Below are 57,671 nucleotides of genomic sequence, written 5' to 3'. Positions count from 1 at the left end.
CGTGTCCACGCTGACGAAGGGCATCCAGCAGGTCGGCGACACCGCGGGCACCGTCCTCGACCTCGGCGTCCTCCGGTTGTCGATCGCCGGTCTGGACCAGAAGGGCTCCGTCGCGACGACGCCGTACAAGGGCTACCAGCTCGGCGCCTCGGCGCGGCTGTTCGACCTCCAGGTGCTCCCGACGAAAAACCTGAAGACACTGCTCCCCGCCGGCGCCGGCGACAACCTCCCGTCGTCCCTGGCGCAGCTGTCCTTGGGCGAACAGGTCGCCCGCGCCTACGCCCCCACCGGCGGCGTCGTCTGCGGCACGGCCACCACACCCCCGCCCGCGGCCGGCGGCCCGGCACCCAAAGGGCCGGTGAAGAACCTCGCGTACACGGGCACGGCGTACGACACCGTGCCGCTCTTCTGGGCAGGTACGGCGATGCTGCTGCTCGGCGTCGTGATGGTCGCGGCGTTCCCCAACCGCCGCCGGATCGCCGCGCCGGTGAAGCTCCACTCCGACGACACTCCGCGCAAACCGTCACCACATCCGCGCGACTGATCCCCGGGGGTTCGTGAGAACGGCCCGGTCACCTTCCTGGTGGTCGGGCCGTTGTCGTTTGCTGCGGTCGTTGTCGTTTGCCGCACAGACAGCCCTGGCGCAGCGTCGTCACCATCACCGCGGCGAGGAATGGCCACTGCGGCCAAGTCTCAGCGCGGCCGCTGCAGGCGGCGGCCTCGCGCCGTCGTCGTTTGCTGCGGTCGTTGTCAATTGCTGGGCAGTCAGCTCAGCCCTGGCGCAGCGTCGTCACCATGGCTTCCACGGCGATGCGCGGTTTGACGTTCAGCTCGATCGCCTCGCGGCATTCGAGGACGGCTTCCAGGCGGCGCAGCGTGGATTCCGGCGTCCAGGCCGCGGCGGCGGCGCGGATGTCGTCGGCGTGGTCGGGGTGGTTGAGGGTCGCGCCGGAGTGGGTGGTGGTGACGAGGACGTCGCGGTAGAAGCCGGCGAGGTCGACGAGCGCGAGGTCGAGCGTGTCGCGCTGGGTGCGGGTCGCGCGGGACTTCTGGCGTTTTTCGAGCTGCTTCACGGCGGCCTCGGCGGCGCGCTTGGCTCCGGCGACGCCCTTGCCGATGCCGTCGCCGCCCATGGCGGTGCGCAGCTCCGAGCGTTCGTTCTCGTCGCGGGCCTTGCTCTCCTCGCCGGCGTCGGCCTCCGCGGCGCTGATCAGCTGGTCGGCGCTGGTGAAGACGTCGGCGGGGCGGCGCAGGCCCGTCGGGATCCGCAGCACGGTGGCCCGGCGCTGGCGCGCGGAGTCGTCCGTGGCGAGCCGGCGCGCGCGGCCGACGTGGCCGCCGCAGACCGACGCGGCCCACTGCGCGAGCTCAGGGTCGACGCCGTCGCGGGCGACCAGCACCTGCGCGATGGCCTCGGGCGGCGGCGTCCGCAGCGTCACCAGACGGCAGCGCGAGCGGATGGTCACCGACACGTCGTCCGGGTGGTCCGACGGCGCGCACAGCAGGAACACCGTGCGCTCCGGCGGCTCCTCGACGGCCTTGAGCAGCGCGTTCGACGCGCCCTCCGTGAGCCGGTCGGCGTCCTCGATGATCACGACCTGCCACTCGCCCGTGGTCGGGCGCCGTGCGGCGGCCTGCACCAGCGCGCGCATCTCCGCGACCGAGATCGACAGGCCTTCGGGCACCACGAGCCGGACGTCGGCGTGAGTGCCCGCCATCGTCGTGCGGCAGCCGGGGCACGCGCCGCAGCCCGTGCCGGTGCTGCACTGCAGCGCGGCCGCGAACGTGCGCGCCGCGACCGAACGGCCGGACCCCGGCGGGCCCGTGATCAGCCAGGCGTGCGTCATCGCGCCCGGCGGGACAGGCTCCCCCGCCACGATCTTCGCGGCCGCCGACGAAGCCGACGACAACGTTTCGACCGCCGGCTCCTGGCCCACGAGCTCGGCCCAGACGCCGATCGGCCCGGTCACTTGGCGTCCACTTCGGACACTTCCTGCACGGGCGCGAGCTCGGCTTCCGCGACGGCGACTTCGACGACGTCGGCCGTCGCCACGGCGTGCGTGCTGTGGTCCAGCTCCGGACGCTCGGCCGGCTCAGAAGGCGCCAGCCCGGACAGGCGGCCGACGAACACCGCGAGCACAGCCGTGCGGACGCGTGCGGCGACCTCGTCGTCGGTGCCTTCGGCGTCGACGACCACGTAGCGGTCGGGGTCGGCCGCGGCCATCTCGGCGAGCAGGTGCTGCATGCGCCACTGGTCGTTGACCGACGCCGGCGGGTTCTCGTCGTGCTGGTCCGGTTCGGCGTCGAGCAGCACCGTGAGGTCGGGGCGCAGCTTGCCCGTGGCCCAGTCGGCCAGACCTTCGAGCTCGTCGGCGTCGAGGCCCGCAACCGCGCATAGATGCGCCAGCGGCGAGTCGACGAAGCGCTCCATCACCACCACGGAGCCGGCGTCGAGCGCCGGCTGGATCTCGCGTTCCACCAGCTCGGCGCGCACGGCCGCGGCGACGAGCGCCTGGGCCCGCGCGCCCGTGAGCGACGCGTCGGAGATCAGCGAACGGAATCGCCGCTCGTCGAGCGCGGGGTCGGCCGCCAGCACCACGGGCCGGGTGCCGGTGCCGAGCCAGCGCGAGAGCCGCGCGGCCTGGCTGGCGGTGTTGATGGCCGTGGTGCCTTCGAGTGCGATGAGGAAACCGTTGACGCGCCGGGGCGCGCGGCGCAGGGCATTGCGCAGGTCGGTGAGGATCTTCTCGCTGCGGCGATCGTCCATCTGCCGGTAGGCGATCACGCCGAGCAGCACTGCGAGCAGGCCACCGCCGATCATCACCGGGCGCGTGCCGTCGATGGTGACGGGGCTGCCCCACACGTTGATCTGGTGCGGGCGGACGAGACCGATCAACGCGGGCGTGACGATGGTCGAGCCGAACAGCACGATCTTGAGCATCGACTGGTAGATCGCGTTCACGCGGCCGCGGATCGCATCTTCCACGCGCGAGCCGATGATCGTGACGCCGGTGAGGAACGCGATGCCGGCGCAGAAGCCGGTGAGCGCCACGGCGATCACCGAGATCGCGAGGTGTGGCGACAGCGCGATGATCACCAGCGAGAGGCCGGCCACCACGATCGAGATGCCGAACAGCCGGTCGTGCGGCAGCCGCCGGGCGAGCTTGGGCGCGAGGGCCATGCCGGTGGCGAGGCCGAGGAACACGGCGAGGACCAGCAGGTTGAACGCGGCGTCACCGGCAAGCAGCGACGACGAGTACGGCTTGGCCGAGGCGACCACGGCCCCGCCCGCGGCGAACGCTCCGAACGCGCCGATCAGCAGCCCTCGCACCAAGGGCGTGCTCTTGATGAAGCGCAGGCCGTCGCGCACCATTTCGCCGAGGCCGAACTTCTCCTCGTCGGCGTTCTTGACCTTCTGGTCGGGCAGCTTGTGTACGTCGCGCAGCGACAGCTCGGGAATCCGCGTGGCGATGAGGATGCCGCTGGTCAAGTACAGCAGGCCGTTGATGACCACCACGATCTTCGCGATGTATAGGTCGGCCGTGGCGCCTTGGAAGAGGTGGAACGTGGTGTTCGCGCCGAGGATGAGCGCGTTGGCGCCGGCGGCGGTGATCACGGCGAGGCCGTAGGTCATCACGAGGCCGAGCTGGTTGGCCGTCTCGACCTGGTCCGGGCGGCGCAGCAGGTTGGGTACCGCCGCGTCCTTCGACGGGATCCACATGATCGAGCAGCAGCCGACGAGGAAGTTCGCGACGAACAGCCACCAGGGCGCGCCGACGATCGCGATCGACAGCAGGAAACCGCAGCGCAGGAAGTCGCAGACGATCATCACTTTGCGGCGGTCGAAGCGGTCGGCCAGCAGGCCACCGATGGGCGCGAACAGCAGGCCGGGCAGCAGGTTCGTGAGCACCACGCCGACGAACGCGAAGTTCTGCGCGGTGTAGTTGGTGAGCAGCTTCGTGCTCAGGGCTGTGAGAGCGAGCAGGTTCAGCCAGTCGGCGACACTGCACAGGTACGTGACGCCCCACAGCCGACGGAACGGTCTGATGGCCAGCACCCGCCGGACGCGGTGGATCGTGGATGTCTCGGCACTCGCCGAACCACCCGATCCGGCGCCGGGTACCGACCGCACGCCTTCGCTGATACGCCCACCCCACTCGTCACGGCGGCGTCGGGTAAACCCTGTTTAGGATCCCCCGACCGTGTCGCCAGGGTAGCCCGATCGCCGATCCGGACACGGCACCGGCCCGGGTGTGGCGGTGGTGGAGCGACGTCAGCTGAACAGGCCCGTCACACTGCTGACCAGGCTCGACACCATGTACAGCGCGATCACGACGAACACGATGAGCAGCACGACCGCGAGGATCACACCCGCCGCGCTCGTCGACGGCCGGCCCAGGTTCGGCATGCCGATGTTCGGCAGACTGCGCTTTTTCGCCTGCCGTTCGGCCAGTTCGGCCTCGATGTCATCGTCGGCGACCTCAGCTTTCGCCTTCGGTCGCGGCCTCGGCACCCGCTTGAGCAGCTGCGGCGCGCGCGTGGGCCACGTCCGCTGCCGCGGCAGCAACCCGAGCGGCACACCGTCGGGCTTCTCTTCGGCCGGCTGGATCGGCTGCGGCGTGCGCGCGGCCTCCTCCCGCAGCGCGGCCTCGACCATCCGCTTCACGGCCTCGGGGTCGTGCTGCACGGGCCGCGCGGTCGGCAACGGCCGCGCCTCGTCCGCCGCGGGCGCCGCCTCGGCCGCCGTGACCAGCCCGGCGAGCGGATCGGCGAACCGCTCCCCGCCGACGCTGCCGTCCAACGTCCCATCGCGCTCCGGCTGCGGTGCACTGCGGGCGTTGGTGCCTTGGGGGGCATTGAAGAAAAGAGCCCCACCGCTCGTGCTCATGGTGACCACCTCACTACGGAATGTCCTCGCCTTCCAGTGTCGGCGACACTACCGGCTCCCGCATCCGCCCAATGGCCGCAGAAACGCTCGCGCCCACGCCGCCGACCTGACGGGTCCCGCAGCAGTTTGCAGGCCACGGCCACCCCGGTCGACCGCCGAAAGCGACGTCCGGGGGTGATACCGGTCACGAGATCGGGCACTCTTCGTAATCGATCGTGGCCGGCGCCCTGGGGCTCGGCGGGCCATTTCAGGCGCGACGGCGGTCTGCGGCGCGAGTTCGGCCGACGATGGGGCCGTGCTCACCGGTCCAGCGAAGCATCTCGGCGCAACGGCAATCGGCGCCTCCGGCTCAGCCGACCATGGGACCAGGCCCACCCGCCCGCCGAAGCATCTCGACACAACGGCAATCGACGCCTCCGGCTCAGCCGACGACGGGACCAGGCCCACCCGCCCGCCGAAGCACTTCGGCGCAACGGCAATCGGCGCCTCCGGCTCAGCCGGCGACAGCGCCGGGCTCACCCGCTCGGCGAACTCGCCTCCGCGAGGCTCTGCGGCGCCGGTTCAGCTGGATGCCTTGCCCGTCCGCGCGCTGGCGCGGTCAACTCCGCCGGGCCAACTCCGCCGGGCCAGCACCGCCGGGCCAGCACCGGCGAGCCGACCGCGAAGCACAAGCCAAGCGCTGCGGCGGAGCGCGCTTGGCTCCAGCGGCTCAGCCGCGACGCGCCTTTCGAAGCCGGCGTCCTTCACCTCCGTTCGCGGTGGCCGGATGCCCAGGTCGGGCGTCGTGTCGGTCAGGCATGGTTGCGGACCGCTTCGACGATCCACGCCTCTGCCGTGCTGCGGGTGGCGGGTTGCCAGGTCATGAGCCAGCCGCCGTCGGGGCGGGGGGCGGCGCAGAACTGGTAGCGGCCCTGGTCGTTGTCGACGAGGCCGAAGGCGCCGTGCGGGTACTCGGCGAGGACGGCGTCGCGGACGGCCAGGTCGACGAGGACCGTGCCGAGGCGCGGGCGGGCGACCGCGGCGCGGATGACGTCGAGCGAGCCCCACGCGGCGCGCGGGACGAGGCCGCTGCGGTCGGTTTCGATGCGGACGGCCGGCCCCGGTCCGGGCGGACGGTCCGGCAGCCCGTCGAACACCCAGCCCGGCAGGGCGCTGAGCAGGCCGGAACGCAGCCGCGCCCGACGGCCCAGCTTGCTCATCACCGTGGTGTAGTCCTCGTCGCCGAAGAAGCGGACCTCCCACGGCTCCGGGCGTGCCGGGAAGACGCCGGTGACCACGCCGCGGATGAAGCCGCCCCGCAGAACGCGGTAGAGCCCGACGGCCTCCGGCGTCACCTCACCCTCGGGCACCAGGCCCAGCTCCGACATGCCCGCCACAAAACGCGTGTACTGCTCGATCTCCTCGATCAACGCCGGCACCAGCGCGGGCCCGAACGACTGCCGCACCTGGTCGGCCAGGCTCAGCTCCTCCGACTCCGAAGACCCCGAAGACCCCGACGAGCCCGAAGACCCCTCAGCGCCGCCGGCCCCGGAAGCTCCCGAGTCACCCCACGACCCCGACTCGCCCGAACGACCCGAGCCGTCGCGAGAACCCCCGCTGTGCCCAGGTCCCGAGGTGCCCCGCGAGTCCCAGGCGCCAGACTGCCCCGAACCCTCCGAACCCCGACCATCCGAACTACCGGACGAACCCGAGCCGTCCCGAGATTCCGAGCCGCCAAAGAAGCCCGAGCCGCCAGAGGACCCCGCGCCTCCAGCGGCACTCGAGCCTCCTCGATCGCCCGATCCACCGGAGCCCGAACCCCTCGAGGCCTCCTCACCTCCCCCAGAACCCGAACTGCGCGAAGGACCCGAGCCACCGAAGGGACCACCGGACCCCGAAGAACCCGAGCCCCAAGACCCCGAGCCCCGAGAACCCGAACCATCACGAGACCCCGAGCCACGAGGGCCACGGCCCCCAGGAGGCCCGGAACCACCTGAACCAGAACCACCCACCCCCTCCAGCACCGGCGGCACCGTGAACTGCGGGTCGTAGAACTCCATCACCGATGGCCGCTCCGGTACCTCGGCCCGGAGCGGCGCGATGACTTCGTCGATGACGTCGAAGACTGCGGTCGCTGAACTCACCCTTGCATTGAACACCCTGGTACCGACAATTTTTCGAACTTTTGTTCGACTCGCCGCCACGTTGCGCCGAACGGTCGGTCAGCGGGCCGGAACCGGGACCGTCCGCATGGTCGGAGCCAGGAAGTACACCGACACCACCAGCGCCCCGACCACGCCCAAAGTCCAGTGCAGCCCGATGCCGCCGGCCAGGGCGCCGACGAGGACCGGGCCGACGAGGAAGCCGAAGTAGCCGCACGCCGCCACGGCCGCGATCGCGCGGCCCGGAGCGTCAGGCTGCTTGCGGCCGGCCGCGCTCCACGCCAGCGGCACCATGCCCGACACCCCGAGCCCCACCACGGCGAAGCCGGCCACCGCGAGCCCCGGCACCGGCACCGCCACCACCAGCAAGAACCCGACCACGGTCACCAAGGTCGCCACCCGCATGAACGGCACCACGCCGACCCGCGCCACCAGCCGATCGGCCACCACACGAACCGCGATCATCGTGATCGAGAACGCGAAGTACCCCAGCGACGCCAACGCAGCCGACGCGACCGTGACCTCCCGCAGGTAAACCGCGCTCCAGTCGTTCACCGTCCCCTCGGCCACGAACCCGCAGAACGCGATCACCCCGAGCGGGATCAGCGCCTTGCCCGGCAGCGCGAACGCCGCTTCGCCCTGGCCGCGGTCGGCGCCCGGCAGGAAGCGCGTCGACGCCGCCAGCGCGACCACCAGCAGCACCACGCCCGTCACGGTGAAGTGCACCCCGATCGGCACGCGCTCCAACAGCGCCCCGGCCCCGGAACCCAGCAGCCCGCCGATGTTCCAGAACGCGTGGAAGCCGGCGAAGATCGGCCGCCCGTACGCCTCCTCGACGCGCGCGGCGTGGGCGTTCATCGACACGTCGAGCAGGCTGTTGCCCATCCCGAGCACCACGAGCGCCCCCACGAAAGCGACCAGGTTCGACGCGAGCGCGGCCAATGGCAGGCCCGCGCACAGCACCGTGGCGCCGACCACGACCCCCCGGCGGCTGCCGATCTTCGTGAGCAACGGCCCGGCCGCCACCAGCGCCACCACGGACCCCGCCGCGAGGCCGAACAGGCCGATCGCCAGCTGCCCCGCGCTCAGTCCCGCGTGGGCCTGGGCCGCCGGGATCCGCGCGGCCCACGTGGCGAACGCCGCCCCGCACACCGCGAACACCACCGAAACGGCCGCCCTCGCACGCCGCGTCTCCTGCATCGAAAACGTCCCCCAGACGCGAAGAAGGGGCCACCCGAACGTCTCGGGTGGCCCCGACGGAAACTCCGCCTGCTACTTGGCCTTCGCGGTGCTCGCCTTCTTCGCGGGCGCCTTCTTGGCCGTCGTCGACTTCGCCGCAGCGGCCGACTTCGTGGCCGAAGCCGACTTGGCCGCGGTGGACTTCGCCGGCGCCTTGCGCGTCGTCGTGGTGCGGCGCTTCGGGGCCGGGCCCTTCGCCCGCTTCTCCGCCAGCAGCTCCGCGCCGCGCTCGGCCGTCAGCTCCTCGATGCTGTCGGACTTCCGCAGCGTCGCGTTGTATTCGCCGTCGGTGACATACGGGCCGAAGCGCCCGTCCTTGACCACCATCGGCTTGCCCGACACGGGGTCGTCACCGAGCTCCTTGAGCGGCGGCTTCGCCGTGGCCGACCGGCCGCGCTGCTTCGGCTCCGAGTAGATCTTCAGCGCTTCTTCCAGCGTGATCGAGAACAGCTGGTCCTCGGTCTGGATCGAGCGCGAGTCCGTGCCCTTCTTCAGGTAGGGCCCGTAGCGCCCGTTCTGCGCGGTGATCTCGTCACCCGACTCCGGGTCCTTGCCCACCACGCGCGGCAGCGACAGCAGCTTCAGCGCGTCCTCGAGCGTCATCGTCTCGATGGTCATCGACTTGAACAACGAGCCCGTACGCGGCTTCGGCGCCTTCGCCTTCGCGGCCTTCTTCTGCGCGGCCGTCGCGCCCTCGGGCAGCGGCTCGCCCTCGGGCAGCACCTCGGTGACGTACGGGCCGAAGCGGCCTTCCTTCGCCACGATCTCGTGCCCGCTCACCGGGTCGACGCCCAGCTGACGGCCTTCCTGCGGCGTCGCGAAGAGCTTCTCCGCGATCTCCGACGTCAGCTCGTCCGGCGGCAAGTCCTCGGGCAGGTTCGCGCGCTGCGACTGGCCGTCGACCTCACGCTCGAGGTACGGCCCGTAGCGGCCCACGCGCACGACGACCTTGTGCCCGTCGGCGTCGTTGAACAGCGGGATCGAGTTGATCTCGCGCGCGTCGATGCCCTCGACACTGCCGTCGACCAGCTTCTTCAGGCCACCGAGCCGTCCGACCGAGCCTTCCACGCCGAAGTCGCCACCGAAGTAGAACTTCTGGAGCCACTCCACGCGCTGCTCATCGCCGTTGGCGATGCGGTCGAGCTCGTCTTCGAGACCGGCGGTGAAGTTGTAGTCCACCAGGCGCTCGAAGTGCCGCTCCATCAGGCCGATCACGGCGAACGCGACCCACGAGGGCACCAGGGCGGAGCCCTTCTTCCACACGTAGCCGCGGTCCTGGATGGTCTTGATGATCGACGCGTACGTCGACGGGCGGCCGATGCCCAGCTCTTCCAGCTTGCTCACGAGGCTCGGCTCGGAGTAGCGCGCGGGCGGTGAGGTGGTGTGGCCGTCGGCCGACAGGTCGGACGCGGTCAGCCCCTGGTCCTTCACCAGCACCGGCAGGCGGCTCTGCTTGTCGTCCGCCTCGCCGCCGGCCTCGGTGTCGACGGCCTCGACGTAGGCCTTCAGGAAGCCGGCGAAGGTGATCGTGCGGCCCGAAGCGGCGAAGGTGCACTCCTCGCCCGAGGTCGCGGTGCCGACGATGCGCACCGACATCGTGGTGCCCTTCGCGTCGGCCATCTGCGACGCGATCGTGCGCTGCCAGATCATCTCGTACATGCGGAACTCGTCGGAGTCCAGCTCGCCCGCGACCTGGCCCGGCGTGCGGAACACCTCACCCGACGGGCGGATCGCCTCGTGGGCTTCCTGCGCGTTCTTCACCTTGCGCGTGTACTGCCGCGGCGAAGGCGACACGTATTCCTTGCCGTACAACTGCGTCGCCTGGCTGCGGGCGGCCGAGATCGCCGACTCCGACAGCGTGGTCGAGTCGGTACGCATGTAGGTGATGTAGCCGTTTTCGTACAGCTTCTGCGCGATCCGCATCGTGCGCTCGGACGTGAAGCGCAGCTTGCGGCCCGCTTCCTGCTGCAGCGTCGAGGTCATGAAGGGCGCGTACGGCTTCCGCGTGTACGGCTTCTCCTCGACGCTGGACACGGTGAAGTCGCGATCGGCCAGCGCCTGCGTCAGGGCCTGCGCCTCGGCCTCGCCGAGCACGCGGATCTCCTTGGCCGTGCCCTTGAGCCGGCCGTCGGAGTCGAAGTCGCGGCCCGTGGCCAGGCGGGCGCCGTCGACGCCGACCAGGCGCGCCGGGAACGTCTGCGGCGAAACTGTGTCGTCAGAAGAAGCGCCCGCGGCTGTGTTCACCTGCATCGTCGCGGAGATGTCCCAGTACGAAGCCGAGGTGAAACGCATGCGCTCCCGCTCACGCTCGACCACGATCCGCGTCGCCACGGACTGCACGCGGCCCGCCGAGAGCTTCGGCATGACCTTCTTCCACAGCACCGGCGAAACCTCGTAGCCGTAGAGGCGGTCGAGGATGCGGCGGGTCTCCTGCGCGTCGACGAGGTCGACGTCGAGCTCGCGGGTCGCGTCGGCGGCCGCGCGGATCGCCTGCTCGGTGACCTCGTGGAACACCATGCGGCGCACGGGCACCTTGGGCTTGAGCGTCTCGAGCAGGTGCCACGCGATGGCCTCGCCCTCGCGGTCGGGGTCCGTGGCGAGGTAAAGCTCGTCGACGTCCTTCAGCAGGCCCTTGAGCTCGGTGACCTTCGACTTCTTGTCCGGCGTGACGATGTAGAGCGGCTTGAAGTCGTTGTCGATGTCCACGCCGAGGCGCGCCCACGACTCGCCCTTGTACTGGGCCGGCACGTCGGCCGCGCCGCGCGGAAGGTCGCGGATGTGCCCGACGGAGGACTCGACGACGTAGTTGCCGCCGAGGTACGGGGCGATCTTGCGGGCCTTCGTAGGCGACTCGACGATCACCAGCCGCCGAGTCCCGGCGCCGTTCGTCCCGGTGCCGTCCTTCTTGGTCCGTGCTCCTGCCACGCTGCCCTGCTCTCCACTCATCCCCGCGCCATCGCCCTCGATGGCGGCGGCACTCCTTTACCCCTCGACGAGGGGTGCTGCGCCCGCGTCTTCGACCTGCCAGTGTGCACGCCCGCACCGGCCGCGCAGCGGCTAGGTGGCCTGACACGCCGCCGGGCCCCTGCCCGTCGGATCGCCTTTGACCTCGGCGATGTTTCCTCTCCACACCTAGCACGTGATTCCGGACACGTGCCGTGCAGGGTATCTCGTGATCACGCCGATACCCTCCGTTCGACGGTGGTGGTCCCGACGTCGGCACCGCTTCACTTACTACCTCGTCGAGCCGAAAGGAACCACCATGACCCGACGCCTGCTCGGTGGCGTGCTCGCGGCGGTGGCCGCGTTCGCCCTGGTCACCGCCCCTGAGGCGAGCGCCGCGACCACCACGTTCTCCGGCACGGTGGCGCTGTCCAACTGCTCCGGCTCGGTCGTCAAACCGGCCGGCACGCCGGACACGGCACCCGCACTCGTACTTTCCAACGGTCACTGCCTGGAGTCGGGTTTTCCCGCTCCCGGCGAGGTCATCATCGGTCAGCGATCCACTCGGACCTTCAGCCTTCTGTCGTCGGACGGCAAAAGTTCACTCGGGACGCTGAAGGCCAAGAAGGTCGTGTACGCGACCATGACCGACACCGACGTGTCGCTCTACCAACTCGACACCACCTACGCCCAGATCAAGCAGAAGTACCGGGTCTCGCCGCTCGAGCTCGTCTCGGCGCACCCGACCGCGGGCACGCACATCGACGTGGTCTCGGGCTACTGGAAGACCATCTCCTCCTGCTCGATCGACGGGTTCGTGAACGAGCTGCACGAGAACGGCTGGGTGTGGAAGGACTCGATCCGCTACACGCCCGAGTGCAAGACCGTCGGCGGCACGTCCGGCTCCCCGATCGTCGAGACCGCGACCGGCAAGGTCATCGGCGTGAACAACACGTCGAACGACGACGGCCAGCGCTGCACGCTCGACAACCCGTGCGAGGTCGACGGGTCCGGGAACGTGACCGTGCATCCCGGTACCAAGTACGGCGAGGAGACGTTCGGTATTCCCGCGTGTCTGACGACGGCGAGCGAAATCGACCTCAACCGGGCTGGTTGCACACTGCCGAAGCCCTAACCGACTGCTTCCAGGACGTCACCCAGCAAATACTGAAGGGGACTCCCGCCGCCTCCGCCGCGGCGTGAGTCCCCTTCAGTGCGTTCGGGCCGCGTTTCCTCGCGGAGCTCGGGCAGCTCGGGCCACGCGTCCTCCGCGCCCGCGGGCGCCTCGCCGATGAGCTCCAGCAGCCCGTCGAGCTTGCGCCGCCCGGTCAACCGCGCGGCGGGCTCCTCGGCCTTCGGCCCCAGCAACCGCGCGTGGACGCCCAGTGGCGCCAGCGCGGCCAGCAGATCGTCGTGCAGGTGCGGCGCCAGCGGATCCATGCCGAGCAGGTAGCCCGACGGCCCCTGCCGCCCCGCCGCCAGGGCCCACATGCGCAGCATCGCGCCGCTCAACCGGAAGCCTTCGGGCAGCGCTTTGCCCGAATCGTCTTCGGACGGACCCGAGCACCCCTGGCGCAGCCACTGCACGGACAGCGGAAGGAGGTCGACCCGGAACGACGTGCGCACCTGCGGCCGCCCGCACTCCCTCACCGCCACCTGCGCGTCGGCCCCACGCCGACGGCACTCACGCGCCAGCACCCGGGCGCGCCACTGCTCGTCGACGTTCACGGACAGCCGCGCTGCCGTGCGCCCGAAGCCGGTGATCTGTCCTTGGCAGCACAGCAGGCCGGCCAGGTCCGCAAGCCCCGGGCCGCTCGCCTCCGCCGAGAACAGCGAGATCGTCCGATCCACGCGGATCATGATAGAACACAAGTTCGATCGGACGCGAGGGTTACGCGGCGGATTTTCGCCGATCGAGCGATCATGCCGCCGCGCGGTCGTCGCCGGCGCGGGGAGCGGCGACCACGGCGACCAGCAGAGCGGCAGCGGCCACGAGGAACACCGCAGGCAGCGTGAGCAGGCCGAAGATCGCGATCCCGAGCGAGCCGCCGATCTGGCGCGCGAAGGTGAGTGTGGCCATCCCGGCGCCGAGGATGTCCGTTGGTGCCCACGACTGCGCCAGCAACGTGTAGGTCTGCATGGACAGCCCGAGCGCGGCACCGCTGCACGCGAGCCCCACGACGACGGCGACCAACCTCGTCGGGCCGGACTGGAGGAGCGGGAGTGCCGCAGTGGCAAGGAGTCCGGCCACGCCGAGGACCAGCCCGAACCGACCCCACACCGTGACACGTGGCCATCGGCGGGCGAGCAGCGCGAACCCGGTGGTCACCAGCACCTGCCCGATGCTCATCGGCATGAGCAGCAGCCCCGTGGCCGCCGGACGCGCGACGCCAATGGCCAGTGGGACGTAGGTGAAGCTGCCGAACAGCGCCACGCCGGTCAGGAAGGTGACGGCGACAACCCTCGCGAGGCGGGCGTCGGCGAACAGCCGCGGCGGGACCAATGGCGCGGCCGCACGCCGTTCGACCTGCACGAAGGCGACCGTCGCGGCTAGTGCGACGACCACCAGCACGGGCGCCCACCCCGGCGCCGCACTGCTGCCGAGCACGACGACACAGCCACCGACGACCGCGACCAGAACCGCGCCCGTCCAGTCGAACCGGATTCGGCCCGCGCGCCACGTGCCCGGCACCGAACGCACCCCGAGAAACAGAGCCACGACGCAGATCGGCAGGTTGATCAGAAAGATCGACCACCAGCCCGCGACAGCCACCAACAGGCCGCCCAGCGGAGCACCACCGATCGACGACAACGCGAACACGGCTGTCAGCCAGCCTTGCCGCCGCACCAGCTCGTCTCGGTCGAACAGCTCCGCCATCGCGGCCACCGCGGCCACGATCAGCCCGCTCCCACCCAGCCCCTGCACCGCGCGAAACACGATCAACGCGGCCAGATTCGGCGCCAAGGCGCACGCCACCGACCCGACGGCGAACGCTGTTACCGAGCCGACGAACATGCGCCGCCGCCCCCAACGGTCACCGAGGCTGCCGTGCACCGGCGTGGCGACCGCGACCGCCAGCAGGTACGCCGCCGTCACCCCGCCCACCGCACCCGGATCGCCCAGGTCAACGCCGATGGACGGCAGCGCCGCGACCACCACGCTGGTATCGAGCGAAGCCATCAGCAGCCCCAGCACGAGCGCGGCGAAGGCGGCGTCACGACCGCGGAGAAGTACATGCATATCGCACACGTTATGCATGCGGATCGCACACAGTCAAGGTAGGGTGGAGGCCGTGACGCCACCCCTCACCGAAGCCGGCCCCGCGTTGTTCCGCCTGGTCAGGCACTGGTCCCGGCGCTGGACCCTGCGCACGTCGACCGAGCTCACAGGCGAGATGCGCCACGTGCAGCACATCCTCGCGGTCGAGGCCGTCGACACGGGCAGCGAGCACACCGATGAGGTGACCGTCGCGACCGTCGCGCACCACCTCGGGCTCGACCACTCCGGCGCCAGCCGCATGGTCCGCGACGCGACCGCCGCCGGCTACCTCACCCGCGGCACCTCGGGCCAGGACCGGCGTCGCGCGTCGCTGCAGCTCACCGGCACCGGGCGCGAACTGCTCAAGGCCTCGCACCAATGGCAGCGCAGAACGTTCAACGACCTCACCGCCACCTGGTCGGCCACCGACCGGCAACGCTTCGCCGGCTACCTGATCCGGCTCACGAGCGAGCTCGACGCGGAGAGCTAGCGAACCCCGTCACCGCCGGGCTTCGCCGGAGCTCACCCACAGCTGGCACGAGGTCCTCGCCACGCCGCTCGGTGGCTCCGCATGACGTTCAACGCCCTCACCGCCACCTCGGCAGCGGTGGTTCGCCGCGCTCCCTCGTTCGCCTGACCGAAAATTCCGTCAGCGCCACGCACTCGTCGCCAGGCGCATGGTCCGCCGCGAACGCAGCCGGTGACGCCTCACGACACCTCTGGCCCGGGTCGGCGGCGCGCGTCGCCGGAGCTGACCAACAGCCGACCGGAGCTGCTCGACGTGTCGCGCCGGTGGCAGCGGCGGAAGATCGACGAGCTCACGGCCACCTAGGCAGCAGCTGACCGCCAACTACCCGTCTGTCTCGCCGAAGCACCCCGTCAGCGCGGTGCCGGCGGTACCACGAGCTGCTGGCAGTCCGGCGCCCGCTTCCCCGCGGCCGAGAGCTCCGGCGTCGCGTTGAGGCCTTGGAGGACGTTGAGGGCGGCGACGTCGTCGAGGGTGGCCCGGGCGTCGCCGAGGGCGGTTTTGGTGGCGGAGGCGTCGGTGGCCGTGTCGAGGCGTTCGCGAACGGTGTCGGCGCGCGAGCGGACGGAGGTGAACTGCTTGAGCAGGTCGCCGCGTGCCTGGTCGTCGCCGGGGAGGGGCGGCGGGCCGACGCGGTCGAGGCCGTCGACGGTCTGGTCGATGCCGTCGACGACGGACGACAGGAGGCGGCTCGACGTGCGGGACGCCTGTTCGGGCGAGCTCGGGTCGATCTCGGGCAGGTTCGCGAGCGTGCGCACGAGGTGGGTGACCGCCGAGCAATAGCCGTCCGCCCATCTCGCGGCCGGATCGGCCTCGCTGGAGGTGTCCGCCTGCCCACCGCTGTGGGTCTGCGACACCGGCGGCTGCTGCCCGCAGGCGGCAAGGCCGACCCCGAGTGCCGTGACCAGCGCGGCTAGAACGGTCGACCGCGGCCGCACCGCGACACCTCCTGCCCGTCGACGTCCAGGTGCCCCCGACCGTACCGATCCGAGAATCATTCGCAAGTCACCCACCGGAGTGCGGGAAGAATTCCCGACACGCCGGGGCCCGGCACGCGAGCAGCGCGCCGGGCCCCGGACGGTGTTCGAACGGCGGATCAGGCCTTCGCCTCCGCCGGAGCGTTTTCGATGACCGTGCCGCGCCGCTTGGACACGACGATCGCCGCGACGATGACCGCGACCGCGACGACCGCGATCACGATGCGCCACGTGGTGTTGGCGCCGCCGCCGAGCGTGAGGCTGACGACCGCCGGCGCGATCAGCACGGAGACCAGGTTCATCACCTTGATCAGCGGGTTGATGGCCGGGCCCGCGGTGTCCTTGAACGGGTCACCGACGGTGTCACCGATGATGGTGGCCTCGTGCCCGGCCGAGCCCTTGCCGCCGTGGTTGCCGTCTTCGACGAGCTTCTTGGCGTTGTCCCAGGCACCACCGGAGTTGGCGAGGAAGATCGCCATCAGGGTGCCGGTGGCGATCGCACCGGCCAGGTAGCCGGCGAGAGCGCCCGTGCCGAGGCCGAAGCCCACGGCGATCGGGGCGAACACCGCGAGCAGACCCGGCGTGGCGAGTTCACGCAGCGAGTCGCGCGTGACGATGTCCACGACCTTGCCGTACTCGGGCCGCGTGGTGCCCTCCATGATCCCGGCGATCTCGCGGAACTGGCGGCGCACTTCCTGCACCACCGCGCCGGCCGCACGCGAAACCGCGTTGACGGCGAGACCCGAGAACAGGAACACGACGGCCGCGCCGACGATCACGCCGACCAGTGTGGACGGGTTCACGATGTTGGCGATGAAGTCGCCGGTGCCACCGACCGCCTTCGTGATCGCGTCCGAATAGGACCCGAACAGCGCCGTGGCCGCGAGGACCGCCGTGGCGATCGCGATGCCCTTGGTGATGGCCTTGGTGGTGTTGCCCACCGCGTCCAGCTCGGTCAGGATCTGCGCGGCCTTCTCGTCGACGTCGCCCGACATCTCGGCGATGCCCTGCGCGTTGTCGGAGACCGGGCCGAAGGTGTCCATCGCGACGATGACGCCGACGGTGGTCAGCAGGCCGGTGCCGGCGAGCGCGACGGCGAACAGCGCGACGCCGCCGCCCAGCAGGTACGCACCGAACACGGCGGCACCGATCACGAGTGCGGTGTACACGGCGGACTCGAAACCGACCGAAATGCCGGAGAGGATCACCGTGGCGGCACCGGTTTCCGACGTCTTGGCGACGTCCTGCACCGGCTTGTGCTCGGTGCCGGTGTAGTAACCCGTGAGCTTCAGGATGACCGCGGCGAGCACGATGCCGATGATCACGGCGACGGTCGCGATGACCGCCGGGTTGCCGGTGTTGCCCGCGAACGCCGTGCCGAACTCGGAGAAGCTGCTCGGCAGGTAGACGAACGCCGCGACGGCCGAGAGCACCGCGGAAATCACCGCGGAGATGTAGAACGAGCGGTTGATCGTGACGAGACCACCCTCGCCCGCACGCGCCTTCGTGATGTACACGCCGATGACGGCGGTGATGACACCGATGGCCGGCACGATGAGCGGGAAGATCAGGCCGCTGGAACCGAAGGCGGAGCTGCCCAGGATCAGCGCGGCGACCAGCATGACCGCGTAGGACTCGAAGAGGTCCGCCGCCATGCCGGCGCAGTCGCCCACGTTGTCACCGACGTTGTCGGCGATCGTCGCGGCGTTGCGCGGGTCGTCCTCGGGAATTCCCTGCTCGACCTTGCCGACCAGGTCCGCGCCGACGTCGGCGGCCTTCGTGAAGATGCCGCCGCCGACACGCATGAACATCGCGATCAACGCGGCGCCGAACCCGAAGCCCTCCAACACCTTCGGGGCCTGGCCCGTGTAGACGAGCACGACGATCGCGGCACCGAACAGACCGAGGCCGACGGTGATCATGCCGACCACGCCACCGGTGCGGAACGCCACGCGCATCGCGATCTCGCGGCCACCCTCTTCACGCGCGGCAGCCGCCACACGCAGGTTCGCCTGCGTCGCGAGCCACATGCCGAGGTAGCCGATGGTGAACGAGAACACCGCGCCGACGAGGAAGAAGATCGAGCGACCGATGCGCTCGTTCCAGTCGTCGGCGGGTAGCGCGAACAGCAGCAGGAACACGATTACGCCGAAGATGGCGAGGGTGTTGCGCTGCCGCTTCAGGTATGCGGCCGCACCTTCCTGCACCGCCTTGGCGATGTCCTGCATCTTGGCGGTGCCCTGGCCCGCGGCCAGCACCTCCCTGAGCAGCACGTAACCGATGACAAGTGCGGCAAGGGCGACCACGGCGACCACACCGACGATGGTGTAGCCACCCCCGGTGAGCGTGAGACCGCCCTCCGCGAGGAACTGCCGGGACATTCGTCCTCCTGGGAACGCCGTTGGCCAATGCGGACTCGTCGTACCCGGCGTGCCTGCACTGGCATGGATCTGTTTCGAGCGACACGCTAGCCGTGCGGGCAATGCACGTCTCACATGACGATCGCCACAGAGGGTGTGGATTGCGGGAGTGTATTGGTAGTGCTCAGCGGGCCTGCAACGCGTCCCGGTGACGGCACGTTCCGTGACCTTGTGTGATTGCTCACTTGATCGATCTCGCACCGGTTCTGTCGGTGCCCTGTGCGACGCTTCGGCACGTGGTTGAGCGAGGACGGAGGCTGCTGGGCCGGGTCACGGCCGGGGTCCCGATGAACGAGAACCCGGTCACGCACGTGGCCGAGCTTCCCGCGCGTGCGGCGGGTTTCGCGGCGTGGCCGGAGTGGGCCGCGCCGTCGGTCGTGTCGGCGTTCGCGGGCTCCGGAGTGGAGACTCCCTGGAAACACCAGGTCGAGGCGGCTTCGCTGGCTCACGAGGGGTCCCATGTGGTGGTGTCGACGGGCACCGCGTCGGGGAAGTCGTTGGCGTACCAGCTGCCGGTGCTGTCCTCACTGGCCACGGGCTCCGCGGCCACCGCGTTGTACCTCTCGCCCACCAAGGCACTGGGCGCTGACCAGCTGCGTTCGGTGTCCTCTTTGGACGTCCCGGCGGTGCGGGCGGCGTCGTACGACGGCGACACCCCGATGACCGAGCGCGACTGGGTGCGCGCGCACGCGAACTGGGTGTTCACGAACCCGGACATGCTCCACCGCGGGATCCTGTCTTCGCATTCGCGGTGGACCCGGTTTTTCAAGAACCTGGCCTATGTGGTGGTCGACGAGTGCCACAGCTACCGCGGCGTGTTCGGTTCGCACGTCGCGCTGCTGCTGCGCCGGCTGCGGCGGGTGGCCGCGCACTACGGGGCGTCGCCGGTGTTCGTGCTGGCGTCGGCGACCACGGCTTCGCCGGCGGAGTTCGCTTCGCGGCTGACGGGGCTTCCGTGCGCGGCCGTCACCGAGGACGCTTCGCCGCGGGGCGCGCGGACGGTCGCGTTGTGGGAGCCCCCGCTGCTCGACGAGCTGACGGGCGAGAACGGCGCGCCGGTGCGACGTTCGGCGGGTGTCGAGACGGCGCGAATCCTCACGGACCTGGTGGTGGAGGGCGCGCGTTCGCTGGCTTTCGTGCGCTCACGCCGTGGGGCGGAGCTCACGGCATTGGGCGCGCGGCGACTGTTGTCCGAAGTGGACCCGGCGTTGGCGGAAACCGTTGCCGCGTACCGATCTGGCTTCTTACCCGAGGAGCGTCGGGCGCTGGAGGCCGCTTTGCTGTCCGGCCGGTTGTTGGGAGTGGCGACCACCAACGCGCTGGAGCTCGGCGTCGACATCGCGGGCCTCGACGCCGTGGTGCTCGCCGGCTACCCGGGCACGCTGGCGTCGTTCTGGCAGCAGGCTGGACGCGCGGGCCGCGCGGGAGACGAGGCCCTGGTCGTGTTCGTGGCGCGCGACGATCCACTCGACACCTACCTCGTGCACCACCCGGCGGCCCTGCTGGAGCGTCCAGTGGAGACGGCCGTGCTGGACCCGACGAACCCCTATGTGCTCGGGCCGCAGCTCGCGTGCGCTGTGGCGGAGCTGCCGTTGACCGAACCGGAGCTGGAAACGTTCGGCGGTCCGGCCGCGCGCGCGGTGCTCGCGGACCTGGCGGAGGAGAAGCTGCTGCGCCGCCGTTCCAGCGGCTGGTACTGGACCGCTCGCGAACGCCCCCACGCGGAAGTCGGCATCCGCGGCTCGGGCGGCGACCAGATCGCGGTGGTGGAGGCGGATTCCGGCCGCATGCTCGGCACGGTCGACCCAGGGTCGGCTTGCTACGCCGTGCACCCGGGTGCGGTGTACCTGCACCAGGGTTCGTCGTACGTCGTCGACGAACTCGACCTCGAGACCGGCCTCGCCCTCGTGCACGCCGAGGACCCGGACTGGCACACGTCGCCGCGGGAGGTCGTGGACATCTCGGTGCTGTCCACGCAGGAACAGTGCTCCCACGGCGGTGTCACGGTGTGCCTGGGCGAGGTGGCGGTGACGTCGCAGGTCGTCGGCTACCTGCGCCGCCGGCCGTCGGGTGAGGTCCTGGACCACACCCCGCTGGACCTGCCGGAACAAAGCCTGCACACACGCGCCGTCTGGTACACGGTGACGAGCGACTTGCTCGGCCCTGCGCATCGGGTGGGGACCGGGGGTGTTCTTGGCGCGGCTCGGGCGAGGGCCGTCGCGCCGGCGGGGACCGAAGGCACTCGGGTCGAGACCGGGGCCGTGGAGCCGGCGGGGACCGAAGGCACTCCTGGCGACGCCGCGACAGCGACCGTCGCGCCGGCGGGGACCGGGGGCACTCTTGGCGCGGCTCGGGCCGGGGCCGTCGCGCAGGCGGGGACCGGCGGCGTCGAGCCATCGGGGACCGAAAGTGCTCCTGGCGACGCCGCGACAGCGACCGTCGCGCCGGCGGGGACCGGGGGCACTCGGGTCGGGGCCGAGAGCGTGGAGTCGGTGGGGACCGGGGGTGCTCTGGGCGAAGCCGCGCCAGCAGCTGTCGTGTCGGTGGGGACCGGGGGTGCTCGGGTCGGGGCCGAGGGTGGGGCGCCGGTGGGGACCGGGGGTGCTGGCAGAGCACCGGGGGGCGCCGGATTGGTTCCGGCGCGCGTCCCCGGTGCCCTGCATGCCGCCGAGCACGCGGCGATCGGCCTGCTACCGCTGTTCGCTACGTGCGACCGCTGGGACATCGGCGGGGTGTCTACCGCGTGGCACGAGGACACCGGGGAGGCGACGGTGTTCGTGCACGATGGGCATCCCGGGGGTGCGGGATTTGCCGACCGCGGTTATGCCGCGATTGTCCCGTGGTTGGCCGCAACGCGGGAGGCGATCGTCTCCTGCGAGTGCCCGACGGGCTGCCCGTCCTGCGTTCAGTCGCCGAAGTGCGGGAACGGCAACGAACCGCTGGACAAGGCAGGGGCGGTGGCCGTACTGGATACCGTGTTTGGGGCTTTGCGTCAGCACGGGGAGCAGTGCGGCCACGGTGGTGCGTGAAATCTCTTCAGTTGTCGACGCTGCTTGCCGGGGTCGAACCGGTCAGGCAGCGGTGGTCTCCGCGAGCAGCGGGGCGTGCTCGTCGGCGAGGGCGCGCATGAGCACGTCGTGCACCTCGGCCGGGTCGGGCAGCTGCCAGCCGCACACCTCGGGCTTCACGCGCCAGTGCACGACACCGTGCTGGAACGGCGACGGCGGCAGCGGGATGTAGCTGCCGGCACCGTGCCACTGCACGGACGCCTGCTCGGCGAGCTCGGCCGGGATGTGGTCGGCGGGCGTGGTGAGGAACAGCCAGCGACGATTGGGCATCGCGACGATCGGCGCGGGGTGGCCGAGGGCACGCAGCAGGCGGGCGGCGCGCTTGCCGAGCTCGTCGTCGACCTCGATGGCGTCGACGACCGTGCCCGTGGCCACGAGCAGGCTGTGGGTGCGGCCGGAGAACCAGGTGGCGACCTCGTGGGCGTGGGTGCCGACCAGCTCGCGCCAGTCGTCCCGCTCCGGCACCGGCCGGCGCCACGTGAGGTCGTCGCCCTCACCGGTGATCGGCGCCGGGGTCGCCCCCGGGAGCACCGGCCAGCCGCGCCAGGCGAGGCCGATCGCCTCCGCACGAAGTTCGATGCGGAAGGCGCTCCGCCAGCTGTCCGGCCAATTCGCGTCCAACATTGCTTTCCTGCCTTCAAGGTCCGGTTTCGCGCCACCCGGGTCGGGGCCGTTGGTGGCGCACGTCTCACTAAACGGCAATTTGCACGTTGCGCGGAAGAGCCGCGCGACAACCGGTGGTTACTGGGCGATGAACGCCCGGTGGTCCACCGCTCGGCCGATAACGGACAGCCGATGATCGGCCGTTGAGCCCCCGCTGAGGCCCCTGAGCACGCGGGTTGACACTTTCACCGCCCTTCGCGGCCGCTGTGGCGCATCACGTCGTTTAGGCCGCTGACCAGCTGTTTTAACCGCTCGCCGTGCGTCAGCTACCGCTGCTCGTGGCTGTTCACCGCTCGTCGAGACAGTGCGTCTGATTGCTCCGGCGATGATCAACACCGGGCGCCACTCGTCGTAACGGCGGGTGGACGAGCGGTGGCGGGCGTCACTCCGGAAGGTCGACGGGGCCGGCCCGGGCCCGCGCCGAGGGCGGCGGCCACCCGGGGACAGGCGGGCTCGCCGCTCGCACTTCGACGAGAGCGTCGCGCTCGTGCCAACCGCAGGCGATGACGACCGCGCCCTCGTGGTCGGCCACCTCGCGAGCACGGTCGCAGGCCCGGGCGGGCCCGTCGGCGGCGTGGGCGGCCGCGGCCAGCGCGCCGAGATCAGCGGCGGCTTCCACTCGGTGCCGGGCTGCCACGGCCGCGCCGAGCCAGCAGCCCGCCGCGGCGAGGCCGACGAGCGCGGCGATCACGATGGCCGTCCACACAGTGGCGACGCCGTCGTCGTTGCCCTTCATTGCTGCACTCCGGGTTCGGCGACGGCGTAGGCGCTGGCGTCCAGGTGGAAGCCGGTGAGCGTGTCGGTGGTGACCTCGGCGGTGATGCCGTCGCCGGACCGGCGGATGGTGAGGCGCGCGCCGCGGGGCGCGATCGTCTGCACGACGGCCTCGGCCGCACCGGGCTGTCCGGCGGCGGCCAGGCGCGCGGCTTCGCGGGCGGCGTCGAGGCACCGGATGTGCCCGAGCACCGCGGCGAGGCCGGCGAGCAGCAGAGCCACCACGGCCGTGAGCGCGCCCAGCGAAAGGGCGGCTTCGACCGTGACCATGCCGCCGTCCCGGCGACGGCCGGCCATCAGGTCGCCACCGTGAGGGCCCGCTGCACGAGACCCGACAGCGCCGTGCTGATCGAGTCGCCGCTGAGCAGCACGAACAGCGCGAGCGCGAACGCCGCGGCGGCTACTGTGCCGATGGCGTACTCCGCCGTAGTGGTGCCCTCGTCGCCGGGGAGGAAGTGCATGGTCGGTCCTTTCTGTCCATTGTGGATTCATCTACAACACGCTCCCGATCCGCTCGGCCAGGCCGAGCACCACCGGCAGCACGCCGAGCACGAAGAACGCGGGGAGGAAACAGAGCCCCACCGGCAATGCCAGCGCGACCCCGGCCCGTTCCGCGCGTTCCTCGGCCTCGACGCCGATCCCGTCGCGAAGGCGCCGGGAGACTTCGTCGGCCGTCGCGGCGAGCGCGGCGCCGGACCGGGCCGTACGGGTCGCGGCGACTGACAACTCCTCGAATCCGGGCCGGGTTTTGAGCTGGGCCCAGGCTTCGGCCGGTGCCGCGCCGAGGGCGAGGAGGTTGGCGGTGGCTTTCATGGCGATCGACGTGTGCTCGGGCGCGGTGGCGCTGACGGCTTCCAGGGCCGTCGGCACCGGCAGGCCCGTGCGGAGGCAGGCGCCGAGGAGGTCGAGGGTGGCGGCGGAGTTCAGGCGTTCGGTGACGTCGTCGCGGGGTTTGGGCCGGCGGGAGCGGCGGAGGAGCCACCAGGCTGTTGCTCCCGCCAGTGCGCCACTCGTAATTCCGGCGACTACGGCTACCGATGCTCCGGCCATTGCGGCGGCGAGAGCGTGTCTCGTGCGGAGGCTCGGGAGTGTCGGTCGCCACGTGGTTGGTGGCGCGAGGCTCCGCGGCTTCGGCGCGCTGGGCCAGACGAGGAGCGCGACGGCGGCGAGCGCGTACGGCGTCATCGGACCTCCCGGCGGCCGGTGAGCGCGCGGGACCACGCGGTGCCCGCCCAGAGCAGTGCGGCGCCCGCCACCAGGAACAGCTGCCCGAGGACGGTCTGGGTGAGCACGGTCAGCGGCTCGGCGCCGATGGCCTGTCCCATGGCGAGGCAGAGGACGGGCAGCCCAGTCAGCACGGTCGCGCTCATCCGCGGGCCGGCCATCTTGGCGTGTAACCGCCGGGCGAACATCGTCGCGACGTCGACGTCGCGGCGAGTGGCGTCGAGGGTGTCGGCGATGGGGAGACCGTGCCTGCGGGCGAGGGTCCAGGCCGCGGCGAGTTCCGGGAGTTCCGGGGATTCGAGTGCGCCGTCGAGTCTTGCGGCGGTGGCCAGGTTCGTGAGTTCGCCGGCCAGAGCGGGGACGGCTTCGGCGGCCGCTTCCGCCGCGAGTACCGGATGAGCACCGGCCCGCAGCTCGCCGACCATCGTGCGGAGGGCGGCCGAAGACTGCTCGGCTCGGGCGAGCCCCGCGGAGGTTTCCCTTCTGCTGCGCCATTCCTGCCTTGCCGCGACGGTGATCAACGCGGTCGCCACTGCGGCTCCGACTCCGGCGAGTGGAAAGGCGAGGAGCGTCGGCAGCACCCAGATGGCTTGGCGCGGCGGCGTGGGGATGGTGAGCCGTCGCCGCGGTGGTGTCAGCAGCCGGGTCGGCAGGGTCGGCCAGGCGAGGAGGGCCGTGCCGAAGCAGAGGAACGGCCAGGCGGTGATCACGGGCCGACCTCCTCGGAAAGGGAGGATCGGGTCACGCGCGAGGGACGCACCAGGAACGCCGGGTGGGTGTGAAAAGGGCAGTGAGTCCTCATGGCGTCTCCTCCTCGGCGATGAAGGAACGAATCGCGACTGAGAGGGTCGGCCCCTCGACGATGCCGCTGCGGCGCCGACAGCGGCATGGACTGCCGGTTCGCGCCCGGTTGGCCTCGCGCCGCCGGGACGCCTCAGCAGGGCAACAGTCGGTTCCAGCCTCGGCACGAGAAGCGGCGGAAGGGAAGTCCTGAGGCAGTACGGCAAGGCGATTTCGGGCCGCGCGACAAAGAGCGGACCGCGTGTGAATGGTGCGGTAGGCAATCACGCGGTCGTCTCCTCGAAGAGGGGGCGGTAGGGAGTCCAGTGGCCGTCGCGCCAGATGGGGGTGGTGTGGGTAGTCGCGGTGGTGCGGTGGAGGGTCGCGATTTCGGTGAGGCGGCGGGCGCCGGTGGGGTCGCGACGGAGGTGGAGGACGACGCGGATGGCGGCGGCCAGCTGGCTGTGGAGGGCGTCGCCGGTGAGGCCGCCCAGGGAGGCGAGCGCTTCGAGGCGCGCGGGGACCTCGGAGGGTGAGTTGGCGTGGAGGGTGCAGGCGCCGCCGTCGTGGCCGGTGTTGAGGGCGTTGAGCAGGGAGCAGACTTCGGCGCCGCGGACTTCGCCGACCACCAGGCGGTCGGGGCGCATGCGCAGCGCCTGGCGGACGAGCTCGGGCAGCTCGACGGCGCCGGCGCCTTCGACATTGGCCGGGCGCGCGACGAGGCTGACGAACTGCGGGTGCGCAGGGCGGAGCTCGCCGGCGTCCTCGACACAGATGATGCGTTCGCGCGGGCTGACCTCGGCGAGGAGTGCACTGAGGAGGGTCGTCTTGCCGGCGCCGGTACCGCCGGTGACCAGGAACGCGAGGCGGCGCGTGATGATCGAGCGGAGGATGTCGGCGCCTTCTTCGTTGACGACGCCGAGTGCGGTCAGGGTGTCGAGCGTGTGCGTCGCGGGGCGGAGGACGCGCAGGGACAGGCAGGTGCCGTGGGGCGCGATCGGCGGCAGGACGGCGTGGACGCGGACGTGCCCGCCCGGGACGGGGAGCCAACCGTCCACATAGGGCTGCGCGTCGTCGAGGCGCCGGCCCGCCGCGAGGGCGAGGCGCTGCGCCAGCCGGCGGACGGCTTCTTCGTCGGCGAAGCGGACGTCGGTGCGGGTCAGGCCGGAGTCGCCGTCGGTCCAGGTCTGGTCGGGCGCCGTGACGAGAACGTCGGTGACGGTGGGGTCCTCCAGGAGCGGCGCGAGCGGACCCGCGCCGACGAACTCATCGTGGGCCTGGCGGACGGCGTCGAGGACCGCGTCGTGGCTGAGGGTGCCGCCGGCTTCCGCGCGCACGGCCTCCGCGACGGCGACGGGGTCCGCGAGGCGGCTCTCACCGGCAAGCCGGTTGCGGACACGCTCGACGAATTCGGTGGTCATGTCGGTGGCTTCGGATGAGTGGGCATGGCTGGGCTCCAGAGGCGACGCACGATGGATGGTTTGGCGGTAAAGGGAAAGGACAAGGACCACGCGAATCTGCCGAGTGCAGGTGAGCGATGTCTGGCGCAGTGGGCGGGGGCCGACCGAAACGAACGACGACGTACTTCTCTCGGCAGCTCGGGCTACGGCCCGCACCACAGCGGGCGCCTCAATCGGACGGCACGGTCACGGCACGAGCGCCAAGGCGGAGGCGAACCGAGGGCGGACTTCGGAAATGGCGTCGGCCGACCACGCCGCCGCCTACGGAGTATTCGACGGATCCCGGCAACGTCGGCCCCATCTCAAGCCGCCGTGGGGAGGGCGGCCGACGATGGGTGGAGTTCGGCCAGGACCGCGCGCGCCGCGGTGACCAGGGCGCCCTTGGGTGGGAGGTCGAACTCGCCCGTTTCGAGGGTGGCGGCGACGCGGCGTTCGGGTGGCAAGGTGGCGAGCAGGGGTGGGCCGAGGAGCGCCGTGGTGCGGGAAGGGGGTGCGCCGGCGTGGGGGTGTCCACTTGCGACGATGGCGAGGCGGTCGGCGTGGGGCCGGAGGAGGTCGAGGACCTGCCGCGCGGCCATGCAGGCGCGGAATTCGACCGGGACGACCAAGACCACCAAGTCGGCGAGAGAGGCGACGGCCAAAGCGCCCTCGTCGAGGTGGCGGGGCAGGTCGCAGACGACGGTGCGGCCCGAGCGGCGGCCGGCGGTGACCACGGCGGAAAGGGCGCGCGGGTCGGGGCCGGGGCCGGTGCGGCCGCAGGCCAGCACGGGCAGGGTGCCGCGGCGAGGTAGGGCGTCGACCAGAGACGGCAGCGAGACGCGGCCCGACAACCGGACGTCGGGCCAGCGGTGGCCGGGCGTGTTTTCCAAGCCCAGTGGGAGATCCAGGCCGCCGCCCAAGGGATCGCAATCGACGAGCAGCGCAGGGCCGGCGCGGTCGGCTTGGACGGCCGTGGCGGCGGCGAGCACGGAAGCGCCCGCGCCGCCGCGGCCGCCGAGGAAGGCGAGAACCGGGCCGGGGTGTTCGGCGGGGGCGTCGGCGACGTCGGCCAAAGCCACTGTCAGGTCTGATTCGTCGTCGGGCAGGCACAGGACGCGGCGGGCGCCGACGAGGGCCGCGCGGCGCCAGGACTCGACGCCCACCGCTCCTTTCGACACCACCAAGACGCCGTCGCGACGGGGTAAGTGCAGGTCGTCGGCGGAGTCCTCGTCGATCACGACCAGCGGTGCCCGCGTCCAGCGTGGACGCGCGGCCACGAGATCCGGTGCGCGGTCGAGCTCGCAGCCGGCCACCGCGGCGACGCGCAGGATCTCGTCGAGCACCGCGCCGTCGGCGGCGACGACAAGTGGACGTGCGGTTCTCATGAAGCCCTCCCCCTTGCGGAGCGAACCCGGGCCACGTGGACCGGGTCCCACCAAGATCACCCGGCCCGGACGCGACGGCAATGGCCAACCGCGCAACCTGTGGACAACCCGTGGCTTGTGGACAACTCCCGCCCGAAACGGCTCGGCGCGAAGTTCCGGTCGGATCGATGAGGCACAATGCACGACCAGCCGCGACCCCGGAACCGGGGAATTCCAGGCAATCTCGTAATTGCCACGAAAAACATCCTGGTGATCCGCGAACACGGAGGAAAAAATGCACTACCCGGGAAAAGAGGGCGGCCCTCGCCAGGGGGGAGGGACGAGGGCCGCCGTGGGTTCAGCCCCGGGGGGTCGGACTGAACCGGCCCGGTTGGACACCGGGTTCCCACACTGTAACTCCCCCGGACACCGGTTGGCGCCGCAAGCGACACCTACGATTCGGTAACGGCATCCAAAGCCGGATGCACTGTGCTGTCATGGATTTTCCGCCGAGCGGGCGCGCCGGTGTTCGATCAACGCGAGGACGCGGGCGCCGCTTCTCCTATCCTGATCACGTGGCCGAACCCAGCACCGCGCCGCCGCGCGAATCCCACCCCGAAGAACCCGGGCGAGCCGTCGCCGCGTTCTTCGATCTCGACAAGACCATCATCGTTTGTTCCAGCGCGCTGGCGTTCAGCAAACCATTACTCAGAGAAGGGCTGATCAACCGCCGAGCCGCTTTACGTAGCGCGTACGCACAACTCGTCTTCTCCCTCGCGGGCGCCGACGCCGACAAGACCGAACGCATGCGCGCGGAGGTCTCGAAGCTCTGCGCCGGCTGGGATGTCGCCCAGGTTTCCGCGATCGTGCAGGAAACGCTTCACGACGTGGTGGACCCCCTCGTGTACGTCGAGGCCACCGATCTCATCAACCGCCACCTCGCAGACGGCCACGACGTCGTCGTCCTCTCCGCCACCGGTGAAGAGGTCGCCGCACCCGTCGCCGCGATGCTCGGCGCCACGCGTTGCGTCGCCACGCGCATGGAGATCGCCGACGGGCGCTACACCGGCGAAGTCGCCTTCTACTGCTACGGCGACAACAAAGCCGTCGCCGCGAAGCAGCTCTCCGCGACGTACGGGTACGACCTCGCCGAGTGCTTCGCCTACACCGATTCGAGCACCGACATCCCGCTCCTGGAGACCGTCGGCCACCCGCACGCGGTGAACCCCGACAAGCTCCTGCGGCGCGAAGCCGGCGAACGCGGCTGGCCGATCCTCGCGTTCGAACGCCCGATGTCCCTGCGCAGCCGGATCCCCGCCCGGTCCGCGGGCATGGTCGCGCTCGGTGTGGGCGCCTTCGCGGCGGGCGCCACCTGGTACAGCCTGGTTCGTCGCCGACGGTTCCGAACGCCCCCGCGCTAGGCACCCACACGGCGGTACCGCGACCCATTTTCTCAAGCGTAGAGCGGAATCGGCCGTTGCTCAGGGTATGTGCATCACCGGATCGAGCCTCTTTTACCGGTGCACCCGTCCACACTCTTGAAGTGACCGGGCTCACGGCGTAGAAAGTAGGTGCGGACGTTGAGCCGGCCAGGGCAGAGGTAGAAGAGAAGCCTCTGTCACCCCGGGCAACCTCCGTGCGCGGACTCCGGGTACCCACGCGCAGCGCGCCGCGGGAGGCTCGTCGTCTAGGGACTGCGTACCGGGACGCCGGACGCCGAGTCCATGAAGGTACGACCAGAGTTGCACGCTTGGTCGCCCGAGATGTTCCGCGCTTGCAGGCGGCGCCCGCCGGCTTCGGCCGACGGGCGCCGCCAGCGTTTCCGCCACTGTGTCTGTGTTTCCACCACTGTGTCTTTCGCACAGCATGCCCAGGTGAAACCCCACGTTCCTGCGCTCGGCCGATGGACAACGCCCAAGCCGGTGAGTAGCTTCCCGATACCGGCGCCGCCAGGTGGACTTCTCACCACCCGCGGCGCACGACACTGGGAGGCCCTTTCGTGACGACCCGACTCGCGCGCACGCGCCCGCGGAGGATCCATGCACTCGCCGTCCCCCTCGCGGGGCTCCTCGCCGTCGCCGGAATCGGCGCGACCGCTTCAGGCGGCACACCGGACGCGAAAGGGATGACCTCCCTCGACGCCGCCGCCCAGCAGGCGCTCCACGGCCTCAGCCTCGAGGAAAAAGTCGGGCAGCTGTTCGTCACCTGGGTGAACGGCAAGTCCGCCGATGAGGTAAACCCCAAGAACCAGACGGACTTCGGCGTCGACACGCCCGCCGAGGTCGTTCGCAAGTACCATCTCGGCGGCGTCATCTACTTCAACAACGACACCCGCGACAACTTCGACACCCCGACCCAGGTCGCGAAGCTCTCCAACGGCCTGCAGCAGGCCGCGATCTCCAGTGGCGCCCACATCCCGTTGCAGATCGGCACCGACCAGGAGGGCGGCACCGTCACCCGGATGGGCGCTCCGGCCACGGAGTTCCCCAACTCCATGGCCATCGCCGCCGGCCGCAGCACCGACAGCGCGACGCAGGCGGCCACGATCATCGGCCACGAACTGCGCGCCGTCGGCATCAACCAGGACTTCGCGCCCGACTCGGATGTGAACTCCAACCCGGCCAACCCGGTGATCGGCGTGCGCTCGTTCGCCGGCCGGCCGGGGCTCGCGAGCCAGTTCGTGACGGCCGAGGTCAAGGGCTACCAGAACTCCGGCCCGTCCTTCGAAACCGTTTCCTCCACGGCAAAACACTTCCCCGGCCACGGCGACGCCGCCACCGACAGCCACACCGGCCTGCCACGCATCGACCGCACCGAGGACGAGTGGCGCAAGATCGACGTGCCGCCGTTCAAGGCCGCCATCGCCGCGGGCATCGACTCGATCATGAGCGCCCACATCCAGTTCCCGAGCCTCGACCCGTCGGGTGAGCCGGCCACGCTGTCGAAGCCGATCATCACCGGCAAGCTGCGCAACGAGCTGGGTTACAACGGTGTGGTGATCACCGACGCGCTGGAGATGCAGGGCGTGCGCGAGATCCACAGCGACGCCGAAATCCCTGTGCTGGCACTGAAGGCCGGCATCGACCAGCTGCTCATGCCGGTGCACCTCGACCTCGCGATCAACTCCGTGATCTCCGCCGTGAAGTCCGGCGACCTGCCGATGCAGCGGATCGACCAGAGCGTGCTGCGGGTGCTCAAGCTGAAGCTCAAGCGCGGCATCCTCACCGCGCCGTTCGACAACCCGGCGCTCGTCGGGAAGAAGGTCGGCACGCCGGCGCACCTCGCCACCGCGCAGGGCATCGCCGACCGCTCGATCACCGCGATCGCCAACGACGCGGGCGTGCTGCCGCTCAAGCAGAAGCCCGCCACCGCGCTCGTCACCGGCTGGGGCGTGGCCAGCACGCAGACGCTCGCCAACCGCCTCACCGCCCACGGCACCCAGGCGACCGCGCTGCAGACCGGGCAAACCCCGTCGGACGACCTCATCGCCCAGGCCGCCGCGGCCGCCGCGAAGACCGACCTCGTGGTAGTGCTCACGAACAACCTCGGCGGATTTCCCTTGCAGAACAAGCTTTTGCAGGCGTTGATGGACACCGGCAAGCCCGTGGTCGCCGTCGCCGCGCAGATCCCGTACGACGCCGGGTACGCCAACCCCGTTCCCACGTGGCTCGCGACCTACGGCTACATCACACCGTCGCTCGAGGCGCTCGCGAAGGTCGTGCTCGGCGAGACGAAGCCGAGCGGCAAGCTGCCCGTCGACGTCCCGGCGGGCGCCGACGTGAACACCGTCAAGTACCCCTTCGGACATGGGCTGAGCTGGTGAACGTCAACCGCAGGAAGTTCCTCGCCGTCCCCGCGCTCGCCGTCCCGGTGCTCGCGGGCGGCTCGGCCGTCGCGCAAGCAGCACCGGCAGCGCAACCGAGCCACCACCAAAAAGTGCTCACCGGCGCCGAACAACTCGCCGCCCAACACTGGCGCCCGCTCGCCGGCCGCAAGCTCGGCGTGCTGTCCAACCCGACCGGCGTGCTCGCGAGCGGCGACCACATCGTCGACGACATGGTCGCCGCCGGGGTCCGCCCCGTCGCCGCCTTCGGCCCCGAACACGGCTTCCGCGGCAGCGCGCAGGCCGGCGGTTCCGAAGGCGACTACACGGATCCACGCACCGGCATCCCCGTGTACGACGCGTACGGCGCCGACGCGGTGAAGCTCGCGACACTGTTCACCAAGGCCGGCCTCGACACCGTCGTGTTCGACATCGCCGACGTCGGCGCCCGCTTCTACACCTACATCTGGTCGCTCTACACGGCGATGGTCGCGGCGGCGAAGGTCGGCGCGGCGTTCGTGGTGCTCGATCGGCCGAACCCGATCGGCGGCCGCCTCGCCGGCCCGGTGCTCGACCCTAAGTTCGCCTCCGGCGTCGGCCGCAAGCCGATCGCGCAGCAGCACGGCATGACCGTCGGCGAGCTGGCGCGGCTGTTCAACACCGAGTTCCTGCCCGGCGAAGGCGTGAAGCCGGCGAAGCTGGACGTCGTCGAGGTCCGCGGCTGGCGGCGAGACATGCTCTTCGCCGAAACCGGTCTCGACTGGGTCATGCCGAGCCCGAACATGCCGACGCCGCACACCGCGATCGTCTACCCCGGCACCTGTCTGTTCGAAGGCACGCTCTTCGCGGAGGGCCGCGGCACCACGCGCCCGTTCGAGATCATCGGCGCGCCGGGTGTCGACTGGCACTGGCGCGACAAGCTCGAAGCGCTCGACCTGCCCGGCGCGCGCTTCCGCGAGACGTACTTCGTGCCGACGTTCAGCAAGTTCGTGAACGAGACTTGCGGCGGCGTGCAGCTCACCGTCACTGATCCGAAGGCCTTCGACGCGATCACCACCGCCGTCGCGATGCTCGTGACCGCGAAGCAGGTCGCGCCGCAAACGTTCGACTGGCGGCCCGACCACGCCATCGACTTGCTGTCGGGTTCCGACCGGCTGCGCACCATGATCGACGCCGGCGGAGGGGTCGACGAGGTCACCGGCGCCTGGCGCGCCGAGCTCGCCGCCTTCGACCGCAAGCGCCGGCCCTACCTGATCTATCGCTGAGGAGAGCGGTCATGCGTGCTAGGAAGGTGCTCGCCGCGACGAGCATGGCGATGGCCGTGCTGGTCGCAACCACGTCCATCGCAGGAGCCGCCGCCATCGCCACCACGACGCAGCACGACCCGCTCGCCGGGCGCTTCGACGTGGTGCGACACGGCTTCGCGGCGCCGTCGACGACGTTGCGTGAAGGCAAGCCGTCCGACGTCGGGCTCGACGGCGGGCCCATCAAGTCCGCCGAGCAGTTCCTGGCGAGCTGGACGCAGCCCGACGCGTCCGGCCACCCGCACTTCTCCGGCGCCGTCGGCCTGCTCGCCCACGACGGCGTGGTCGTCGACCGCTACGCCGTCGGCGGGGCACTGAGGTATGCCGACGCCGCGGGCACCGAGCTGCCGAATGACCAGCAGGTCCCGATGCGGAACGACACGATCTTCGACATGGCGTCGATCTCGAAGCTGTTCACCTCGATCGCTGCGCTGCAGCTGGTGGAGCAGGGCAAGCTCGACGTCAACGCACCCGTCGTGCGCTACCTGCCCGAGTTCGGCGTGAACGGCAAGCAGGCCGTGACGATCGAGCAGCTGCTCACGCACACGTCCGGCTTCGACGCCGACCCCGTGCCCTCGCTGTGGCAGGGCTACCCCGACATCCCGTCGCGCCGCAAGGCCGTGCTCGACAGCCCGCTGAAGAACGCGCCGGGCACGACGTACCTCTACTCCGACCTCAACATGCTCACCCTCGGCTTCGTCATCGAGAAGCTCACCGGGCAGACGCTCGACAAGGTGGTGCACGACCGCATCACCGCGCCGCTGGGCATGGTCGACACCGGCTACAACCCGCCCGCGTCGAAGCTGAACCGCGTCGCCGCGACCGAGTACGAGGCCGACCCGCCGCGCGGGCTCGTGCGCGGCCAGGTGCACGACGAGAACGCGTGGTCCCTCGGCGGCGTCGCCGGGCACGCCGGCGTGTTCTCCACCGCGAGCGACCTGGCGATCCTCTGCCAGACGATCCTCAACGGCGGCACCTACCGGGGCAAGCGCATCCTGCGTCCGGACACCGTCGAGACGATGCTGACCAACTACAACCAGCGCTTCCCCGACGACGCCCATGGCCTCGGGTTCGAGCTCGACCAGCCCTGGTACATGGGTGCCCTTTCCTCACCGGTGACGGCGGGCCACACCGGATTCACCGGGACGACGCTGGTCATCGACCCGGAATCGCGGTCGTTCGCGTTGTTGCTGACCAACCGAGTGCACCCGAGTCGTAACTGGGGCTCCATCAACACGGCCCGCGAGGTCTGGGCCAGTTCGCTGGCCCAAGCCATGGCTGTGAAGCCCGTTCAGGGCCGGGACGCGTGGTTCGCGGGCCTCGGCGACAAGTCGACGGCTACGCTGAGTACGCAGCCCTTGACATCGCGATCCGGCGGCCCGCTACAGGTCTCCTTCTACGCCTTTGTGGATACGGAAGGTCCGACTGATCCACTTCAGCTGGAATCGTCCTCGGACGGCGTTTATTGGCAACCAGTCGCCGTTCATGCAAACGGAGCAGGCGCACCCCCCGGACAGGTGACGTCGCTCTCAGGTCACGGACACCGTGCCTGGTGGCGCGTGACGGCAGAAGTACCGGCCTCGAGCGTTACGACACTGCGCTGGCGTTACAACACCGACGCGAGTTACACCGGACGCGGAGTTTCCGTCGACGGTGTGAAAGTCACCGAACGCGGCCGGACAGTTCTCGATGGTGAGCGGAATCCGTCGGCACTCACCGCGACCGGGTGGATTTTGAGCGCTCGGTGACCGGGGTGTCGCGCAGCGCCGAACTGGCCCTCCCACTCAGCGATCCGAAGCCTTTTGCGGGGCGACACTAAGTTGCCAAGTCGTTAGCTTGAGCTCGTTAACAAGGTCGACCTGGTTAGCGACTTTCTGGTCAACGATTAATCGCAAAACGAAGTCCGCAGACACGGACGGGTTGCGATCCTGCCGAAGGATGTGGGTAGCCTTGTCGCAAATGCCAACGGTTAGTAACTTTCCGACGGTCGACGATGCCGATTCCGTAACCATCCCGGCACCGTCCGAGCAAACCCCAGCTCAGGCCACTGTGCGTGACGCCGATGCGAGCCCGCTGGTCCGCATCCGCTCGCTGCTGCCCGGGCTCGCCCGCGCCGAGCAGCGCGTGGCGAAGGTCGTGCTGGAAGACCCCGCGTCGGTGGCGCGCCGGAGCATCACCGAGGTCGCCCTCGCCGCCAGCACCAGTGAGACCACGGTGACGCGGTTCTGCAAGGCCGTCGGCGTCGGCGGGTACCCGCAGCTGCGCATCGCGCTGGCCGCGGACACCGCGCGCACCGAAGCCAGAACCACGCGCAACCTCGGTGGCGAGATCGCTCCGGACGACGACCTCGCGGCCGTGATCGGCAAGGTCAGCTTCGCCGACGCACGCGCCGTCGAGGAGACGGCCGACCAGCTCGACGTCGCGACCATGCAGCGCGTGATCGACCTCGTGGCCGAGGCCGGCCGCGTGGACGTCTACGGCGTGGGCGCGAGCGCGTTCGTGGCCGCCGACCTGCAGCAGAAGCTGCACCGCATCGGCCGCGTGAGCTTCTCGTGGTCCGACACGCACATCATGCTCACCTCGGCCGCGGTGCTCAGCCCCGGCGACGTCGCCATCGGCGTCTCCCACACGGGCGCGACCACCGACACCGTGGAGGCGCTGCGCGTCGCCCGCGAGCACGGCGCGGTCACCGTCGCCGTCACGAACTTCCCGCGTTCGCCGATCACGGAGGTCGCCGACCACGTGCTCACCACGGCCGCACGGGAAACCACCTTCCGTTCCGGGGCCACGGCGAGCCGCATCGCGCAGCTCACCGTGATCGACTGCCTGTTCATCGGGGTCGCGCAGCGGCACATGGACGCCTCCGTCAGCGCGCTGGACGCGACGAGGGACGCGGTCGGCTCGCACCGGCTCGGGGTCAGGCCCGACGGTCGCCGCCGTCCGCGGGAAACCGGTAAGTGAACCGAGAAACGAGGCGCATGATGTCCGTCCCCACGCAGGCGGTACACGTCGATTCGCCGACCGAGCAGCGCAACCCCCGCACGGTGGACATCGACCTGATGTCCACCATGGGGATCCTCAGCGCCATCAACGCCGAGGACCGCCGGGTGCCCGACGCGGTGGCCGCGGTGCTGCCCCAGCTGGCGCGCGCGGTCGACTACGCCGTGGAAGCCCTGCGGGGCGGCGGCCGCGTGCACTACGTCGGGGCGGGCACGTCGGGCCGCCTGGCGACGCTGGACGCGGCCGAGCTCGTGCCGACGTTCAACGTGCCGCCGGACCTCTTCGTCGCGCACCACGCGGGCGGCGAGAAGGCCCTGCGGCAGGCGGTGGAGAACGCCGAGGACGACGACGAGGCCGGCGCGGCCGAGCTCGCTGCTGTGGTGCAGCCGGGCGACTTCGTGCTCGGCCTCGCCGCCTCCGGGCGCACGCCGTTCGTGCTCGGCGCGCTCGAGGCGTCGAGCCGCCTCGGCGCGCACACGGGGCTGGTCTCGGCCAACCCGCGCGCGTCGAAGCCGGCCGGCGTCGACGCGCTCATCGCCGTGGCCACCGGCCCGGAGGTGATCGCCGGCTCGACCCGGATGAAGGCGGGCACGGCGCAGAAGCTGATCCTCACGGCGTTCTCCACGGCCACGATGATCAAGCTGGGGAAGACCTACTCGAACCTGATGGTCAGCATGCGGGCCACGAACGCGAAGCTGCGCGGCCGCACGATCCGCATCCTGCAGGAAGCCACGGGCCTGACCATGGCCGACTGCTCCGACGCCCTCACCGAGGCCGGCGGCGACCTCAAGACGGCCCTCGTGCACCTGCTGTCGGGCTCCGACGTCGAGCACTCCGCGGCGGCGTTGGAAGCCAACAGCGGGCACGTGCGCAAGGCCTTGGACTCGCTGCACCTTCGCGCAAGCTGAGTCTTTGGCCTCGGCTCCGCCGAGGCGTGCGAGCTCGCGTGGTGGTCGGCCAAAAACGGCAACGACGCAATTCGGTCAAGAGCCCCTCATCTCCTGATGAGGGGCTCTTTTGTGAACCTGAGCTTATTGCGGTTCATCTGTTCACCTGCCTAATCTCTCAGGTGTTGTCAGCGAGGGGAAGGCAGAATCGCCATGGTCGACCTACAACCTCGGACCAGGCAGCCGCTGTCGAGGCGGGAGTGGGTGTCGCTGTCCGGAATGGCGGCGGTGATCCTGCTGCTGAACCTCGTGGGCTGGGGTGTGCTGGTGCTGTTCATCGCGCCGCACCACTACGACCTCGGGGCGTCGGGGGTCTTCGGCATCGGGCTGGGGGTCACGGCGTTCACGCTCGGCATGCGCCACGCGTTCGACGCCGACCACATCGCGGCGATCGACAACACCACGCGCAAGCTGATGTCCGAGGGCCAGCGGCCGCTGTCGGTCGGGTTCTGGTTCTCGCTGGGGCACTCGACGATCGTGTTCGGGTTGTGCCTCTTGCTCTCGTTCGGCGTTCGGGCGGTCGCCGGGCAACTCGAAGACGACGGGTCGACGCTGCACGAGACGACCGGGCTCATCGGCACGTCGGTTTCGGGCGTTTTCCTCTACCTCATCGCGATCATCAACCTCGTGGCGCTCGTCGGGATCGTCCGGGTTTTCGCGCGGATGCGCCGCGGTGAGCTCGACGAAGCCGCGCTGGAACGCCAACTCGACAAGCGCGGGTTCATGAACCGCCTGCTGCGCGGTGCGACGAAGGCCGTGCGCAAGCCGTGGCACATCTACCCCGTGGGCGTCCTCTTCGGACTCGGGTTCGACACCGCGACGGAGATCGGGCTGCTGGTCCTCGCGGCCGGCGCGGCGGCGTTCGCACTGCCCTGGTACGCGATCCTCGTGCTGCCCGTGCTCTTCGCCGCCGGCATGAGCCTGTTCGACGCCGCCGACGGCGTGTTCATGAACTTCGCCTACGGCTGGGCGTTTTCGCGGCCCATCCGCAAGATCTACTACAACATCACGGTCACGGCGCTTTCCGTGGCCGTGGCGCTGGTCATCGGCACGATCGAGCTCGTGTCGATCCTCGCCGACCAGCTCGACATCACGCACGGGCCGCTCGCCATCATCGCCGACGTGGACCTCGACTACGTCGGGTTCGCGATCGTCGGGCTGTTCATCCTGACCTGGCTGGTCGCGCTCGCCGTGTGGCGGTTCGGGCGGATCGAGGAGAAGTGGTCGGCGCGGCTCACTGACCACTGAGCCGCTCGACGCGCAGCGCGAGCTGGATCTCCAGCGCGCGTTCGGGCTCGCGCCAGTCGTCGCCCAGCAGCGCGGAGACGCGGTCGAGGCGCTGCACCACGGTGTTCACGTGGACGTGCAGCTCGTCCTTGGCGCGTGCGAGATTTCCACCGGCCGCGAAGTACGCGCGCAGCGTGCCGATGAGGTCGGTGCCGCGGCGGGAGTCGTAGTCCAGGACCGGGCCGAGCGTGGCCGTGACGTAGGCGGGCAGGTCGGCATGGCGGCCCAGTAACACGCCGAGGAAACCCAGCTCGGCCATCGCCGCGCCGTCGCCTTCGCGGCCCACGGCGAGCAGCGTGCTGACGCAACGAACAGCCTCGGCGTACGCGTGGGCGAGCGCGGCGGGACCCTTCGCGGGGCCGGCCGCACCGACCGTCACCGGACAGTCCACAACGGACTGAAGCTCACGCGCCACCTTGGCCGCCCCGACGCCGTCCGGCGCGAGAGCGACCACCTGCTCCGCGTGCACACCCACCAGGTCGCCGTACCGCGCGCACGCCGACGCGAGGCCACGGCGGGAAATCCCCGGCGCGTGGGCGACGAGCACCACGTGCGGCGCCGACAAGTCGACACCCAGCCGTCGCGCACGGGCTGTCAACGACGCCGGGTTGCGCGCGGGTGCCGTCAGCAGATCCGTGAGCAGCTCGCCGCGCACCTCGTCCTCGGCCTGCGCCACGGACCGGCGCAGCATCAGCAGCAACGCCGTGACCACGGCCGCGCGCTCGAACAACCGCCGGTCCGCACCCGCCAGCTCCGGCCGTCCCGCCAGCGTGAGGCTGCCCAGCAGTTCCTGACCGGCCCGCACCGCGCACACCCAGGTGTCCGATGTGGACTCCGCGCGCCCGCTGCCGCGCGAAGAAGCCACCGCCGGCGCGTCGAACGACAGCAAGGAGCCCGCCAGCAAATCCCCCGAAGCGTCGTGGACGGCAATCTCGCCACGCAGCACGCCCGCCACCTCCGCGGCGACTTCCGGCAGGTCACCGCCCCGGAGCACGAGGTCCATCAGGCGGTCGTGAGCTTCGTCGGCGCGGCGCATGGTCGCGTTCACTGCGTTGAGCTCGGCGGCCGAGCGGCGCGTCTCGTCGAGCAGGTGCGCGCTGTCCAGGGCGATCGCCGCGTGGTTGGCCAGCGACGACAGCAGCGCGACCTCCGCCGTCGAGAACTCGCGCGGCGCACGGTCCGACGCGTAGAGCACACCCAGCACTTTGCCGCCGATGGCCAGCGGCACGCCGAGGATCGCCGTGAGGCCCTCCTCCAGCACGCCGGTGTCGATGGGTGAGGTATGGCGGAAGCGCGCGTCGGCGAAGTAGTCCGCCGTCGCATACGGCCGCGCGGTCTGGGCCACGAGCCCGCCGAGCCCCTCGCCCATGCCGAGCACGATCTGCTGGAACAACGCGGAAACCGAGCCGTCCGTGACCCGGATGTAGGTCTTGCCGGCGGCCTCGTCGTTCAGGCTCAGGTACGACACGTCGACACCGAGCAGAGTCCGCGCCCGCCGCACGATCGAGCGCAGCACCGCGTCCGGGTCACGCAGCCGCGCGAGGTCGCTCGCGGTGTCGAACAACGCCGTGAGTTCGGCCTCCCGCCGCTGGTGCTCGGTAAGCGTCTCGCGGACGCGCAGCGCGAGCTCGGTCGCGTCGGCGCCGGACTCGCGCGCGGCGTGCGCCAGCTGCTCGCTGCTCGCCCCGGCGGCGAGCAGCTCGAGCAACCGGCGGTAGGGATCCACACAGGTCATGCTGTCACTGAGCGCCGTTCGGCGGGAGCCTCCTCCAGCGATTCACCGCGCGTCTCCCGCGCGCCGAGCAGGGCCAGCACCGACAGCACGCACATCGCGGCGACGTAGACCGAAACCGGCAGCGTCGAGTGGTACGCCTGGAACAGCGCGACGGCGATGAGCGGCGCGATCGCGCCCGCCGCGATGGACGACAGCTGGCCGCCCACCGAAAGGCCCGTGTAGCGCACGCGCGTGGGGAACTGCTCGGCGAAGAACGCGGCCTGCGGTCCGTACATCGCGCCGTGAACCACGAGCCCGATGGTCGCCGCGCCGATCACCGCGCCCGTCGTGCGCAGGTCCAGCAGCCAGAAGAACCCGAACGCCCACGCGGCCATCCCGACCACGCCGAACAAGTACACCGGCTTGCGGCCGATCTTGTCGGAGAGCAAGCCCCACAAGGGAATCGTCACGAAGTGCACGGCCGAAGCGACCAGCACGGCCGTCAGCCCCGTCGCCTTCGGCAGGCCGAGCCCGGTGGTGACGTAGACGAGGATGAACGCCGTGATCACGTAGTACGACACGTTCTCCGCCAGCCGCGCCCCGAACGTCACGACCAGCCCGCGCAGGTGCCCGCGGAACACGTCGACGATCGGCGTGGCTTCCTCGTCTCCTGCAGCGGCCTTCGCGGCGAGGAACACCGGCGACTCCGCGACGGCCAGCCGCACCCACAGCCCGATCGCCACGAGCACGCCCGACAGCAGGAACGGGATGCGCCAGCCCCACGCGTTGAACGTCGCGTCGGACTGCACGGAGGCGAGGATCGCCAGCACCGCCGTGGCCAGCAGGTTCCCGGCCGGCACGCCGGTCTGCGGCCATGACGCCCAGAAACCTCGCCGGCGGTCGTCGCCGTGCTCGGACACGAGCAGCACCGCGCCGCCCCATTCGCCGCCGAGCGCGAAGCCCTGTACGAGCCGCAGCAGCGTCAACAGGATCGGGGCGAGGACGCCGACGGCGCCGTACGTGGGCAGCACGCCCATGAGGAACGTCGAGCCGCCCATCATCACCAGGCTCACCACGAGCAGGCGCTTGCGCCCGATGCGGTCGCCGAAGTGGCCGAACACCAGCCCGCCGACGGGTCGCGCAAGGAAGCCGACCGCGTAGGTCAGCAGTGCGAGCAGCGTGCCGGTGAGCGGGTCGGCGTTCGGGAAGAACAGCTTGTTGAACACGAGCGCGGCGGCCGAGGTGTAGAGGAAGAAGTCGTACCACTCCACGGTGGTGCCGATCAGGCTCGCGCCGACCACGCGCAGCAGGCCGGCCCGGGTTGGTGTTGTCACTGCAGACTCCACTTCGTTGTGGGGACGGGGTTTCAGGCGGCCGACCAGCCGCCGTCCAGGGGCAGCGACGCGCCCGTGACGTGCCCGGCGTGCTCGCCGCACAGCCACACCACGAGGTCGGCGACGTCCGCCGGTTCGATGAGCCGTTTGATCGCGGCGCGCCGCAGCAGCACCTGCTCCACGACTTCATCGGCGTCGAGGCCGTGTTCGGCGGCCTGCGCGTCGATCTGGCCGGTGACCAGCGGCGTGCGCACGTAGCCGGGGTTGACGCAGTTGGACGTCACGCCGTGCTCCGCACCTTCGAGAGCGGCCACTTTGGACAATCCCTCGAGCGCGTGTTTCGCCGTGACGTACGCGGCTTTGAACGGGCTGGCGCGCAGGCCGTGCACGCTGGAGACGTTGACGATCCGGCCCCAGCCGCGCGCGTACATCGCCGGCAGCGACCGGCGGATCAGCAGGAACGGCGCCGTCACCATCAGCGCCTGGATCCGCGCGAACTGCTCGGGCGGGAAGTCAGGCAGCGCGGCCACGTGCTGGAATCCGGCGTTGTTCACCAGCACGTCCAGCTCGGCGGGCAACGCGTCGATCACCGCGGGGTCGGTGAGGTCACCGACGTGCGCCCAGCCGCCGATCTCGGCCGCGGCCGCTTCGGCACCGCGCGCGTCGAGGTCGACGACGTGCACCTTCGCCCCGGCCGCGGCCAACGCGCGAACGCAGGCGAGCCCGATTCCGCTCGCACCGCCGGTCACGAGGGCGACGCGGCCATCAAGGTCGCCTTGTGAGCTGTGACGTACCCCACTGGTCATGGGCTACGAGGTTAGGTCTCGCCCACCTCGCCGACCATGTGTCCGGCCACCACAGCCCGGCGAGACCCAGTGTGGCCGGACCACACCCCTAACCGGCGGCGGACGAAATGCTGCGAGCCTCCCGCGCACCCGCTTCGAACGCCTCACAGCAGAACAGCAGCCACTCCCGCACCCCGTCCGTCGTCCCGGCGGCGAAGCCGGAAGCGAGCTCGACGTACTTCGGCACGCGCCGGAAGAACGCCACCTCCGGCACGGTCAGCGCCTTCGGGTCCAGGCCCGTCGCGATCATCGACAGGCGCGCCGCCGCGCGGGCGACCACGCCGTCGGCCGAGCCGAAGGGGCGCAGGGCCAGCAGCTCGCCGTGCACCACGGCCGTGAGCACCGGCCCGGGCACGGAGGTCGCCCCCGTGACGAGCTGGGCCAGCAGCTCCAGGCGCTCACCTCCGGCAAGGGGCCGGCCGAGTGCGTCGGGATCGTCGACGACGTCGGCGGCGGCCAGGACGTGCAGGCGGGCCAACGCCTGCAACGGCGCGCGCCGCCAGGTCGGCAGGAGTGGTTCCAGCGACTCGGCCACGCGCAGGGCGCCGGCGAGCAGGGGGTCGGCGACCGCGCCGTCGGCGGGCAGCTCAGGGTTCGCGCCGTCGATGCCGGCCGACGCTCGCGCGGCGCGCACCGACGCCTCGGCGGCCGTTTCCGCGCCGCCGCGCAGGTTGGCAGGCAGGCGGTGCACGGCGAACACCGCGTCCTGCGCCGCCTTGGCCGCGGCGGCGACGCCGTCGAGCTCCAGGAGCGGCTTGAGCGGATCGCTCATGCGTCGAGCACCTGCCCGGCGCGCTTGACGACCGGCGGCAGGACCGACCACGGGAAGTTGATCCAGCGGTCGGTGCGGCGCCACACGTACTCGCTGGAGACCGTCGAATGCGGCTTCTCGTAGATCACGGCGCAGCGCACGTCGGCCACGTGATCGGCGCAGAAGTCGCGCACGAGCTTGAGCGTTGCGCCGGTGTCAGCCACGTCGTCGGCGACGAGCACCCTCTTGTTGCTCAGGTCCACGACGTTCGGCACCGGCGGCAGCATCACCGGCAGGTCGAGGCGCTGGTCGACGCCGGTGTAGAACTCCACATTCATCACGTGCAGGTTCTTCACGTCCAGCGCGTAGCCCAGCGCGCCGGCGACGAACAGCCCGCCGCGGGCGATGGAGAGGATGAGGTCGGGCTCGAAGCCGTCGGCGGCGACCTGCTCGGCAAGCTCCCTGCTGGCGGTGCCGAACAACTCCCAGGTGAGTTCTTCCCGTGCCGCGCCGTCTTCAGCCATGCCCATGCCTCTCCTCGGTCGTTCCCGCGAGCATAAGCAACCGGGAAGTGGCCTGGATAAATGATCGAGAAATGGCTATCCAGCACGACCACTTGACGCCGTAGCTTGGGTTTCGTGAGCGACTGGAACGACCACCCGACCCTGTCCGGCACCCGCGTGCGCCTCGAGCCCCTCGGCGCGGACCACGCGAAGGGCCTGTTCGAGGCCGGTCAGGATCCCGCGATCTGGGCCTGGTTGAGCACCCGGCAGTTCGAGACCCCGGCCGACGCCGAGCGGTTCGTCGAGGCCGCCACGGCCGATCCCGACCGCCGCGCGTGGGCGCAGATCGACGTCGCCACCGGCCTCGTTGCCGGCACCACGTCGTACTACCAGGTCGCGGCGAAGCACCGGATCCTCTCGATCGGGCACACCTGGATCAGCCCGCGCCGGCAGCGCACGGCACTCAACACCGAGGCCAAGTTCCTGTTGCTGCGCAACGCTTTCGAGGCGCTCGGCGCCCAGCGCGTGGCGTGGGAGACCGACAGCCGCAACCTGCGCTCCCAACGCGCCATCGAGCGGCTCGGCGCGCTGCGCGAGGGCGTGCTGCGGGCCCACCGGATCCGTCCGGACGGCACTTCCCGCGACACGGTGGTGTACTCGATGACAGAAGCTGAATGGCCCGGCGCACGCGCCCGGCTGCTGGCCCGCCTCGCTTGAGGGCTCGCCCACACGGCTGCATCCTTGTCGTGAGCGGACTAACGTCGCTAGCGTGCCGTGAGCCGCGGGTTCGCACTACAGGAGGCCTTGCACCATGACCGAGCAGTCCCCAGCACTGGACAACCTGCTCACCGAGAGCCGCACCTTCCCACCGAGCGACGAGTTCGCCGCTCAGGCCAACGCCAAGGCCGACTCGTACGAGAAGGCGGACGCGGACCGGGAGCGGTTCTGGGCCGAGCAGGCCGAGCGCCTGAGCTGGGACACGAAGTGGACCCAGGTACTGGACTGGACCAATGCGCCCTTCGCGAAGTGGTTCGTCGGCGGCAAGCTCAACGTCGCCTACAACTGCGTCGACCGGCACGTCGAGTCCGGCCACGGCGACCAGGTCGCCATCCACTGGGTCGGCGAGCCCGGCGACACCCGTGACATCACCTACGCGCAGCTGAAGGACGAGGTCTCCAAGGCCGCCAACGCGCTGACCTCGCTCGGGGTGACCGCCGGCGACGTCGTGGCGATCCAGCTGCAGATGATCCCCGAGGCGATCTTCGCGATGCTCGCGTGCGCCCGCCTCGGCGCGCTGCACAACGTGGTGTTCGGCGGCTTCTCCCCGACCGCGCTGCGCGCCCGCGTGGACGACGCGGCGGCGAAGATCGTGATCACCTCCGACGGCCAGTACCGCCGCGGCAAGGCCGCCGCGATGAAGGCCAATGTGGACGAGGCGCTCGAGGGCGCCGAGACCGTGGAGAAGGTCATCGTGGTCCGCCGCACCGGCAGCGACCTCGCGGGCGAGGTGCCGTGGACCGACGGGCGCGACCTGTGGTGGCACGAGCTCGTCGACGGGCAGTCGGCCGAGCACACGCCCGAGGCGTTCGACAGCGAGCACCCGCTGTTCATCCTCTACACCTCCGGCACCACCGGGCGCCCGAAGGGCATCCTGCACACCTCCGGCGGCTACCTCACGCAGGCCGCGTACACGCATCACAACGTGTTCGACCACAAGCCGGGCGAGGACGTGTACTGGTGCACGGCCGACATCGGCTGGATCACCGGCCACAGCTACATCGTCTACGGGCCGCTGGCCAACCGCGTCACGCAGGTCGTGTACGAAGGCACGCCGAACACCCCGCACGAGGGCCGGCACTGGGAGATCGTGCAGAAGTACAAGGTCTCCATCTACTACACCGCGCCGACGCTGATCCGCACGTTCATGAAGTGGGGCGCGGAGATCCCGGCGAAGTACGACCTCACGTCGCTGCGCGTGCTCGGCAGCGTCGGCGAGCCGATCAACCCCGAGGCGTGGATCTGGTACCGCGAGACCATCGGCGCGAATAAGGCGCCGATCGTCGACACGTGGTGGCAGACCGAGACCGGCGGGATCATGATCTCGCCGCTGCCGGGCGTCACGTCCACCAAGCCGGGTTCGGCCCAGCGCGCGCTGCCGGGCATCTCGGCGAAGGTCGTGGACGACCAGGGCAACGAGGTCGGCAAGGGCGGCGGCGGGTACCTGGTGCTCGACAAGCCGTGGCCGGGCATGCTGCGCGGCGTGTGGGGCGACGAGGAGCGCTTCCGCGAGACGTACTGGTCGCGCTTCGCCGCCCAGGGCTTCTACTTCGCCGGCGACGGCGCCAAGTACGACGCGGACGGTGACATCTGGCTGCTGGGCCGGGTCGACGACGTGATGAACGTGTCGGGCCACCGCATCTCGACCACCGAGGTCGAGTCGGCGCTGGTCTCGCACCCGACGGTGGCCGAGGCGGCCGTGGTCGGCGCGACCGACCCGACGACCGGGCAGGGCATCGTGGCGTTCGTGATCCTGCGCGGCAACGCCGTCGATGGTGGTGACGAGGCCGTGCAGGAGCTGCGAAACCACGTCGCGAAGGAGATCGGCCCGATCGCGAAGCCGCGCCAGATCATGGTCGTGCCGGAGCTGCCGAAGACGCGCTCGGGCAAGATCATGCGCCGCCTGCTGCGCGACGTCGCGGAGAACCGGGCGATCGGCGACGTGACGACGCTCGCGGACTCGTCGGTGATGGACCTGATCTCCTCCGGCCTGCAGTCGGGCAAGGAGGAGTAGGCACCGCGGGGTAGATTCTGTCCCAAAGGAAGGGGCTCTCCTGCCGGGAGGGCCCCTTCCTGCTGACTACCCCGAATGGCGGACATCGAACGCATGTTCTAAGATGTGCCGCTGTACCCACCCCAGATCCGGGCAAGGAGACGACACGAATGACCGTGGAAGCCTTGACGCACGACGAGGACACCGCGGCCGAAGCGGCGACGACCGAGGCAGCCACTGCCTCGGCGCAGGCCGCCGACGCCCCGGAGGTCACCGAGCCCACTGAGACCACTGCCTCACCTGCGTCGTCTTCCGATTCAGACGAGGCCGCCCCGGCCGCTGAAGAGGCGCCGAAGCCGAAGCGCGGCCGCCCGAAGGCCGCGCCCGCGTCCACCGCGAAGAAGACCCGCACGGTGGAGCTCACGCTCACTGTCACCGGCACGGCCGACGGCGAGTGGCAGGCCGAGCTCAAGAACGGCAGCAAGTGGGTCGCGAAGGGCCTGGAGATCCCGGCCGCCGCCGTCTCGCGCGCGGCGAAGGAGCTGCACCAGGACCTGTCGGGCCCGATCGACGAGGTCATCAACCAGGCCCGCGAGGCGCAGGCCGCGAAGGTCGCGCAGCTCGAGGCCGAGCTGGAAGCCGCCAAGGCGGCTCTGGCGGAGCTCGACGTCTGAGTTCTTGTCCCGTGAAAAGGCCCGGCACTCCTTGCCGGGCCTTTTTCATGCCAGGGGCGGGTTTTTCGGCAGCGGCGCTTTGAACTCGAGCCAGCGACTGTCCACAATGGCGCGGACTCGATGGTCGACTCCGCACGGGTGGACCACGGTGTCGCCGGGACCGAACTCTCCCGGCACGCCCCCGACCACACCGGTCAGCCGACCTTCGAGCACGTAGACGACGCTGTCGTGGTCGTGACTGTGCACAGGCGACCCGACGCCGGCCGGGTATCGGATCTCGTACACGAGCCCGTGCGCGGCGCGTTCTCTCTCGCGGACGAAGGCAGTGCCGCCCGTCAGCTGCCGTCCTTCCACAGTGGACACTTCCTGCCACTCGCTCATTCCGCCGCCTTCCGCACTTATCGGGCACTCCCGCCACCATCAAGATATACTCCATGTATACATACCGACGCAAGACTCCTGGAGATCCCGGTGCACTTCACCCTTCGAGACGGCTCCCAGATCACCACCTCCGTCCACACCCTGCTCAACGCCGGGTACGCCGGCCGCAGCCAGGACGACGTGGCGGCGCACGTGAAGGAGCTGGCGGAGCTCGGCGTGCCGGCGCCGTCGGTGACGCCGGCGCTGTACCCGGTGGCGCCGTACCTCGCGCAGCAGGCCGACACCGTGCCCGCGCAGCACGGCCGTACCTCCGGCGAGGCGGAGTGGGCGCTGGTGATCACCGACGAAGGCGTGCTGCTCACCGCGGCCTGCGATCACACCGACCGCGAACTGGAGGTGCACGGCGTCGCGTGGAGCAAGAACGCGGCGCCGGACGTGCTGGCCCGGAAGGCCTGGCGCCTCTACGACCTCGCGGAACCCGACGCCGTTCACCTGCGGTCCTGGGTCGACGACACCCTGCTGCAGGACGGCACGCTCGCCGAGCTCCTGCCGCCGTCGTACTGGCTGCCGGTGCTCGAAGAACGCGGCCTGGCGACGCCCGGCACCGTGCTGCTGTCGGGCACGCTGCCGATGGACCCGGCCGTGGACCAGTTCGGGAAGAGCTGGCGCGTGACACTCACCGACCCGGCCACCGGCGACGTGCTCGAGCTGGCCTACACCGTCGAGCAGCTGCCGACGCCGATCGGCTGACATTCAAAGGATAGGCACAATTAAATAAGGAAACCCTTCGTTGATGTAATTCACCGGACAGAGGCGCTCACCCGAATTTCGTGTTTCACTATTCCCGTGACCGAAACGGTGGACGCGACTGATTCCCACTCGCACGAGCCCCACGACGACCTTGGCGGCAAGCTGAACTGGCTGCGCGCCGGGGTTCTCGGGGCAAACGACGGGATCGTGTCCGTCGCGGGCATCGTGGTGGGCGTCGCGGGGGCGACCACGAGCCGCACCGCGATCCTCACCGCCGGAATTGCCGGACTGGTGGCCGGTGCGTTTTCGATGGCCGGCGGGGAATACGTGAGCGTGAGCACGCAGCGCGACACCGAACGCGCGTTGCTGCAGCTCGAGAAGCAAGAGCTGAAAGCGATGCCCGAGGCCGAGGAACGCGAGCTCGCCGAGATCTACGAGGGCAAGGGCCTGTCCCAGGAACTCGCCGCGGAGGTCGCGCGCGAGCTGACCCGCAAGGACGCGTTCCACGCCCACGCCGAGGCCGAGCTGGGCATCGACCCGGACAACCTCACCAACCCGTGGCAGGCGGCCTGGGCTTCGCTGATCGCGTTCTCCGTCGGCGCGCTGCTACCGCTGCTGTCCATCGCCTGGACGGCCGTGCCGGAGCGCGTGTGGGCGTGCGCGCTGGCCGTGGTCGTGGGCCTCACGCTCACCGGCTTCGTGAGCGCGCGGCTGGGCAACGCGCAGGTGGGGCGCGCGATCGCGCGCAACGTGGGCGTCGGCGCCCTCACCATGCTCGTCACCTACTTCGTGGGAGTGCTGTTCGGCACCACGATCGGCTAGCAGCTAGTGCACGCCCTTCATCAGCTTTTTGATGAACGGGATCAGCGCCAGCAGGACCAGGCCGATCACGATGGCCACGCCGCCGATGATCAGGAAGTACGGCGTCTCGTCGTGCACGTCGTAGGACTCGGCGAGCTTGCCCGACATCGCGGTGCCCAGCGAGACCGACAGGAAGTTCAGCGCCACCATCTGCGTCCGGAACGCCTGGGGCGCGAGCTTCGTCGACAGCGACAGCCCGACCGGCGACAACATCAGCTCCGCGATCGTGAACACCAGCAGGATCCCGGCGAGCGCGATCAGCGGGCTGCCGTTCACACCGGTGCCGGTCATCGGCAGGAACAGCAGGAACGCGAGACCCATCAGCACCGTGCCCAGCACGAACTTCATCGGCGTCGACGGCTGCTTCGGCCCGAGCTTCGTCCAGATCGCGGCGACGATCGGCGCGAAGATGATGATGAACACCGGGTTGATCGAGTTGACCCACGACACCGGCATGTCCCAGCCGAACAGGTTCCGGTCGAGGCGCTGGTCGCTGTAGACCGAGACGACCGTGGACTGCTGCTGGTACAGCGAGAAGAACGCGGCGCTCGCGATGTACATCGGGATGAACGAGAACACCCGGCTGCGTTCGTCGGACGTGATCTTGCGGCTGGTCAGGATGACCACGAAGTACACCACCGAGATCGCGACAACCACGTAGACGACCACGTCGGCCAGGTTCGACGGCCCGACCACGCCGGACAGGATCAGCGCGACGACCGCGACCACGATCACCACGGCGACACCGATCGCCGTCCAGCGCTGCGAAGGCTGCAGCGGGTTCGGGATTTCCGACGCCTTCGCGCCGAGGTTCTTGCGGCCGAGCGTGTACTGGATCAGGCCGAGCGCCATGCCGATCGCGGCGAGCCCGAAGCCCAGGTGGAAGCCGACCTCCGACTGCGCGAGCCCGGTGAGCAGCGGGCCGATGAAGCCGCCCAGGTTGATGCCCATGTAGAAGATCGTGAAGCCGGCGTCGCGGCGCTCGTCGCCCTCGGCGTAGAGCGTGCCGACCACGGCGGTCGCGTTGGCCTTGAGGCCGCCCGAACCGATCGCGACGCACGCGAGGCCCACGCCGATGCCGGTCAGGCCCGGCAGCAGCGCGAGCGCGATGTGGCCGATCATCACGAGCACGGCGCTGTAGAACAGCGTGCGCTCGGAGCCGAGCAGGCGGTCGGCCACCCACGCGCCGATCACGGTGGCGAGGTAGACCGTGCCGCCGTACGCGCCGACGACGCCGAGCGCGTCGCCCTGGTCGATGCCGAGCCCACCCTGGTCGGCCTTGTAGTAGAGGTAGATGGCGAGGATGCCGAGCATCCCGTAGTAGGAGAACCGCTCCCACATCTCGACGCCGAAGAGGTTCGCCAGCCCTCGTGGGTGCCCGAAGAACCTCGTGTCGTGCTGGGCCTCGGTAGAGGTACTCACAACTGTCTCGTCCTTGTCCTAGACAACGTTGTCGTTTCCGATTCGCATGCTAGAAGGCGAGTCGGTGAACAGAACACCGGACCGGGTGTGGGGAGGGTCATCGAACGTCCGGGCCGGCTCGGACGGGCGCTAAAATGGCAGCAAGGTGCGCCGGGAAGTCTGGTCGGCGATGTTTGTGACGATTGCCGCACCTGGAGGACACCGCCCATGACCGCTTCCCGCCCGGCCCGCGCCGCCGCCGAGTTCGCCCGTTACCTGCGCACTGAGACCACCGGCGGGATCATCCTGCTCGCCGCCACGGCGGTCGCGCTGATCTGGGCCAACTCGCCGGCCGGTGACGTCTACCGGGCCGTGCGAGACTTCCACGTCGGCCCTGAGTTCCTGCACCTGAACCTGTCGATCGGCGACTGGGCGAAGGACGGGCTGCTCGCCTTGTTCTTCTTCGTCGCCGGGCTGGAGCTCAAGCGTGAGCTCGTGGTGGGCGAGCTCTCGCGCTTCAAGCAGGCGGTGCTGCCGGTGATCGCAGCCGTCGGCGGGATGGTCGTACCGGCGCTCATCGCGCTGGCGGTCGCCTGGGGCACGCCGGGGATCGATCGCGCGTGGGCGATCCCGGTGGCCACGGACATCGCGTTCGCGCTCGGCGTGCTCGCGCTGACGGCGTCGAACCTGCCGAGCAGCGCACGGATCTTCCTGCTTTCGCTGGCGGTGGTCGACGACCTCGGCGCGATCCTCGTGATCGCGATCGTCTTCACCACCGGGTTCAACCTCGTGGCCGCGGCCGTCGCCGTGGTGGCGCTGGCGGTGTACTGGTTCCTGCAGCACAAACGCGTGCGCACGGCCTGGCTGTACGTGCCGCTCGCGGTGGTCACGTGGGTCGCGGTGCACTCGGCGGGCATCCACGCGACCATCGCCGGCGTCGCGCTCGGGCTGCTCACGCGCGTGAAGCCCGACGAAGGCGAGGCCGAGGCGCCGGCGCTGCGGCTGGAACACCGGCTGCAACCGTGGTCGGCAGCGGTCGCGGTGCCCGTGTTCGCGTTGTTCGCCGCGGGGATCTCGATCAACGGGCACGCGTTGGGACAGGTCTTCACCACCACGTTGCCGCTGGCCGTCCTGTTGGGACTGGTGGTGGGCAAGTTCGTCGGCATCCTCGGGGCGAGCGTGCTGGCGGTGAAGCTGGGTGTGGCGGAAAAACCCACCGGCACGGGCTGGCGTGACCTGGCGGCGCTGGCGACGCTCGGCGGCGTCGGCTTCACCGTGAGCCTGCTGATCGCCGACCTCGCGCTCGACGAACCGGAGACCGAACTGGCCAAGGCGGCGGTGCTGATCGCGTCGGCGATCGCTTCGCTGGCGTCGGCTGCGCTGCTGCTGCGGCGCAGCCGGGCGCACGCTCGCGAAGGTTGATCCCCGACACTCCCGCCGGTCCGCCGCGCCTGGGGAACGGGTACGTGGCACGATGACCCGGTGACCAGCCCCAAACACGAACGCACCGGCCCCGACGGCGTGGGGGCCGTGCCCTACCTGCCCCTGTCGAGCGACGAGGAGGCCGCGGCGGCGGAACAGTCCATCGGCAAACTCGTCGGCGATGCCACCCAGCACCTGTCGACGCTGGTCAGGGCCGAGGTCGAGCTGGCGAAGTCGGAGCTGGTCGGCGAGATGAAGAAGGGGCTCAAGGGAGCCGTTTTCTTCCTCATCGCGCTCGCCGTGGGGCTCTACAGCTCGTACTTCCTGTTCCTGTTCATCGCCGAGATCCTGTCGGACTGGTGGGGCATCCGCTGGCCGGCGTTCCTCACCGTGTTCGGCCTGATGCTGATCACCACTGCCGTCACCGCGTTCCTCGGCTGGCGCAAGGTGAAGAAGCTGAAGGCGCCGGAGCGCACGATCGACAGCGTCAAGGAGACGGCCGCAGCGCTCAAGCCGCGTCGCGCCGCCGAAGACGACCTGCCCGCGACGCGTCCCTGACCCGGCACCAGGCTGGGTTACCAACCCGGCCAAAAGTAGGCCGCCCCCGTCACGTGACCGTTGCGACGAAGCCATTCGGCCGTGACTGTGGTCGGATTGGTAACGACAGGCACAGTCCGGCTGAAGCGGAGCCCGCAGTGCAGCTCACGCCCGACCCGTCGATCGTCCGGATCGACGGTCCGTGGACGCACCGCGACGTCTCGGCGAACGGCATCCGCCTGCACGTAGCGGAGCTCGGCGACGGACCACTGGTACTGCTGCTGCACGGTTTCGGCGAGTTCTGGTGGACCTGGCACCACCAGCTGCGCGGCCTCGCGGACGCCGGTTTCCGCGCCGTCGCCGTGGACCTGCGCGGCTACGGCGACTCCGACAAACCCCCGCGCGGCTACGACGCGTGGACGCTGGCCGGCGACGTCGGCGGCCTGATCAAGGCCCTCGGCGCCCGCCGCGCGCACCTCGTCGGCCACGCTTGGGGCGGCATGCTCGCCTGGACGGTCGCCTCGCTGCACCCCCGCCTTGTGTCCTCCGTGACGGCCGTCGGCGCCGCGCACCCGCTCGCCCTGAAGTCCGCCGTGCTGCGTTCGCCCCGCCGCCAGGGACGCGCGGCCGGGCACCTGTTCCGGTTCCAGGTGCCGATGGCGCCGGAGAAGTGGCTGGTGCGCGACGACGCCGCCAACGTGGAGTCGTTGTTCCACAGCTGGTCCGGCCCGGCCTGGCGGTCCTCTTCGGACTTCACCGACACGGTCGCCCGGTTCCGCCAGGCGATGCTGATCCCGGGCGTCGCGCATTCCGCGCTGGAGTACTACCGCTGGGCCTTCCGCGCCCAGTTCCGCGGCGAGGGCCGCCGCTTCACCGACGCCGTGGGCAAACGCGTCGCCGCGCCCGTGCTGCAACTGCACGGCGCCGTGGACACCTGCATCGTCCCGGAGACCGCACGCGCGTCCGTGCACTGGGCCGGGCCGCACGGCGAGCCCCGCGTCTGGCCCGGCGTCGGGCACTTCCCGCACCTGGAGGAGCCGGACCGCGTGACGAAGTCCGTTGTGGACTTCGTGAGCTGACTCAGCTCGCGCAGGCGCCCGTGCTCACGTTCGTCGTCTGCGACGGTGCCGCCGCGACCTCCGCGCGCACCTGTTCCGCGGTCAGGGTGAAGCCCGTGTCCGGATCTTCCACCGCCGCGCCGAAAACGACGCCGATCACGTCGCCGTCAGGGGTGATCATGGGGCCGCCGGAGTTGCCGCTGCGGATGCCCGCGCGGATGGTGAACACGTCGCGCTGCACGGTGTTGGCGTCGTAGATGTCGGGGCCGCGCAGGTTGATGCGGCCGCGCACGCGGGCGGCGGTGGAGGTGTACGGGCCGTCGAGCGGGTAGCCGAGCACAATGGCGTTGTCGCCGGCGCGCGCGGTTTCCTGAGCGAACGGCAACGTGGGCGCGGACAGGCCCGGCACGGCCAGCACCGCGATGTCGACCTCGGGGTTGAAGTACACGACGCGCGCCCGGTAGTCGCCGCGGGTGGACTCGATGCCGACCTCGTCCGTGCCCGCGACCACGTGCGCGTTGGTCATCACGCGCTGCGGCGCGATCACGAAACCGCTGCCCTCCAGCGATTTCGAGCACGACGGCGCGTTGCCGCGGATCTTCACCACGCTCGGGTGCACCCGGCGCGCGACCGCGCTGATGTTCATCGACGTGTCCGGCGGCGCGGCGTCGGCGGCCGGCGCCTTCTCGAACGGCGAGAGCGCCGACGGGAAGCCCGACGCGTCGAGCAGCTTGCGCAGGTCGCTCGGCAGGCCCTGGGCCTCGGCCGGCATCAGGTCGTTGACCTCGCCCAGCACGACCGACGAGTTGATCGACTTGGCGAGCCCCGGGATGGCCGACACGGTGGTGAGCGGGTTCGCGACGAGCCACGCCACCACGAAAACCGCCGCGGCCTGGACGATCGCACCCAGTGTCTTGTCCACTCCGGACAGCTTGTCGGGGTTGATCTTCTGGCGCAGCTTGCGCCCGATCCACACCCCGAGCGTCTCGCCGAGCACCACGAGGAACACCACCACGGCGAGCGCGAAGGCCACCTTCGCCACGGGGTTGTCGAACAGCTCGATCACGAACGGCGCCAGCTTCACGCCGAGCACCGCCCCGATGGCGACCCCGATCAGCGCGGGCAGCGCGACGATCACGCCCTGGAACGCCCCCGAAACAGCCGCCAGCACCGCCAGCACCAGCACGAGGACATCGACCCAGTTCACGCCGTCACTCCCCGCTCGCCTCTCCCCGCGCCACGTTGCGGGCCCGGTGTTCGGCCAACGCTACGTCAAGGTCGCGCACGTCGCCGGTGTCCCACTCGCGCTCCCAGCCGCCGAGCGAAAGCAGCACCGACAGCAGGCCGGCGGTGAAGCCCCAGATGAACAGGCCGTCTACGTCGAAGCCCGGCCCCTTCCACGACGCACCGCGCTTCTGGACCATGAACCGGTTCGCCGGATCGGCGAGGTCCGAGAGCGCAACGCGCGCGACGGCGGCCGTCTCGCCGAGGTCGACGGCGTGCACGGGCGAGGGCGTGTGCCAGTAGGCGAGCACAGGCGTCACGGCGAAGCGCGACACCGGCACGGGCAGCTCGGGCAGGATCGCGACCGGCAGGATGCCCGCCGGGTCCACGCCCGTCTCCTCCTCGGCCTCGCGCAGGGCGGTGCCGACGGGTCCGCCGTCGCCGTCCTCCGCGCCGCCGCCCGGGAACGCGACCTGGCCCGCGTGCGAGCCGAGCGTGTCGGCGCGGCGCTGCAGCAGCACGTCGGGACCATCGGCGCGTTCGCCGAAGAGGATCAGCACGGCGGCCGAGCGCGTGAGCGACTCGTCGACGGTGAAGCGGGTGAAGGTGCGGCTCTCGACCTCAGCGGACACCTTCACCAGCGGCCGCAGCCATTCGGGCACGGCTTCGGGGTCGACGAGGGGACCGGTCATGAGAAGTCCTTCACGGCTGCGCGCACCTGGTCGGTGCTGTCGAACGTGGGGGGGCTGGAGATGAACCGGACCTGCCCGTCGGGGGTCACGAGGTAGGACGCGGGCAACCTCGAAGGCACTTTGAGCGCGGTGCGGATCGGACCGGTCTGACCATCGCCGTCGTAGACCGAGGGCAGGTGGACGCCGATGCTCTGCAGCAAGCCGAGCCCGTCGGCAGCCGGGCTGGCGACCTGCACACCGAGCACGCGCACGGCGCCGGCCTCCGCGGCGTAGGTCTGCAGCACGGGCAGCTCGGTGCGGCACGGCACGCACCACGAGGCCCACACGTTCACCAGCGTCGGGCCGCCGGCGAGGACCTTGCCGACATCGACGCGCGAGCCGTCACCGAGGCAGTCGGCCTGGATACCGGACAGCTCGCCGACAGCGGGTCCGGGCGACGGCGGTGGGCAGGCCTGCAACGCGGCCTTCGCGCGTATGCCGGCGAGGTCACCGGTCGCCGCGGGCGCGTCCTTCGAGCCGCCGCGCGTCGTCAGCACGGCGACCAGCACCGCGACCACCAGGACCGCGACGCCGAGAGCCCATTTGGTGACCGTGGTCACCCGCGCGCCGCCAGCTCGAGGATGTGCTCACGCTCCTCGCCCTTGACGAGCTTCGCGGCGACCTCGAACTCCGTGGGTCCCAGTCCGTAGGACGGGCAGTCCTTCTTCAGCGGGCACGCGCCGCACGCGGGCTTGCGCGAGTGGCACACGCGCCGGCCGTGGAAGATCACGAGGTGGGACAGCATTGTCCACTCCTTGCGCGGGATCAGCTCTCCCACGGCGTGCTCGACCTTCACCGGGTCTTCCTCGGCCGTCCAGCCCCAGCGGCGCACGAGGCGGCCGAAGTGGGTGTCGACCGTGATTCCCGGCACGTCGAACGCGTTGCCGAGCACGACGTTGGCCGTTTTGCGCCCGACCCCGGGCAGCGTCACGAGGTCGTCGAGCTTCTTGGGCACCTCGCCGTCGAAGCGCTCCACGAGCGCCGCGCCCAGCCCCATCACCGAGTTGGCCTTGGCCCTGAAAAACCCAGTGGGCCTCAGGAACTCCTCGAGTTCGGTGCGATCGGCACCCGCATACGCGGCCGCCGTGGGATAGCGCTTGAACAACGCGGGCGTGACCAGGTTCACCCGCACGTCGGTGGTCTGCGCGGAAAGCACCACCGCGACCAGGAGTTCAAGCGGATTCGTGAAGTCCAGCTCGGCTTTCGCGTCGGGATACACCTCGTCGAGGCAACGCTTCATACGCCGGGCGCGTCTCACCAAGGCGAGCCGGCTTTCACCGGCGCCCTCGCGGGGGGCGTTCGTGACGGCAGGTGGCACCCCGATAGCCTACGGGCGCGTCGGACGAGCCGGGCGGGAGCACCCGCCGGTGGACGGCCGACACGCCAGAGCACCACCTCGGCGCACCGTGTGCCGCGAGGAGCGAGGATCTGGAGTCGATGCTTACTTTCCGTAGTGGATGTGTGTCATGACCGCGTGGTTCGTGATTCTGGTCCCGCTGGTGATCATGTTCTTCGCTCTCTTCATGGAGCGGGTGGAAAGCCGTCTCAAGCACGTCGCGGTGCAGGAGAACGAGGTCGAGGAGTTCCTGGAGCAGGCTCAACCCAACGAGGTCAGGGCCCTTTACGGCCACGGGATCGGCCGTGCTCTGGAGCTGTTTCGGCTCCGCAGGCTGGGCGGACGGGCAGCCAGGCTTCGCGCGCGACGCGTGCGGAGTTAGGCTCCCTGTTCGTGCGAGATCGTCTCCGGCTGCCGCGCCCCGCGCGGCGAGCCGACGGGCGATCTCGCCGACACGCCCTAGACTGACGCGAAAGTGATCGGCGACACGGCCTTCGACCTGCGAAGGAAGTGATCGTTTCTCGACGAGGAGGCACCCGAGGTGGACGAAACCCTGGCCCGTGCGGGCATTTTCCAGGGTGTTGAGCCTGCAGCCGCTGAGGCTCTGGCCCAGACCTTGGAATCCGTGGAGTTCCCCCGCGGCCATGTCATCTTCAGCGAGGGTGAGCCGGGCGACAAGCTGTACATCATCCAGTCCGGCAAGGTGAAGATCGGCCGCAAGTCGCCGGACGGCCGCGAGAACCTGCTGGGCATCTTCGGCCCGTCGGACATGTTCGGCGAGCTGTCCATCTTCGACCCGGGCCCGCGCACGTCGAGTGCGACCACGGTCACCGAGGTCCGCGCCGTCACCATGGACCGCCCGGCCCTGCGCCAGTGGATCTCGACGCGGCCGGAGATCGCGGAGCAGCTGCTGCGCGTCGTGGCCCGCAGGCTGCGCCGGACCAACAACATGGTCGCCGAGCTGATCTTCACCGACGTGCCCGGCCGCGTGGCGCGCGCGCTCCTTCAGCTCGCGCAGCGCTTCGGCAGCCAGGAGGCCGGCCTCCTGCGCGTGACCCACGACCTCACGCAGGAGGAGATCGCCCAGTACGTCGGCGCCTCCCGCGAGACCGTCAACAAGGCCCTCGCCGACTTCGCCCACCGCGGCTGGCTGCGACTGGAAGGCAAGAGCGTCCTCATCCTGGACCCGGAGCGCCTCGCCCGCCGCGCGCGGTAATTTGTCTGAGTTGTCTGCCTCGGCTCCGCCGAGGCGTGCGGGAGCGCTTCAAGCCGACTTCTTCCCTCCCGGTTTTCGCGCGGCCCAGGGGCCGCGC

51 protein-coding genes and 1 pseudogene (1 of these 52 running past the window's edge) are annotated in these 57,671 nt (G+C 70.4%); 22 read left to right on the top strand and 30 right to left on the bottom strand.

Annotation, left to right across the window (positions count from 1 at the left end; translation table 11 throughout):
* A protein-coding gene (locus AB0M56_RS03330; protein WP_364170541.1) for a hypothetical protein crosses the window boundary here: on the top strand, positions 1-544 show its end. The gene continues 1,136 nt to the left of window position 1, outside the view; 544 of the gene's 1,680 nt are visible here — the last part of the coding sequence; its start codon lies beyond the left edge, outside the window; it ends in the stop codon at positions 542-544.
* A gap of 226 nt (positions 545-770) precedes the next feature.
* Here AB0M56_RS03330 and AB0M56_RS03325 read toward each other — a convergent pair whose 3' ends face one another.
* The 7 genes and pseudogenes from AB0M56_RS03325 to topA form a co-directional block, all read right to left on the bottom strand.
* Positions 771-1,970: a DNA polymerase III subunit delta' gene (locus AB0M56_RS03325; protein ID WP_364170539.1), complete on the bottom strand. Its 1,200-nt coding sequence runs from the start codon at positions 1,968-1,970 to the stop codon at positions 771-773.
* Complete coding sequence (locus tag AB0M56_RS03320) at positions 1,967-4,132, bottom strand: dTMP kinase (RefSeq protein WP_364170536.1); 2,166 nt, start codon at positions 4,130-4,132, stop codon at positions 1,967-1,969. The genes AB0M56_RS03325 and AB0M56_RS03320 overlap by 4 nt, the downstream gene beginning before the upstream one ends.
* A gap of 141 nt (positions 4,133-4,273) precedes the next feature.
* Positions 4,274-4,888 carry a hypothetical protein gene (locus AB0M56_RS03315; protein WP_364170533.1) on the bottom strand — a complete coding sequence of 205 codons (615 nt, stop codon included), beginning with the start codon at positions 4,886-4,888 and terminating at the stop codon, positions 4,274-4,276.
* Positions 4,889-5,679: 791 nt separating this feature from the next.
* The gene (locus AB0M56_RS03310; RefSeq protein ID WP_364170745.1) at positions 5,680-6,333 is read right to left on the bottom strand and encodes an ESX secretion-associated protein EspG; all 654 of its coding nucleotides are present in this window, start codon (positions 6,331-6,333) and stop codon (positions 5,680-5,682) included.
* Positions 6,334-6,885: 552 nt separating this feature from the next.
* Positions 6,886-7,011, bottom strand: a pseudogene (locus AB0M56_RS03305) (ESX secretion-associated protein EspG); the annotation flags it as partial.
* Between the two features lie 78 nt (positions 7,012-7,089).
* A complete protein-coding gene (locus AB0M56_RS03300; RefSeq protein ID WP_364170530.1) occupies positions 7,090-8,229 on the bottom strand; it encodes an MFS transporter in 1,140 nt (379 codons plus the stop codon).
* A 72-nt stretch (positions 8,230-8,301) separates the two neighbouring features.
* Positions 8,302-11,214, bottom strand: coding sequence for a type I DNA topoisomerase (gene topA, locus AB0M56_RS03295; protein ID WP_364170528.1), 2,913 nt, complete (start codon positions 11,212-11,214; stop codon positions 8,302-8,304).
* 316 nt (positions 11,215-11,530) lie between these two features.
* On the opposite strand from topA, the gene AB0M56_RS03290 reads away from it, so the two are divergent.
* Positions 11,531-12,346, top strand: a complete 816-nt coding sequence (locus tag AB0M56_RS03290) for a serine protease (RefSeq protein WP_364170525.1) — start codon at positions 11,531-11,533, stop codon at positions 12,344-12,346.
* On the opposite strand, the gene AB0M56_RS03285 is transcribed toward AB0M56_RS03290, so the two are convergent.
* Together AB0M56_RS03285 and AB0M56_RS03280 are read right to left on the bottom strand one after the other, a co-directional pair.
* Entirely contained in the window at positions 12,343-13,062 is a 720-nt protein-coding gene (locus AB0M56_RS03285) for a hypothetical protein (RefSeq protein ID WP_364170522.1), read from the bottom strand. The two genes, AB0M56_RS03290 and AB0M56_RS03285, sit on opposite strands and share 4 nt — an antisense overlap.
* A gap of 70 nt (positions 13,063-13,132) precedes the next feature.
* Complete coding sequence (locus AB0M56_RS03280) at positions 13,133-14,452, bottom strand: MFS transporter (RefSeq protein ID WP_364170519.1); 1,320 nt, start codon at positions 14,450-14,452, stop codon at positions 13,133-13,135.
* A gap of 52 nt (positions 14,453-14,504) precedes the next feature.
* On the opposite strand from AB0M56_RS03280, the gene AB0M56_RS03275 reads away from it, so the two are divergent.
* Together AB0M56_RS03275 and AB0M56_RS03270 are read left to right on the top strand one after the other, a co-directional pair.
* On the top strand, positions 14,505-14,960 hold the full coding sequence (locus AB0M56_RS03275) for a MarR family winged helix-turn-helix transcriptional regulator (RefSeq protein WP_364170516.1): 456 nt from the start codon (positions 14,505-14,507) through the stop codon (positions 14,958-14,960).
* A gap of 210 nt (positions 14,961-15,170) precedes the next feature.
* Positions 15,171-15,302, top strand: coding sequence for a hypothetical protein (locus AB0M56_RS03270; protein ID WP_364170513.1), 132 nt, complete (start codon positions 15,171-15,173; stop codon positions 15,300-15,302).
* 47 nt (positions 15,303-15,349) lie between these two features.
* On the opposite strand, the gene AB0M56_RS03265 is transcribed toward AB0M56_RS03270, so the two are convergent.
* Both AB0M56_RS03265 and AB0M56_RS03260 read right to left on the bottom strand, forming a co-directional pair.
* Entirely contained in the window at positions 15,350-15,934 is a 585-nt protein-coding gene (locus AB0M56_RS03265) for a hypothetical protein (RefSeq protein ID WP_364170510.1), read from the bottom strand.
* 158 nt (positions 15,935-16,092) lie between these two features.
* Positions 16,093-18,354, bottom strand: a complete 2,262-nt coding sequence (locus AB0M56_RS03260; protein WP_364170507.1) for a sodium-translocating pyrophosphatase — start codon at positions 18,352-18,354, stop codon at positions 16,093-16,095.
* Between the two features lie 326 nt (positions 18,355-18,680).
* Here AB0M56_RS03260 and AB0M56_RS03255 point away from each other — a divergent pair, with 326 nt between their 5' ends.
* Entirely contained in the window at positions 18,681-21,422 is a 2,742-nt protein-coding gene (locus AB0M56_RS03255) for a DEAD/DEAH box helicase (protein ID WP_364170743.1), read from the top strand.
* Between the two features lie 42 nt (positions 21,423-21,464).
* On the opposite strand, the gene AB0M56_RS03250 is transcribed toward AB0M56_RS03255, so the two are convergent.
* From AB0M56_RS03250 to ssd, 8 genes are all read right to left on the bottom strand, one after another.
* Positions 21,465-22,085 (bottom strand): bifunctional DNA primase/polymerase, encoded by a 621-nt coding sequence (locus tag AB0M56_RS03250; RefSeq protein ID WP_364170504.1) that lies wholly within the window; start codon positions 22,083-22,085, stop codon positions 21,465-21,467.
* A 421-nt stretch (positions 22,086-22,506) separates the two neighbouring features.
* The gene (locus AB0M56_RS03245) at positions 22,507-22,860 is read right to left on the bottom strand and encodes an Rv3654c family TadE-like protein (RefSeq protein ID WP_364170502.1); all 354 of its coding nucleotides are present in this window, start codon (positions 22,858-22,860) and stop codon (positions 22,507-22,509) included.
* Positions 22,857-23,195, bottom strand: a complete 339-nt coding sequence (locus AB0M56_RS03240; protein ID WP_364170499.1) for a TadE family type IV pilus minor pilin — start codon at positions 23,193-23,195, stop codon at positions 22,857-22,859. Before AB0M56_RS03240 ends, AB0M56_RS03245 begins: the two co-directional genes overlap by 4 nt.
* On the bottom strand, positions 23,195-23,359 hold the full coding sequence (locus tag AB0M56_RS03235; RefSeq protein ID WP_220244842.1) for a DUF4244 domain-containing protein: 165 nt from the start codon (positions 23,357-23,359) through the stop codon (positions 23,195-23,197). Before AB0M56_RS03235 ends, AB0M56_RS03240 begins: the two co-directional genes overlap by 1 nt.
* Before the next feature lie 31 nt (positions 23,360-23,390).
* Positions 23,391-23,948: a type II secretion system F family protein gene (locus AB0M56_RS03230; RefSeq protein ID WP_364170496.1), complete on the bottom strand. Its 558-nt coding sequence runs from the start codon at positions 23,946-23,948 to the stop codon at positions 23,391-23,393.
* A gap of 131 nt (positions 23,949-24,079) precedes the next feature.
* Positions 24,080-24,832: a type II secretion system F family protein gene (locus AB0M56_RS03225; RefSeq protein WP_364170493.1), complete on the bottom strand. Its 753-nt coding sequence runs from the start codon at positions 24,830-24,832 to the stop codon at positions 24,080-24,082.
* 354 nt (positions 24,833-25,186) lie between these two features.
* On the bottom strand, positions 25,187-26,323 hold the full coding sequence (locus AB0M56_RS03220; RefSeq protein ID WP_354867560.1) for a TadA family conjugal transfer-associated ATPase: 1,137 nt from the start codon (positions 26,321-26,323) through the stop codon (positions 25,187-25,189).
* Positions 26,324-26,664: 341 nt separating this feature from the next.
* The gene (gene ssd / locus AB0M56_RS03215; protein WP_364170490.1) at positions 26,665-27,726 is read right to left on the bottom strand and encodes a septum site-determining protein Ssd; all 1,062 of its coding nucleotides are present in this window, start codon (positions 27,724-27,726) and stop codon (positions 26,665-26,667) included.
* Between the two features lie 554 nt (positions 27,727-28,280).
* Between ssd and AB0M56_RS03210 the strand changes: the two genes are divergently transcribed.
* The 7 genes from AB0M56_RS03210 to AB0M56_RS03180 all read left to right on the top strand — a co-directional run bounded on the left by AB0M56_RS03210 (position 28,281) and on the right by AB0M56_RS03180 (position 38,027).
* Complete coding sequence (locus AB0M56_RS03210; RefSeq protein WP_364170487.1) at positions 28,281-29,126, top strand: HAD-IB family hydrolase; 846 nt, start codon at positions 28,281-28,283, stop codon at positions 29,124-29,126.
* 578 nt (positions 29,127-29,704) lie between these two features.
* Entirely contained in the window at positions 29,705-31,528 is a 1,824-nt protein-coding gene (locus tag AB0M56_RS03205) for a glycoside hydrolase family 3 N-terminal domain-containing protein (protein WP_364170484.1), read from the top strand.
* Positions 31,525-32,793: a DUF1343 domain-containing protein gene (locus tag AB0M56_RS03200; protein ID WP_364170481.1), complete on the top strand. Its 1,269-nt coding sequence runs from the start codon at positions 31,525-31,527 to the stop codon at positions 32,791-32,793. The genes AB0M56_RS03205 and AB0M56_RS03200 overlap by 4 nt, the downstream gene beginning before the upstream one ends.
* Positions 32,794-32,804: 11 nt before the next feature.
* Positions 32,805-34,580, top strand: a complete 1,776-nt coding sequence (locus tag AB0M56_RS03195) for a serine hydrolase domain-containing protein (RefSeq protein WP_364170479.1) — start codon at positions 32,805-32,807, stop codon at positions 34,578-34,580.
* A 211-nt stretch (positions 34,581-34,791) separates the two neighbouring features.
* A complete protein-coding gene (locus AB0M56_RS03190; RefSeq protein WP_364170476.1) occupies positions 34,792-35,793 on the top strand; it encodes a MurR/RpiR family transcriptional regulator in 1,002 nt (333 codons plus the stop codon).
* Positions 35,794-35,810: 17 nt separating this feature from the next.
* Positions 35,811-36,740, top strand: coding sequence for an N-acetylmuramic acid 6-phosphate etherase (murQ, locus tag AB0M56_RS03185; protein WP_364170473.1), 930 nt, complete (start codon positions 35,811-35,813; stop codon positions 36,738-36,740).
* Between the two features lie 192 nt (positions 36,741-36,932).
* Positions 36,933-38,027: a HoxN/HupN/NixA family nickel/cobalt transporter gene (locus tag AB0M56_RS03180; protein WP_364170470.1), complete on the top strand. Its 1,095-nt coding sequence runs from the start codon at positions 36,933-36,935 to the stop codon at positions 38,025-38,027.
* Here the strand turns inward: AB0M56_RS03180 and AB0M56_RS03175 are convergent.
* From AB0M56_RS03175 to AB0M56_RS03155, 5 genes are all read right to left on the bottom strand, one after another.
* Entirely contained in the window at positions 38,014-39,801 is a 1,788-nt protein-coding gene (locus tag AB0M56_RS03175; RefSeq protein WP_364170467.1) for a GAF domain-containing protein, read from the bottom strand. The two genes, AB0M56_RS03180 and AB0M56_RS03175, sit on opposite strands and share 14 nt — an antisense overlap.
* Positions 39,798-41,114: an MFS transporter gene (locus tag AB0M56_RS03170; protein WP_364170464.1), complete on the bottom strand. Its 1,317-nt coding sequence runs from the start codon at positions 41,112-41,114 to the stop codon at positions 39,798-39,800. Before AB0M56_RS03170 ends, AB0M56_RS03175 begins: the two co-directional genes overlap by 4 nt.
* A gap of 32 nt (positions 41,115-41,146) precedes the next feature.
* Positions 41,147-41,920 (bottom strand): 3-hydroxybutyrate dehydrogenase, encoded by a 774-nt coding sequence (locus AB0M56_RS03165; RefSeq protein ID WP_364170461.1) that lies wholly within the window; start codon positions 41,918-41,920, stop codon positions 41,147-41,149.
* Between the two features lie 88 nt (positions 41,921-42,008).
* Positions 42,009-42,731 (bottom strand): oxidoreductase, encoded by a 723-nt coding sequence (locus tag AB0M56_RS03160; protein ID WP_364170459.1) that lies wholly within the window; start codon positions 42,729-42,731, stop codon positions 42,009-42,011.
* Positions 42,728-43,234, bottom strand: a complete 507-nt coding sequence (locus AB0M56_RS03155; protein ID WP_364170456.1) for a phosphoribosyltransferase — start codon at positions 43,232-43,234, stop codon at positions 42,728-42,730. The genes AB0M56_RS03160 and AB0M56_RS03155 overlap by 4 nt, the downstream gene beginning before the upstream one ends.
* 114 nt (positions 43,235-43,348) lie before the next feature.
* Here AB0M56_RS03155 and AB0M56_RS03150 point away from each other — a divergent pair, with 114 nt between their 5' ends.
* From AB0M56_RS03150 to AB0M56_RS03140, 3 genes are all read left to right on the top strand, one after another.
* Positions 43,349-43,930, top strand: a complete 582-nt coding sequence (locus AB0M56_RS03150; protein WP_364170453.1) for a GNAT family protein — start codon at positions 43,349-43,351, stop codon at positions 43,928-43,930.
* 94 nt (positions 43,931-44,024) lie between these two features.
* The gene (gene acs, locus AB0M56_RS03145) at positions 44,025-46,004 is read left to right on the top strand and encodes an acetate--CoA ligase (RefSeq protein WP_364170450.1); all 1,980 of its coding nucleotides are present in this window, start codon (positions 44,025-44,027) and stop codon (positions 46,002-46,004) included.
* Positions 46,005-46,153: 149 nt separating this feature from the next.
* Positions 46,154-46,657, top strand: coding sequence for a DUF6319 family protein (locus tag AB0M56_RS03140; protein ID WP_364170447.1), 504 nt, complete (start codon positions 46,154-46,156; stop codon positions 46,655-46,657).
* Positions 46,658-46,702: 45 nt separating this feature from the next.
* Here AB0M56_RS03140 and AB0M56_RS03135 read toward each other — a convergent pair whose 3' ends face one another.
* Positions 46,703-47,038 (bottom strand): cupin domain-containing protein, encoded by a 336-nt coding sequence (locus AB0M56_RS03135; protein ID WP_364170444.1) that lies wholly within the window; start codon positions 47,036-47,038, stop codon positions 46,703-46,705.
* Positions 47,039-47,122: 84 nt separating this feature from the next.
* Here AB0M56_RS03135 and AB0M56_RS03130 point away from each other — a divergent pair, with 84 nt between their 5' ends.
* Positions 47,123-47,788, top strand: coding sequence for a DUF2848 domain-containing protein (locus AB0M56_RS03130; protein ID WP_364170741.1), 666 nt, complete (start codon positions 47,123-47,125; stop codon positions 47,786-47,788).
* Positions 47,789-47,884: 96 nt separating this feature from the next.
* Positions 47,885-48,610, top strand: coding sequence for a VIT family protein (locus tag AB0M56_RS03125; RefSeq protein ID WP_364170441.1), 726 nt, complete (start codon positions 47,885-47,887; stop codon positions 48,608-48,610).
* Between the two features lie 3 nt (positions 48,611-48,613).
* Here AB0M56_RS03125 and AB0M56_RS03120 read toward each other — a convergent pair whose 3' ends face one another.
* Positions 48,614-50,071: a peptide MFS transporter gene (locus tag AB0M56_RS03120; RefSeq protein WP_364170438.1), complete on the bottom strand. Its 1,458-nt coding sequence runs from the start codon at positions 50,069-50,071 to the stop codon at positions 48,614-48,616.
* Between the two features lie 207 nt (positions 50,072-50,278).
* On the opposite strand from AB0M56_RS03120, the gene nhaA reads away from it, so the two are divergent.
* The 3 genes from nhaA (at position 50,279) to AB0M56_RS03105 (ending at position 53,088) form a co-directional block, all read left to right on the top strand.
* Positions 50,279-51,472, top strand: a complete 1,194-nt coding sequence (nhaA, locus tag AB0M56_RS03115; protein ID WP_364170435.1) for a Na+/H+ antiporter NhaA — start codon at positions 50,279-50,281, stop codon at positions 51,470-51,472.
* Between the two features lie 60 nt (positions 51,473-51,532).
* The gene (locus AB0M56_RS03110; protein WP_364170432.1) at positions 51,533-52,030 is read left to right on the top strand and encodes a phage holin family protein; all 498 of its coding nucleotides are present in this window, start codon (positions 51,533-51,535) and stop codon (positions 52,028-52,030) included.
* Positions 52,031-52,167: 137 nt separating this feature from the next.
* The gene (locus AB0M56_RS03105) at positions 52,168-53,088 is read left to right on the top strand and encodes an alpha/beta hydrolase (RefSeq protein ID WP_364170429.1); all 921 of its coding nucleotides are present in this window, start codon (positions 52,168-52,170) and stop codon (positions 53,086-53,088) included.
* 1 nt (position 53,089) lies between these two features.
* Here AB0M56_RS03105 and AB0M56_RS03100 read toward each other — a convergent pair whose 3' ends face one another.
* The 4 genes from AB0M56_RS03100 to nth are packed head-to-tail and all read right to left on the bottom strand — an operon-like array spanning position 53,090 to position 56,262.
* Complete coding sequence (locus AB0M56_RS03100; protein WP_364170426.1) at positions 53,090-54,274, bottom strand: MarP family serine protease; 1,185 nt, start codon at positions 54,272-54,274, stop codon at positions 53,090-53,092.
* 4 nt (positions 54,275-54,278) lie between these two features.
* Positions 54,279-54,983, bottom strand: coding sequence for a CoA pyrophosphatase (locus AB0M56_RS03095; RefSeq protein ID WP_364170423.1), 705 nt, complete (start codon positions 54,981-54,983; stop codon positions 54,279-54,281).
* Positions 54,980-55,582 (bottom strand): TlpA disulfide reductase family protein, encoded by a 603-nt coding sequence (locus AB0M56_RS03090; RefSeq protein ID WP_364170420.1) that lies wholly within the window; start codon positions 55,580-55,582, stop codon positions 54,980-54,982. Before AB0M56_RS03090 ends, AB0M56_RS03095 begins: the two co-directional genes overlap by 4 nt.
* Positions 55,579-56,262 carry an endonuclease III gene (gene nth, locus AB0M56_RS03085; protein WP_285971857.1) on the bottom strand — a complete coding sequence of 228 codons (684 nt, stop codon included), beginning with the start codon at positions 56,260-56,262 and terminating at the stop codon, positions 55,579-55,581. The genes AB0M56_RS03090 and nth overlap by 4 nt, the downstream gene beginning before the upstream one ends.
* A 226-nt stretch (positions 56,263-56,488) precedes the next feature.
* On the opposite strand from nth, the gene AB0M56_RS03080 reads away from it, so the two are divergent.
* Positions 56,489-56,740, top strand: coding sequence for a hypothetical protein (locus tag AB0M56_RS03080; RefSeq protein WP_204092841.1), 252 nt, complete (start codon positions 56,489-56,491; stop codon positions 56,738-56,740).
* A 159-nt stretch (positions 56,741-56,899) separates the two neighbouring features.
* Positions 56,900-57,574, top strand: a complete 675-nt coding sequence (locus tag AB0M56_RS03075) for a Crp/Fnr family transcriptional regulator (protein WP_204092840.1) — start codon at positions 56,900-56,902, stop codon at positions 57,572-57,574.
* The last annotated feature ends 97 nt before the right edge of the window (positions 57,575-57,671 follow it).

Source organism: Amycolatopsis sp. NPDC051372, assembly GCF_040682095.1.
In the GTDB taxonomy this organism is placed as follows: domain Bacteria; phylum Actinomycetota; class Actinomycetes; order Mycobacteriales; family Pseudonocardiaceae; genus Amycolatopsis.
Note: the sequence above shows the minus strand (reverse complement) of the source record. Positions and strands in the feature narration are given on the sequence as shown.

Coding starts and splice junctions, on each gene's coding strand:
- AB0M56_RS03290 (WP_364170525.1), top strand. CDS start 11,531: ATGACCCGACGCCTGCTCGGTGGCGTGCTCGCGGCGGTGGCCGCGTTC.
- acs (WP_364170450.1), top strand. CDS start 44,025: ATGACCGAGCAGTCCCCAGCACTGGACAACCTGCTCACCGAGAGCCGC.
- AB0M56_RS03175 (WP_364170467.1), bottom strand. CDS start 39,801: ATGACCTGTGTGGATCCCTACCGCCGGTTGCTCGAGCTGCTCGCCGCC.
- AB0M56_RS03260 (WP_364170507.1), bottom strand. CDS start 18,354: ATGTCCCGGCAGTTCCTCGCGGAGGGCGGTCTCACGCTCACCGGGGGT.
- AB0M56_RS03140 (WP_364170447.1), top strand. CDS start 46,154: ATGACCGTGGAAGCCTTGACGCACGACGAGGACACCGCGGCCGAAGCG.
- AB0M56_RS03195 (WP_364170479.1), top strand. CDS start 32,805: ATGCGTGCTAGGAAGGTGCTCGCCGCGACGAGCATGGCGATGGCCGTG.
- AB0M56_RS03155 (WP_364170456.1), bottom strand. CDS start 43,234: ATGGCTGAAGACGGCGCGGCACGGGAAGAACTCACCTGGGAGTTGTTC.
- ssd (WP_364170490.1), bottom strand. CDS start 27,726: ATGAGAACCGCACGTCCACTTGTCGTCGCCGCCGACGGCGCGGTGCTC.
- AB0M56_RS03315 (WP_364170533.1), bottom strand. CDS start 4,888: ATGAGCACGAGCGGTGGGGCTCTTTTCTTCAATGCCCCCCAAGGCACC.
- AB0M56_RS03300 (WP_364170530.1), bottom strand. CDS start 8,229: ATGCAGGAGACGCGGCGTGCGAGGGCGGCCGTTTCGGTGGTGTTCGCG.
- AB0M56_RS03250 (WP_364170504.1), bottom strand. CDS start 22,085: ATGTTGGACGCGAATTGGCCGGACAGCTGGCGGAGCGCCTTCCGCATC.
- murQ (WP_364170473.1), top strand. CDS start 35,811: ATGATGTCCGTCCCCACGCAGGCGGTACACGTCGATTCGCCGACCGAG.
- AB0M56_RS03095 (WP_364170423.1), bottom strand. CDS start 54,983: ATGACCGGTCCCCTCGTCGACCCCGAAGCCGTGCCCGAATGGCTGCGG.
- nhaA (WP_364170435.1), top strand. CDS start 50,279: ATGACCGCTTCCCGCCCGGCCCGCGCCGCCGCCGAGTTCGCCCGTTAC.
- AB0M56_RS03245 (WP_364170502.1), bottom strand. CDS start 22,860: ATGAAGGGCAACGACGACGGCGTCGCCACTGTGTGGACGGCCATCGTG.
- AB0M56_RS03165 (WP_364170461.1), bottom strand. CDS start 41,920: ATGACCAGTGGGGTACGTCACAGCTCACAAGGCGACCTTGATGGCCGC.
- AB0M56_RS03255 (WP_364170743.1), top strand. CDS start 18,681: ATGAACGAGAACCCGGTCACGCACGTGGCCGAGCTTCCCGCGCGTGCG.
- AB0M56_RS03180 (WP_364170470.1), top strand. CDS start 36,933: ATGGTCGACCTACAACCTCGGACCAGGCAGCCGCTGTCGAGGCGGGAG.
- AB0M56_RS03230 (WP_364170496.1), bottom strand. CDS start 23,948: ATGGCCGGAGCATCGGTAGCCGTAGTCGCCGGAATTACGAGTGGCGCA.
- nth (WP_285971857.1), bottom strand. CDS start 56,262: ATGAAGCGTTGCCTCGACGAGGTGTATCCCGACGCGAAAGCCGAGCTG.
- AB0M56_RS03080 (WP_204092841.1), top strand. CDS start 56,489: ATGACCGCGTGGTTCGTGATTCTGGTCCCGCTGGTGATCATGTTCTTC.
- AB0M56_RS03235 (WP_220244842.1), bottom strand. CDS start 23,359: ATGCACTTCCTCCCCGGCGACGAGGGCACCACTACGGCGGAGTACGCC.
- AB0M56_RS03280 (WP_364170519.1), bottom strand. CDS start 14,452: ATGCATGTACTTCTCCGCGGTCGTGACGCCGCCTTCGCCGCGCTCGTG.
- AB0M56_RS03240 (WP_364170499.1), bottom strand. CDS start 23,195: ATGGCCGGCCGTCGCCGGGACGGCGGCATGGTCACGGTCGAAGCCGCC.
- AB0M56_RS03190 (WP_364170476.1), top strand. CDS start 34,792: ATGCCAACGGTTAGTAACTTTCCGACGGTCGACGATGCCGATTCCGTA.
- AB0M56_RS03160 (WP_364170459.1), bottom strand. CDS start 42,731: ATGAGCGATCCGCTCAAGCCGCTCCTGGAGCTCGACGGCGTCGCCGCC.
- topA (WP_364170528.1), bottom strand. CDS start 11,214: ATGAGTGGAGAGCAGGGCAGCGTGGCAGGAGCACGGACCAAGAAGGAC.
- AB0M56_RS03135 (WP_364170444.1), bottom strand. CDS start 47,038: ATGAGCGAGTGGCAGGAAGTGTCCACTGTGGAAGGACGGCAGCTGACG.
- AB0M56_RS03220 (WP_354867560.1), bottom strand. CDS start 26,323: ATGACCACCGAATTCGTCGAGCGTGTCCGCAACCGGCTTGCCGGTGAG.